The organism is Litoreibacter sp. (genome assembly GCF_039974535.1).
In the GTDB taxonomy this organism is placed as follows: domain Bacteria; phylum Pseudomonadota; class Alphaproteobacteria; order Rhodobacterales; family Rhodobacteraceae; genus Litoreibacter.
This window is the reverse complement of record NZ_JBDWIU010000014.1, coordinates 57,174-106,629: the sequence shown is the minus strand read 5'-3', so window position 1 is coordinate 106,629 and position 49,456 is coordinate 57,174. Positions and strand designations below refer to the sequence as shown.

The window sequence follows — 49,456 nt, the reverse complement described above, 5'->3', positions numbered from 1 at the left end:
CAGCTTACGACCTCGGCGGCGGCGCAGTTGTACACTTCGGTTACGGTGAAGGCGACACATTCAACGCTGCTCGCACAACTATCACTGGCGACAACCAAACTGTATCCTTGGGTCTTGGCCTGAGCTTCTAAGCTCTACCAATTACCAATCGATTTAGAGAGAGCGGGCTTAGGCCCGCTCTTTTCTTTTGTGCGGGTCTATGTTGGATAGAGGGCGACAAACTCTGGAGCCCGCAATGTCCCTATCCGATATCAAAGACCGCATTTCCGCAGAGGAAGCACGAAGCGGGCGGCCGAAGGGCTCCACGCATCTGATCGCGGTCTCAAAGGTTCAACCTGATGAGCGTGTCGAAGCGGTGCTTCAAGAAGGGCACCGTATCTTTGGTGAGAACCGCGTTCAGGAGGCGGCGGGGAAATGGCCAGGCTTCCGGAGCAGATATGATGGTGTTGAGCTTCACCTGCTTGGGCCGTTGCAAACCAATAAGGTACGCCAAGCGATGGAATTGTTTGACGTCTTCCACACACTCGACCGTCTTAAGCTTGCCAAACGGATAGCCGCAATGCGCGATGAGGTGGGGTATTGCCCAAAGCTGTTCATTCAAGTGAATACCGGAAATGAGCCGCAAAAGGCTGGTGTTGCTCCAGACGATGCCGGTGCCTTCGTTGCAGAGTGCCGCAGATTGGATTTGCCTGTCATCGGCCTGATGTGCATCCCACCGGTGTCCGAAGACCCATCGATACATTTTGCAAGATTGCGCCAACTTGCCGAGGATAACGACCTCAAGGAATTGAGCATGGGCATGAGCAGCGACTTCGAGATGGCAATCGCTCAAGGAGCAAGCCATGTGCGGGTCGGGTCAGCCATATTTGGCGAGCGAGTTCCGTCTAAGGGGCAATGACCACCCGAGTACCAATTTCTACGCGACTTGCGATCCAAGTTAAGTTATGGGGCGAAAACGCCACGCACCCCTCGGTCGGGTGGCGAGGCTTTCGCCAACGGTGAATGAAGATTGCGGACCCCGCGCCGGGGATGGATACTGGGTAGTTCCAGTCTGTCAGCATGACCAAATCATAAAGTGGATCCGCCCGGCGCAGCGCTTCGTGGCTGTGATCATATGGTGTTTTGACCATCTGGTTGTAGGCGGCGTCTGACGGGTCGTCAGACCATAGGTCTTGTGGCCCAATTGGTATCGCCCAACTTGCAGGGGGGGCTATTCTATCGGGTCGATATAACATCCCCACAATGCGGTGTTCGCCAATTGGCGTTGCACCATCCCCTTCGCGCTTCTGATCAGAGAGCCCACCTTTCCCAATACTGGATGGGAAAGTCCTGCCCATAAATCTTGTGCCCCACCGTGTGACAACCAGATCGTCTGTACTCACAAAAGATGCCCTGACTTGGCGGCCTTGGTGGCTAGGTAGTTCGTGTTGTGGCAGGTTTCGCCGACCTTCAGAGGGACGCGTTCTGTCACCTCAAGCCCGTTAGCCTCCAGCATAGCAATCTTGGCTGGGTTGTTTGTCATCAAGCGGATTTGGCTGAAACCCATCAACTTAAGGATTCCGGCACCGATGCGAAAGTCACGCTCATCATCCTCAAAGCCTAGGCGGTGGTTTGCCTCGACTGTGTCAAAGCCTTGGTCCTGCAAGGAGTAGGCACGCATTTTGTTTGCCAATCCGATTCCGCGACCTTCTTGGTTGAGATATAGAAGTATGCCGTGGCCTTCTGACCCCATTTGGCTCAATGCGCCTCGAAGTTGTGGGCCGCAATCGCATTTCAACGATCCTAGAATATCTCCGGTTAGACACGCGGAATGGAGACGGGACAGCACTGGCGTCGATCGGGAGGGTTGGCCGATCTCGACAGCATAATGCTCCTCTCCGCCGTCTTCAGGCCGAAAGACGTGTAACCGCCCAGCTTCGCTGACTTCGAGAGGCAAGCGGGCGCTGATCAACGGGGAAAGTGGACTGGAGTTCTCAAAGCTATGTGCCAAGGCATCCGCATCAAGGATTGTCAGGCAATATTTGGCCGCATACTCCTGAGGGGCATCTAATTCCGCAATCACGGCGGCAGGCAGGAGCTGGGCGTCTTTGGCAAGCTGGATTGCAAGGCGCGAATCTGTTGCGGAGCCATCTCTCCGTGTCTGCAACGGCCCCTTCATTGGGACATTTAAATCGCCGGCGGGATCCGCAATGGAGGCAACCCATTCCACAGGAGCATCCATTGGCAGGATGATTCTTGCTAAGTCTGTATCATATGGACGGGCTTTTAATGTACGTGCCCGCCAATCGGTAATCGCAAGTACTAAGGGCGTGCCAGCTATCTGTAACGCCTTAAGGCGCGCACTACTTAAGGTCTCGGCGGCCAATACAAGGGAGGATCCGATAACGACGGGAACGCCCATGCGAAGGTCGGCGCGGGCTCTTGCGGTGAGTTCTATTGTGTCAGGTGCCAGCATTTTGGTCTCAATCTTGTAACAAAGTTAGGACAGTTCTACGCGATACGTGGGGAAGTTGAAACAAAACTCCCTCATTGTGACACGAGGCTGTGAATAACGGCGCCGTGAGTTGTCTACAGTTGCAGCAACGCACATCTTGTAACCAACAAGAGAGGAAACTAAGCCATGTCTACATTGAAAAAAATCCTGTTGGTTGACGATGATGAGGACCTGCGTGAAGCGCTCTCTGAACAGTTGGTGATGACCGAAGATTTCGACGTGTTCGAAGCTGGCAACGGCGCTGACGCCATGCTGAAGGCGAAAGAGGCGATTTACGATCTTGTTGTCTTGGACGTCGGTCTGCCAGACACAGATGGCCGTGAGCTATGTCGCCTAATGCGCAAACAAGGCGTTAAATGCCCCGTTTTGATGCTGACGGGCCACGATAGCGACGCTGACACCATTTTGGGCCTTGATGCTGGTGCGAATGACTATGTCTCTAAACCGTTCAAATTTCCGGTCCTTCTGGCCCGTATCCGCGCCCAATTGCGTCAGCACGAGCAATCCGAAGATGCTGTGTTCCAGCTTGGACCGTATACCTTCAAGCCAGCTATGAAGATGCTGATCACTGAGGATGAAAAGAAAATCCGTCTGACCGAAAAAGAGACGAATATTCTGAAGTTCCTGTACCGCTCAACTGATGGCGTGGTGGCCCGCGACGTTCTCTTGCACGAGGTTTGGGGCTACAATGCTGGCGTCACAACTCACACGCTTGAGACGCATATTTACCGTCTGCGTCAAAAAATAGAACCAGATCCGTCAAATGCGCGCCTTCTTGTGACCGAATCTGGTGGCTATAAGTTGAATTCGTAGGGTTCAATCCTAAGTACAGTTCCCCTGACCGCGACGGGGTTATGTTGCGGTATTCTCCCTGTTGAACTGGCCCGGGCTTTTGCCCGGGCATTTTTTTTGCCTAACCGCCAGATCCAGAGTTGGGAAGTTTCAGGGTGGCTGTGCCGAAAACCGCTAACCCGACGCATACCATTGCTCCGAACAGGTAAGGCACCCGCAAAGCAGCTTCACGCCCCATGCTGCCTTCTAAAGTGGTCACAAGAATTCCGGCAAACAACGCGCCAAGTGGGATCGAGCCCCATCCAAAGAAACGATAAATCGAATTCACCCGCCCCAAAAGCGCATCGGGAATTAGCCTTTGGCGCAAGGAAACGGTGACCACATTCCATGTCATGCCACCCGCCATTTCTAAAAATAACGCGAGCCCAGCGATCCAGGGGTTGGACGTGAGCGCTAGAATGATGAAGGGAAATGGAAACAGGGCTAAGGATCCAATGACGCATGCTTGCGCCCCGCACCTTGCCACGAGTTTGGGGCCAAACATTCCCCCAAGGACACCACCCGCAGCACCGGCGGTTAGCAGCAGCCCGTGGCCTGCCGCATCAAGTCCCATAATCTCTTGCGATAGCAGCACCAACATTGTGGCGCTCATCATTGTGACGAAGTTGAGAACGCCCAGCATTAAGGCCAACCGCAAGATCAGCGGATGGCCGCGCATCCAATCAGCACCCTCTTTCATTTGTTGCCAAAACCCGTGGGTTTGTTGGACGTGAACCTTAGGCAGCATTGCAATTTGCCAAATCAGGAAAGCCGCAATGCCGAATGTCGCGGCATCTACTAGGAATGGGGCAGGGACAGCTAGCGCGATAAGCAGCCCAGCAACAGGTGGGCCGATAAACTGCCCCATGATCTGCTCTATGCTCCACAATTGGCCGTTGGCACGCTCTAGGTCGCGGTCATCAACGACGGAAGGTAGGGCGGTTTGCGCGGCGTTGTCGCGCACGACCTCGGCGCTGCCAAGCAAGAACGCGGCAGAGCATAGTCCAATGATCAAAGGAAGGGCGTGGGCTGCGTTGTCTGCCAACGGCATAGGCGGGGCGTTTAGGATTAGGCCAATGACGCCCACGGTCAAAATCATCCGTAGGACATCAGTGCCGACCATAAGTCGTCGCCTATCCATTCTGTCGGTGATTACCCCAGCGGGAAGGGAAAACAATAACCATGGAAGGCGCGTCGCGGCGGCGACTGCTGCGATTAACAACGGATCGCGGGTGATCAAAGTGGCAAGCCACGGGAAGGCTAGGGCCGATATCCCATCACCTAAATTCGATACGGCTGTTGCGGAAAACAGCAGACGAAAGTTCCGGTTTGCGGCAAATAGCGACATCAGGCGTTTCCTTGTGGTGCTGAGTGGAGCCTCGGACTAATCTGGGCTTAAGTCAAACCGGAGACGCCTCATGCCCTTTACCCTCGCCACTTGGAATATCAACTCAGTCCGTCTGCGTGAGGAGTTGGTTCTAAAGCTTCTTCGCGAGGAGGCCCCTGATGTTTTGTGCCTTCAAGAGTGCAAAAGCCCCGTGGATAAGATTCCGCTCGAGGGGTTTCGTGAGCTTGGCTACACCCACATGGTTGCCAACGGCCAAAAGGGCTACAACGGCGTGGCCATCTTGTCGCGTCTGCCAATGGTTGAGGCAGGCATGAAGGACTACGCCAACCTTGGCCACGCGCGCCACATTGCTGGGCGGCTTGAGAATGGGGTGACGATCCACAACCACTACATTCCTGCGGGCGGCGATGTGCCTGACCGTGAAGTGAACGAGAAGTTTGGCAACAAGCTGGACTACCTGACCGAGCTGCGCGACGAGTTTCATGCTGATACCCCCACCAAATCCATTCTGGTGGGGGATTTGAACATTGCCCCGCGTGAGGATGACGTCTGGTCGCACAAAAAGCTGCTCAAGGTTGTCAGCCACACCCCGATTGAGGTCGAGCACTTCTACGAGGTGATGGATGCAGGTGGCTGGGCAGATGTGACCCGAAACGACATCCCCGATGGCTTGCTCTATTCATGGTGGTCCTACCGCGCAAAAGACTGGGACGCTGCTGATAAAGGCCGTCGCCTAGACCACGTCTGGGCCACGTCTGACATCGCCGCCTCGGGTCATTCCTCGCGTGTTGTTCGTCACGCGCGCGGTTGGGAAAAGCCATCCGATCACGCCCCAGTGTTCGCGACATTTGATCTTTGAGCAAAGAGCGCACATATACGGGTCAACTAAGCCCTAACTCCAAGGACAACATCATGCTCGAAATGAATGTAGGCGGCATTCCCGCAGGTGATAACGATCTGATCAAAGACTCCAGCGAAGCAACCTTCATGGTTGATGTCATCGAGGCCAGCCACGAAGTACCAGTGATCGTAGACTTTTGGGCGCCTTGGTGCGGCCCATGCAAAACGCTGGGGCCTGCTTTGGAGGCGGGCGTTAAGGACGCCAAGGGTGCCGTGAAAATGGTTAAGGTCGACGTAGACCAAAACCAGCAGATCGCGGGCCAATTGCAAATCCAATCCATCCCCACGGTCTATGCCTTCTACAAAGGCAAGCCGATTGATGCGTTCCAAGGTGCGCTGCCCGCCAGCGAGATCAAAGGGTTCATCGATAAGCTGATCGCCGAATCCGGTGGTGAAGTAGACGACGGGTTGGGCGAGGCAATTGCCGCTGCGGAAGCCATGCTTGAAGAGGGCGAGGCGTCCGACGCGGCCCAGACCTTTGCAGCGATTTTGGGTGAAGAGCCGAACAACCCAGCCGCATACGCCGGCCTAATCCGTGCGCATCTGGCGCTGGACGAATTGGACCAAGCTGTTGAATTGCTTGCCAACGCGCCAGAAGAGCTGAACGGCCTGCCAGAGATTGAGGCGGTTCGTGCGCAGTTGGAGTTGTTGCAGCAAGCTGCCGAAACTGGTCCTGCTGCCGAGTTGCAATCGGCGCTTGATGCTGACCCAGACAACCATCAAGCGCGGCTTGATTTGGCCGTGGCTTTGCACGCGGCTGATGACGCGCAGGGCGCGGTTGATCATTTGCTTGAATTGTTCCGCCGTGACCGCGAATGGAACGATGGTGCCGCGAAAACTCAGCTTTTCATGGTATTTGACGCGTTGAAAGCAGAAGATCCGATTGTGCTGAATGGTCGTCGTAAACTGTCTTCGATGATCTTTGTCTAATAGACTTAGCGGGATATAGTATGGGTATGATAAGCCACGGCGACCTTCCCGAAATGATCCCGGTTTTCCCCTTGCCCGGCGCTTTACTGTTGCCTCGGGCAAGGTTGCCACTCCAACTGTTTGAACCGCGCTATCTTCAGATGTTCGAAGACGTTCTCAAGACATCGCAGCGGCTTATTGGCATGATCCAGCCGCATATGGATGCGAATGGGGATGAACAGTTGCACGCCATCGGATGTGTTGGCCGGATCACTCAGTTCTCCGAGACAGATGATGGAAGATACATGGTCACATTGGCTGGCATCTCTCGCTTCCGCATTTTGGAGGAGGTGGAGGGTTTTCAACCCTATCGCCGAGTCAAAGCCAGCTGGGCGGGGTTCGAGCGCGATGTCGGTGCGGCTGAAAGTGACCCGTCCTTTGACCGCCCCGCTTTTATGGTTGAGTTGAAGAAGTTCTTTGACGCCCACGACCTGAAAACCGACTGGGACGGGATGAAAGAAGCGGAGGCCGAGATGTTGATCAACTCGCTCTCCATGCTTTGCCCGTTTGAACCCGAGGAAAAGCAGGCCTTGCTCGAAGCGCCGTCACTGATCACACGGCGCGAAACGCTTATGACACTGATCGAGTTTTCCCTGCGCGGTGGCTCGGCTGAGGAGATTGTCCAATGACCGACCCAAAATGCGAACGCCATATGCTCGAAGGCTTGGTATGCCCAATCTCGCAGGGAACCTTGGCCTATGACGCCGAAAAGCAGGAGTTGGTGTCTAAGGGCGCCAAGCTGGCCTTCCCCATTCGTGGGGGTATCCCGATTATGTTGGTCGATGAGGCGCGCAAGCTCGATTAAAGCGGGCGTCCTTGCAGGAGGCGGGGCAAATCACCGGTAAGGCCAGCGGCCTCGCGGATGAAGTTGCGACGCAGCGCGGGAAAGGCGTTTACCACCCCCATACCAATGTCGCGACCAGCGCGTAGCAACGGGTTATCGTTTGAGAACAAACCGTTGAAGCTGTTCGTAGCCATTGCCAGCGTCGTGGTGTCAAAGCGCCGCCATTGCGCATAACGATCTAGAACGGCGTCGGTCCCGATGTCCTCGCCACGCCTACGTGCATCGACGACCACTTCCGCTAAGGCTCCAACATCGCGCAACCCAAGGTTCAGACCTTGGCCCGCAATTGGGTGAACACCGTGGGCGGCATCGCCAACCAGTGCTAGCCGTTGAGCCGTGAGCGCCTTGGCCAAGGTCAAATTCAGCGGATAAGAGAAGCGCGCACCAGCCAGTTGGATATCACCAAGGAAGTCGCCAAATGCCGGACGCAGTGCTTCAATAAACGCGGCGTCGTCTAGGTCCGACAATTGCTGCGCACGGTCATGTGTTTCGGCCCACACGATCGAGCTTCGGTTGCCAGTCAAAGGCAAAATGGCCAACGGGCCAGCGGGCATGAAGAACTGATGCGCGATGCCGTTGTGGGGGAGGTCGTGGCCAATGGCGGCAACAAGTGCGGTTTGCCCGTAATCCTTGAAGTCGCGGCCAATCTCGGCGCGCTCTGCAACACCGCTTCGGCGACCATCAGACCCAATCATAAGCCTGCTTCGGATGGTCTTACCTGAGGCCAGCGTTAGGCTGGCGCCAGTGGCGTCGGCAGCTTGCGCAATTACGGTATCAGGTGTCAGGTGGGTGATGCGGTCATCCGCTGCTATTTTCGCCAAAAAGGTTTGGCGCAAGTGGCGGTCCTCGACCATGAACCCCATCGGGCCTTCTTCAATTTCGGCGTGGTCGAAATGCATCCAAAATGGCGAGGGGCCTTCGCCCGCTCGGCCGTCGGTGACTTTGATCTCTAGCATGGGTTGCGCATGTGGGGCGACATCGTCCCAAACGCCGATTGCGCGTAGCAGGTTTTTGGATGCTAACGCTAAGGCGTAAGACCGCCCATCAAAGCCATCGTTTTTCATGGCCCCGGGATCAAGGCTGTCGATAAGCGTAACGGTCAACCCGCCGCTAGCTAAAGCGATAGCAAGCGCGCTGCCATTTAGTCCGCCGCCAACTATTGCGATTTCGCTGTCAAATTCCATACACCCAAATAGGGGAGAAAAGATAGCATTGTCCATGCGTTGTGGTGCCGCTACCCTCTCTCTGGATCAAAGCAAGGATGAACGAATGTCGAGTAAATGGCTGCTGATGACTGCATGTGACCTGGGTCGTGCGATTGGTGCGGGGGAGATCGATCCCGTTGAGTTGACACAAGTGTATCTTGAAGCCGCACAGTCACATGAATTTTCCGACCGCGTCTACGCGCGCCTGACAAAGGATCGCGCCTTGGCGGAAGCCACAGCCGCGAAGGCGCGCGCTGATATCGGGCAAAGGCATGGGTTGCTGGATGGGGTTCCCATTTCGTGGAAGGACCTGTTCGATACGGTTGGTGTGGCCACCGAAGGCGGAAGCGCGTTGCTGAAAGGCCGAGTGCCCGACACGGATGCAGAAGTTTTAGTTAACGCAACGCAAGCGGGCACTGTGTGTTTGGGTAAAACCCACATGTCGGAATTGGCGTTTTCCGGCTTGGGATTAAATCCTGTCACCGCAACATCTCCTTGCGTGAATGATGTATCAGCGGTTTCGGGCGGGTCTTCGTCGGGAGCAGCGGCTTCTGTGGCCTTTGGGCTTGCTGCGGCAGGGATCGGGACTGATACGGGCGGTTCGGTCCGTATTCCGGCGGCATGGAATGATCTCGTGGGACTCAAGACCACGATCAAACGTGTGCCCGTAAAGGGCACCGTACCGTTATGCCCAAGTTTCGATACCGTCGGCCCGTTGACGCGTTCGGTGGAAGATGCGGCCTATCTTTTGGCGGCATTGGAGGGCGGGAAATCGGCTGATCTTTCTGGAGTCTCTCTTGAAGGCACACGCCTGATGATCCTCGACACAATTGCATTCGACGATATTCGACCACAGCCAAAAGCAGGCTTCGACAGCGCGGTAGAGCGCTTAAAGGCGGCAGGTGCAATAATTGAGCATGTGGACGCGCCTGAAGTCGTGCAAGCTATGTCATTGACAGGAAAGCTTTTCGCACCAGAGGGGTATGGCGTTTGGAAAGATGAAATCGAGGCGAATCCATCCAAGATGTTCCCAGAAATTCTCGAACGGTTCCGTTCCGGGGCAGATGTGAGTGCGCCTGATTTTATCGCGAGCTGGCGTGAACTGGAGGTGTTAAAAACTATATGGGAGGAACGTATTTCCGGATTTGACGCGGTTATCCTGCCCACATCCCCCATTATGCCTCCAAACATGGAGCGGCTTTTGACTGACAGTGATTACTATGTCACCGAAAACTTGTTGGCCTTGCGCAATACCCGTGTTGGGAACCTCATGGGGTCGGCTGGGATAACACTGCCAACGGGTTTGCCATCGACGGGTATCATGTTCCTTGGGGCGCCAAATTCCGAGGAACGGTTGCTTCGGTTGTGCGCAGCGGCAGAGGGCGCATTGGATTAAAGGGCCAAAAAGTCACAGACCTATCACCACAATGCTGAATTCATGGTCCTTTTTCTGGACGATGTGCCGGTCCTTGGGTTAGCTTAGAGGAAACGGGGCGTTAATGATCCCGATCCTTGAGGCAGTAAAAGTAGGTCCCAATGACCTTTCCAGAGCGGTTTTCGAACCTGCCACCATATGCATTTCCGCGTTTGCGGTCACTTCTCGCTGGTTTAGAGCCGGGCGGAGAGCCTGTGGACATGACAATTGGCTCCCCTCTTCATCCGTTTCCCCAGTGGATCACCGACATCATCGTTGAGAACGCAGCAGGTTTTGGTGGATACCCGCCAAATGACGGCGCGCCGGAATTGCTGTCTGCAATCTCGGACTGGATTTTATTTCGGTATAACGTGAAGGTCGACGCGGCGACCCAAGTATTGTCTTTGAACGGTACACGGGAAGGTCTGTTCAATTCCGCCATGGCTTTGTGCCCAGAGGGTAAGAACGGCAAACCGGTCGTGTTGATGCCAAATCCGTTCTATCAAGTGTATTCCGTGGCTTCTTTGGCCGTAGGTGCTGAACCGATTTATGTGCCTGCGACGCTGGATACAGGCTTCCTTCCCGATTTTGCCTCAATGCCCGAAGATGTGTTGAACCGTACGGCCATAGCTTATCTGTGCTCACCATCGAACCCGCAGGGCGCAGTGGCATCACCTGAATACTGGGCCGATTTATTGGCTTTGGCCGAGAAATACGACTTCAAGATTTTCGCGGATGAGTGCTATTCTGAGATCTACCGCGGTGTGGTCCCGACGGGTGCACTGACCGCAGCCAAAGGCCACGATCCCGAACGCGTTGTGCTGTTTAACTCGTTGTCCAAGCGATCGAACCTTGCAGGTTTGCGTTCCGGATTTGCTGCAAGCGGGCCTGAGAACATCAAACATATGAAAGCACTGCGGGCTTATGCTGGCGCGCCTCTTCCACTGCCATTGCAACGAGCTGCAGAAAAGCTCTGGGGCGATGAAGGTCACGTCGAGGCGAACCGCGTCCTTTACCGCGAGAAGCTGGACTACAGCGATACATTGTTTGGCGAGATTGATGGTTTCAAATCGCCCGAAGCGGGATTTTTCCTGTGGCTCCCCGTCAAGAACGGTGAAGAGGCCACAAAGCGTTTATGGACCCAAGAGGGCGTCAAGGTTTTGCCGGGCGCCTATTTGGGCCGCGACTATCAGGGGACGAACCCTGGTGACCAATATATCCGGGTGGCTTTGGTTGCCCCAATGAACGAATTGCAGCCGGGGTTAATTCGCCTCAAGAGCTGCATCTACGGTTGAAGGTGAGGAAGTAATTATGGCGTATCAGGCAAGGCCACGCGATCCATTTTTGGACAGCGACATGCAAGCAGCGATCGAGAAGCGGGGCAAAGAGCTCTTCGGCTTCGGCTTGCTGGCGTTGGGCGTCTTGGTGGCTATGCTGTTGTTGTCCTATGTGCCGGAAGATCCAAGCTGGATGTCCGCCACCGATGAGCCTGCCAAAAACTGGTTGGGCCGCATTGGGGCGTATCTTGCGAGCCCATTGTTTATTATCGTCGGGTTTGGCGCATGGGCAATTCCAATTGTTTCAATCGTTTGGGGTATTCGCTTTGTAATGCACCGCGGCGAAGAACGTGCGGTTGGCCGTCTTATTTTCGCGCCCTTGGCGATTGCTTTGGCCTCGGTTTACGCATCTACCCATGTTCCTGTTAGCGAGTGGACACACTCCTTTGGCCTCGGTGGTCTGTTTGGAGATACGGTGCTTGGGGCTATCTTGGGTGTCACCCCCATTAGCGCCACTTTCGGCCTAAAAATTCTGGCATTCCTCGTGTTCTTCGGAACAGCCTTTTTGGGCTTGTTCGTGCTGGGTTTCACTCGGGTTGAAATAAACGCAGTCGTACGGTTCATGCTCATTGGCGTTATTCTCACTTACGCCAGCGTCATGAAATTGCTTGGGTCTACCGGCAAAGGTGCGGCCCTTGCGGCGGCGAAAGCCAATGACTTGCGCATTCAACGCAAAGAAGCGCGCCTGACGGCTGCTGCTGAGACTTATGCCTATCAAGATGCCGACGCTCCGATTGCGGGGCCGTCTTTGCGCCGCACTCCGATTGTGCATTCGTCACAACCGGCTATGGAGCCGCAGATTGAGGTCGAGCAACCGGTTGCCAAGCCGAGCCTTTTGGCACGCTTACCGGGCCTAAAGCCGCGTGAGGTGGACGAAGAATATGACGACGAGCCTGCGGTTATTCACGACGATGTGGACCCAGATGACCGTATTAAGTCTAAAATTTCGGATGTGATCAAGAACCGAGGGCGCCGGACAAAGCCGTTGGAATATTCGGATGATACGATTGGTCGACCGGAGCCATCTCTCACCCGTGGCCGTGGTCCAGAGCCGTTGCGTATCGAGCCGGTTTTGCGCGAGCAACAGCCAGAATATGTTCAAGAGGCATACGGCCAAGAAGACGAGTTGATTGAGCCGATTCTCGGGGCACCAGAGATGCCCGTAGCACCTGTGTCGCCTGTTTCAGCCCCTATGATGCAACGTGTAAGCGCGCCATTGACCAAGCCCGTTGTGCAACAACCTGTGCGCAAGCCAGTTGCCCCGTCCAAACGAGCGGCAGCTGAAGCGCAACCAGCATTGCAATTCGAAGACAATGCATCTCAATTTGAGCTTCCACCACTGAACCTGCTGACAAGCGAAGGCACGGTTGAGCGTCATATCCTCAGCGACGAAGCCTTGGAAGAAAACGCACGCATGCTAGAGGCCGTTTTGGACGACTACGGCGTGAAGGGTGAAATCGTATCGGTTCGCCCCGGCCCAGTTGTCACCATGTATGAGTTGGAGCCTGCTCCCGGCTTGAAGGCCTCTCGTGTGATGGGGCTGTCGGACGATATTGCGCGCTCCATGTCGGCCTTGTCCGCACGTGTATCAACAGTTCCGGGCCGGACTGTCATCGGTATCGAGCTTCCCAATGAGAAACGCGAGATGGTTGTTCTTCGTGAAATCCTCGCAGCGCGTGACTTTGGCGATGGCAATCAAAAGCTGCCGTTGGCTCTGGGTAAGGACATCGGCGGTGACCCTATCGTGGCCAACCTTGCCAAGATGCCCCACTTGTTGATTGCCGGTACGACGGGTTCGGGTAAGTCGGTTGCGATTAACACGATGATTCTGTCGCTGCTCTACAAGCTGACGCCGGAAGAGTGTCGCTTGATCATGATCGACCCTAAAATGCTGGAACTCAGCGTTTATGACGGCATTCCGCACCTTCTGTCCCCTGTTGTGACTGACCCTAAAAAGGCGGTTGTGGCCCTGAAGTGGACCGTCGGCGAGATGGAAGAACGCTACCGCAAGATGTCCAAAATGGGCGTTCGTAACATCGACGGCTACAACAGCCGCGTGAAAGACGCGCTTGCTAAGGGCGAGATGTTCTCGCGCACAGTTCAAACCGGTTTTGATGACGACACCGGCGAGCCGATCTTTGAGACAGAAGAGTTCCAGCCTGAAACCATGCCATATATCGTGGTTGTGGTGGACGAGATGGCCGACTTGATGATGGTCGCGGGTAAAGAAATCGAAGCCTGCATTCAACGCCTTGCTCAGATGGCGCGTGCGTCAGGCATCCACTTGATTATGGCTACGCAGCGTCCGTCGGTGGATGTTATCACCGGTACGATTAAGGCGAACTTTCCAACGCGGATTTCGTTCCAAGTGACCTCGAAAATCGATAGCCGCACGATCCTTGGTGAAATGGGCGCGGAGCAACTGCTGGGTATGGGCGATATGCTTTACATGGCGGGTGGCTCCAAGATCACGCGTATCCACGGGCCGTTCGTGTCGGATGAAGAAGTCGAAGAGATTGTGAACCACCTCAAGTCCTTCGGGCCACCGACCTACATGTCGGGCGTTGTGGAAGGTCCGTCAGAGGAAAAATCCAGCGATATCGATCAGGTTCTTGGTCTTGGTGGAAATACGGATGGCGAAGACGCATTGTATGACACTGCAGTTCAGATCGTCTTGAAGGATCGCAAATGCTCCACGTCTTACATCCAACGTAAGTTGGCTATCGGTTACAACAAGGCCGCACGTCTTGTGGAGCAGATGGAAGAAGAAGGCGTTGTCTCGCAGGCCAACCACGTCGGAAAACGCGAGATTTTGGTGCCCGAACAACATTAACTCATGCGCAATATTGCGCTGTGTTTCAGCTTCGTGATGGGTCGAGGGTTTAAACCTCTCGGCCCATCACTTATTTTAAGGCTATGATGATGAAACAAATGATCCTTGCCCCTGTTCTGTCGCTCGCTTTGGCGGTGCCAGCTATGGCTGAGAAAATTTCGCTCGGGGAAATCTCGAACTACCTCAACAGCTTTCAAACGGCGAAAGGGGACTTCACCCAGATCAATGGGGATGGTTCCGTCACCACAGGCGAAATTCTGATTAAGCGACCCGGTCGGGTTCGTTTCGACTACGCAGCACCTGACAATAGCCTTGTGATCGCGGGTGGTCAGCAGGTGGCGGTATTTGATCCGAAGTCCAATTTGCCCCCAGAGCAGTTCCCGCTAAGGCGGACACCGCTGAGCTTGATCTTGGCAAAGAATGTAGACTTCAGCAGATCCAACATGGTTGTCGGTCACCGCGATGACGGCACGGCAACGGTTGTGAAGGTTCAAGATCCTAAGCATCCCGAATACGGCAATATCCAATTGAAATTCACGTCAAACCCAGTTGAGTTGCGTCAGTGGGTCATAACCAACGACGCAGGGAGTGAAACCACCGTGATTTTGGGTGACTTGCAAAAGGGCGTGAAAATCGGTGCACGCCCCTTCAGTATCCCACAGGAAATAAGCGCGAGGGGGCTTGATTAAGCCCCTACGCCTTCCCGCATTGTCTCAGTTGATTGCGGTACATGTCGGCACGGTCAGCTACTGAGGCCGATACACGAATTAGCCAAGGCTTCTTGTTGTATGATCCTCGAGCAAAGCCTGTGCGTCCTTCGTGGTATGCAAGGTACTGATTGCGCGCGTCGAACTTGGAAATGCCCAAGCGGTCTGCGCTAGCATCCATATACCACCCCATGAAGTCCACGGCGTCACTGAAGCGATCGCGTTTGGCGCTAAAGCGTCGTTGGTCTTTCTGGTATTCCTTCCAAGTCGCATCAAGTGCCTGACTAAACCCGAAAGCAGAGCTTTGACGCCCTAAGGGGATTACGCCAATAGCGTAGCGGAAGGGGGTTCGCGCATCGCTGACAAACTTGCTTTCCTGATGGATGGTTGCCATCTGAACATGAACTGGGATGCCCCATTTACGCTCGACGGTCTTCATGCTCTTCAGCCAACCAGATCGCTGGGAAACGATAGAACACGCGTTGTCCAAGTTTCGAGGTGGTTTACCACCCCCGCCGCCACATGCGGCCACGAGTAGAACAAACGCTAACGCGGTGAATATTTTCTTCATGATACCTGCTCGCCTTGCTTTGGGCTTTATGCCTCTTTGGCTTTTCCAATTGTTAGCGCAATTTCAACAATCGCGCAAATCACACAATCGCGGTATTTAGATCAAAAACGCCAATGTGAGCGGTATGTAGCCCACAGATAACAGGGTCGAGACGACCACAAGGCCTGCCACGACTTCGCTATCGGCCTCATACTTCACCGCAAGAAGATATGAGGTCACGGCGACGGGGGTGGAAAGCTGCAATATGAGCACGGCAAACGGGATTGCTGACAGTTCAAACCAGACGCCAGCTAGGGTCGCGGCGGCAATGCAGATACAGGCCTTGAGTATGGAGATGACGATGGCCCTACCTACACCTCTCGGCTTAAGCCTCGCGACGGCAACGCCCAAAGTAATCAACATCATGGGAATGGCCATTTGGCCGATCAAGTCGATGGAGTTGGTTACAAAGTTTGGCGTTTCCCAATCCATGACCATGAATAACGCGCCCAACAAAGTTGCCGCTACAAGCGGTTCTTTGAACACTTTGATCAACGAGCCACCACCAGACACAAGCCACACGCCAATGGTGAAAGAATAGATCGCCATAATGGCGAAGATGACGACCGCGTAGCCAAGCCCTTCATCTCCAAAGGCGAACAGGGCAAGGGGAAGGCCAAGGTTACCTGTGTTGCCGAAAATGAGTGGTGCAAGATAGGCTCGAAGGTCCATGCGCCCAAGTTTGACGAGCAGATAACAGCAAATAGTTACAAGCCCGTAGGCGGAAATCGCAGCCAATGAAACAGCGGTCAACGCATCCGGCGCGATCTGGGTTTTCATCAAGGCGGCAAAGATTAGGCAGGGAACTGACAATGTCATTGCCAGCCGCGTGACAAACTCAATTCGGTAATCAAAGCCTAGTTTCACCCACGTGAAACCAATCGCTGCAAGGATGAACACTGGGGCTACAACTTCTAGGACCGTAAGAAATATGTTCACAGACTGTTTCCTCGAAATCGAATGTCAAAACATGGACAAATCACCTGTCATGGGTCTATCTACGAGGTGTAAAGGTTGCAACGATATGCTGAAAACTCAGGCGAAATTCACCTTGGGCCAAATTGTGCGCCACAAGAAGCACCCCTTCAGAGGGGTGATTTTTGACGTGGATGCGGAGTTTTCAAACACTGAAGAGTGGTATCACAATATCCCCAAAGACAGCCGCCCACATCGCGATCAGCCCTTCTACCACCTGCTGGCAGAGAATGACGAAAGCTATTATGTGGCTTACGTGTCGGAGCAAAACTTGGACGCGGACCCGACCGGCGAGCCGATCGAGCACCCCGACCTTGATGCGATGTTCGGCACCTATGATGGCCGTGGAAAATATCCACTGCAGTTCGACTTCAATTAGTAGCCAAGCGCACAGCCGTCCTTTCTAGGATCTGACGCCCCGTGTAGGACGCCGTTTTTGCGATCGATAAAGATCGCTTGTGCCCCGCCAATTGGACCTGCAGGTACGACAACATTGTGGCCCATGTCGCTTAACTCTTGGCGAATCTGATCGGAGTAGCCGCGCTCGACCCGTAGCTCTCCGGCATCAAAGAAGGACCTTGGCGCGTCAATGGCATCTTGTGGGCTCATGTCGAAATCCACCAAATTGCTTAAAAATCTGGCATGACCATTTGGTTGATATGCGCCACCCATCACGCCAAACGGCATTATCACATTGCCACCTTGGCGCAGCATGCCTGGGATGATCGTATGCATGGGACGTTTCCCGCCAGCGGCTTCATTGGGGTGGCCTTGCTCCAATGTGAAACCGCACCCGCGGTTTTGAAAAAGGATGCCGAATTTGTCGGACGCAATGCCCGATCCGAAACTGTGGAAGATGGAATAGATTAACGAAACTGACATCCGGTCCTTGTCCACAACGGTTATGTAGACGGTGTCTTTATGAACCTGCTCGGACAGCGTGGTTGGGTTCGCCATTGCTTTTGACGGATCAATAAGGGCTGCCAATTTGTCTGCGGTGCTTTGGGCAAGCAAGTAGTCGGTGCGAGTCGCATGATCTGCATCGGCCAAGAATCTATTGCGGGCGTCGTAGGCTAGTTTTGCCACTTCGGCTTCGATATGAACGCGTTTGGCACCAAAGGGCTCCAATGACTGCACATTGAATTGATTGAGCATGTTGTTCATCAAAATGGCAGTCGCGCCTTGACCGTTCGGCGGATGCTCCACCAATTCCGTGCCTTTGTATTCGCCTGAAATTGGTGCTGTGTATTCGCTTGCGGTGTTGGCGAAATCTTCCAGCGTGTGACATCCGCCGGCAGCTTGCAGGGATGCCACCATGTCTTCCGCGACTTCGCCTTCATAAAAGCCTTCACGGCCAAACTCGGAAATGCGCTTAAGGACTTCCGCTTGGGCGGGTGAGCGGAATACCTGCCCCTCATTTGGAGCTTCGCCATTGATCAAATAGTGTTTTCTTGCGGCACCTTGAGGGATGTTTTCCGCAAGCTTCCAATCAAAGCTGGTTCGTGCCGCAACCGGCACCCCTGCTTCAGCGTAGTAGATGGCTGGGGCAAGAATGGCTTTCAACCCAAGCTTGCCGTGATCTTTGCTGAGCTTGCAGAATGCATCAATTGCGCCAGGTATGGTGATTGCTTCGACGGTGTATTCCGGAACAGATTTTAGGCCACGTTCGCGCATGCCTGAGGCTGATAGACCAATGGGGGATCTCCCCGAGCCGTTTAACGCGATTGCATCTGCGTCACCGTCTTTTTGAATCAAGGCAAAGCAGTCGCCTCCAATTCCCGTCATCTGAGGCTCGCAAATGCCTAGCAACACCGCTCCCGCTATAGCGGCATCTACGGCGTTTCCACCTGCCTCTAGGATTTGGACCGCAACCTTCGCCGCCAAAGGGTGGGAGGTGGCGCACATTCCATTGATTGAGATGACTGTTGATCGTCCGGGGTGTTGGAAGTCGCGCATATTTGGCTCCATAGAATCCGAGTGCTTCGCATGAAGATAGATCGCATCGTGAGAATGTCTATGGGAGATGAGGGAAGGTTAGTCCTCGGCGCCGCGCATCTGGGTGGGGGCTGATAAACGCGACGCCGAGTGAAGCTCTGCAGCTACAAGACCGTCATCACCCCTGATTGTGACTTCACCGCGGACGAATTGTGGTTATTTTATGTTAACACAAATTCGTGAATAGTGACTTAGGGTGCAGTGTCAGGAATGTTCTCTGAGGTTGTCGCAATTTGTACGCAGAAAATGTTCTGCGTACCGACCCGCCGATACTCCATATGTGACGATAGGCTTCGGATGAAAAACCAACCGAATCCGCCCTCTGGCAGATCTTCGATGTCCATTGGTATCTCTTCTAGTTCCGTTTTTGGTGGGGTGAGACCAGGCATTGGTATGCCGTAATCCCTTGTTTCAATTGAAATCAGGTCGTCAGTACATAGGGCTGAAATCTTGATGTCTCCAAGATTTGAGTCGTCATAACTATGCTCCGCGATATTGTTTAACACTTCGGCCAAAACGATTTCAGTGCTGATAATCCCTTCTGAATGTGTGGGGAATTCGCTTGTCAATCTGGCCATTATTTCAACGGTGGCATCACGGATTGACAGTGGATCCGCGTTTATAGTGTCTTCAAGTTGTAAACGTGGTGCGCCGAAACTACGTTGCATCAGTGCTGAACTGTTCACGCAGCATCGGCGCCTTTGGGGCCTTCTTCTGATAACGCAGTTAGAACATCTGTATGGATGTCAAAGACGTTGTCCATTCTTGTCATACGGAAGACTTTGTCGACGGCTGCTGTGAGGCTACATAGTTCAAGCTTGCGCCCCTTGAGTAGTTTCAGCGCAGCCACCATCGCGCCCAAACCGCTACTATCCATAAATTTGACTGAAGACAGGTCCATCACTACCCGTCCTTCGTGACCATTGGTATGCTCGCGAAACTCGTCCTTCATATGAACGGCGCAGGCTGCGTCGATCCGGTTCGCGTCTAACGTCAGGACGAGGACGCCGTTTGAGGTTTGGGTAGCTTGCATCATGGTCCGTTCTCCTGCTCTATTCAGGAAATGAACTAGACCCCAAAGGTTACCAATCGGTATTCAGATTAACGTCGCTAACAGCAAAGGTGTTTCAAAATGTCCGTATTTATCACGGGTGCCAGCCGAACCCCAATGGGCGGGTTTCAAGGTGCGTTTGACGACGTTGAGGCTTCCCAATTGGGCGGTTCAGCGATCAAGGCCGCGTTAAAGCAGTCGGGATTAGACACTGTAGATGAGGTCTTGATGGGCTGCGTTCTGCCTGCAGGTCAGGGGCAAGCCCCTGCGCGGCAAGCCGGCTTTGCTGCGGGGCTTGGTGAAGAGGTTCCAGCGACGACGTTGAACAAAATGTGCGGCTCCGGCATGCAGGCTGCGATGATGGCGTTTGACCAACTGTCCTTAGGGCATACTCAAACGATGGTCGCCGGTGGTATGGAAAGCATGACGAACGCCCCTTATTTGCTTCCCAAAATGCGGGGCGGGGCGCGTATTGGGCATCAAGCGGTGCAGGATTCGATGTTTCTGGACGGGTTGGAAGACGCCTACGATAAGGGGCGTCTCATGGGCACGTTCGCTGAAGACTGCGCGGAGGCTTTTCAGTTCACCCGCGAGGCGCAGGATGAATTTGCTTTGCGGTCATTGTCCAATGCATTGGCCGCTCAGGAAAGCGATGCATTTGCCAAGGAGATATCCGCTGTTGAGGTTGGCGGGCGTAGACCGTTCACCGTGACCCAGGACGAGCAGCCTGCGAAAGCGCGGCCTGAAAAAATTCCGCTGCTTAAGCCTGCTTTTCGCGAGGGTGGTACGGTTACTGCTGCGAATTCATCGTCCATTTCTGATGGGGCGGCCGCGCTCGTTATGGCCTCTGAGGCGGGGATTGAGGCACAAGGGTTAAGACCACGTGCCCGTATTGTTGGACATGCAAACCATGCTCAAGCACCGGCGTTGTTCACAACAGCACCTGTCCCAGCAGCGCGTAAGTTATTGGATCGTATCGGTTGGAGCATCTCTGATGTGGATTTATGGGAGGTAAACGAGGCCTTCGCCGTCGTCCCCATGGCCTTCATGCATGAAATGGGGCTGGACCGCGACGTGGTTAATGTAAATGGCGGGGCTTGCGCTTTGGGTCACCCCATAGGGGCCTCTGGGGCGCGGATCATAGTGACGCTATTTAATGCGCTGGAAACCCGTGGACTTAAGCGTGGTGTCGCTGCGATTTGTATTGGCGGCGGTGAAGGTACGGCAATCGCGATTGAGCGGGTCTGATGGTTGATTACCCCTTACTTGCGAAAACCGTCGCGGCTTTGGTCGAGGGCGAGGATGATGCCGTGTCCCTTATGGCCACTGTCGCTTGCGAGGTTCACCATGCGGACGTGCGGTTCAACTGGACGGGATTTTACCGTGTAGTAGAGCCTGAATTGTTGAAAATCGGCCCCTATCAGGGCGGTCATGGATGTCTGGTTATCCCGTTTTCGCGGGGTGTTTGTGGCGCGGCTGCTCGCTTGCAGGAAACTCAATTGGTGCCAGATGTCGAAGCATTTCCGGGGCATATTGCTTGTGCGTCCTCGACACGCTCAGAATTGGTGTTGCCTGTTTGGGGCGAAGGGGGCCAGCTTATTGCCGTGTTCGACATCGATAGTGATCAACCGGATGCTTTCACGCGCGAAGATGCCGACCAGTTGGCAAATATCCTAGAGGCCACCTTTCAGAAATCTTGATCTCTACGTGTGATTTTTCTTGCACGACTCAACCGATTTGTATTTTGGTGAAAAAAAAGATGATAATTTCACGAACTTCAATTGGGCCACATGTTACAAAAGCAACCAAGTCAATCCGTTACCCTAGGCGCTGATCTTCGTGCGTTGCGAAAGGCGCGCGGGATGAAGTTGACGGAGTTGTCAGAAATATTGGGCCGCTCTGTCGGCTGGTTAAGCCAAGTGGAGCGGGACCTTTCAGAGCCGTCGATCACCGATTTGCGCCAAATAGCAAGGGCGCTGAACGTTTCGGTCTCGAGCCTGTTTCGCCAAACAACCGCCGAGGCACATGAGCAAGGTTTCATTGTGCGAGCAAAGTCGCGCCGTCCCATTGGGTCGCGAGAGGCAGGATTGACCGAGGAGCTTTTGTCCCCCGACCTGACGGACGATTTTGAGGTTGTCCATTCGACGTTTGAGCCCAATAGCCAAATAACTGAGCCCGTAAGTCGCCCAACTCAGGAAGTGGGTTACGTTGTGTCTGGAAGGCTCGACCTATCGATCGACGGGACAGTTTTCACTTTGGATGTTGGTGATAGCTTCCGCATCCGTGGTGAGCCGTTTCGATGGATGAACCCATACTCAGACCCCGCCGTGGTGATCTGGGTTATTGCCCCGCCGGTGTATTGATATGTCGCTAGAGGGATGGATCATGTTCGCGCTCTTCTGGGTGGTTTTCGTCTCTACACCAGGGCCAAACGCAGTGAATTGCGTACAAAACGGAATGGCCCACGGCTTCAAGACATCGCTTTGGGGTGTCTTGGCCATCCTAACGCAAGCGACCCTGTTCTTGCTCCTCTCCGCGGCGGGGGTAACCGCGTTGCTGGCCCAAGCGCCAGAGGCTTTCTTCTGGGGCAAACTCATCGGTGCAGGGGTCTTGGTCTTCTTAGGGATCAAGGGGTTGCTCAATGCGCACAAGCCAGTGCCGCACCGAAATGTGTCGGCCCGCACCATCTATGGTCGGTCTTTCTTGATCGCGACAATCAACGTCAAATCAGTGACGGGATACTTCGCGGCCTTCACGCAATTCGTACAGCCGGATGTACCAGTGTGGTCCCAAATGTGGGTCATCATGCCAACGGCATTGATCATTACCACCATCAGCTACACCAGTTTCACCGCAATCGGGGCGGGTTTGGGCCGTGCGGCGATGGGGGCGGTGCTGAATGTATGGGTCCGACGGATAATGGCGTCGTGCTTCATAATTTACGGTCTGCTTCTTGGTGGCACATCCACGCCAGTGATCTCGCAATGAGCAGAAACCTTAGAAATAAATTCCGTCAAGAGGAGCAAGAATATGAGTGATTTCCCAACCACTGCACGCGTCGTCATTATTGGGGGGGGCGTCGTGGGAACATCGACCCTCTACCACCTTGCCAAGGCGGGATGGGAAGATTGCGTTTTGCTGGAAAAGAATGAACTGACAGCTGGCTCTACGTGGCACGCAGCCGGAAACTGCCCCAATTTCGCGCCCAATTGGGCGGTGATGAATATGCAGCGCTACGGGTTGGAGATGTACCGCACACTTGCGGATGATGTGGACTACCCGATGAATTATCACGTCACCGGATCGCTCCGCTTGGCGCATTCTAAAGAACGGATGCAGGAATTTGAGAAGGTGGCGTCGCAGGCGCGGTATCAGGGTCTAACCATGGATATTTTGACCCCTCAGGAGTTGAAGGAGCACAACCCCTTCATGGAGCTGCATGATCTTGAAGGAGGGATGCTAGATCCTTTGGATGGCGACATTGATCCCGCGCAATTGACACAAGCGCTTGCCAAAGGCGCGCGCGATGCGGGTGGTAGGATAGAACGTTTCTGCCCGCTCACAGGGTTGGAGCGCGATGGTGACGAATGGATCGTAAAGACCCCGAAGGGTGAGATCAGAGCGCAGTATGTGGCCAATTGTGCAGGCTACTATGCGCAGCGAGTTGGCGAGATGTTCAAGCCGTTCGGCGGGCGCACGGTGCCTATGGTGGTGATGTCCCACCAGTATTTCCTGACCGAGCCGATCTCGGAGTTGGAGGCATGGACCAAGGAAAAGGGACATAAGTTGCCGTTGGTCCGCGACGTGGACATCAGCTACTATCTTCGTCAAGACAAATACGGTTTGAACCTTGGTCCCTACGAGCGAAACTGCAAGGCGCATTGGGTCACTCCGCAAGACCCGATGCCAGACGACTTTTCGTTCCAATTGTACCCAGATGATCTGGAACGGCTGGAATTCTACATCGAGGATGCAATGGAGCGTGTTCCTTTGCTGGGAACCGCTGGGGTTGGCCGCAATATCAACGGTCCGATCCCTTATGCGCCCGATGGCCTGCCAATGATCGGCCCAATGCCCGGTGTGAAAAACGCGTTTGAAGCGCATTCCTTCACCTTTGGCATCGCGCAGGGTGGTGGGGCTGGCAAGGTGCTGTCCGAGTGGATCATGCATGGTGAAACCGAGATGGACATGTGGTCTTGCGACCCGCGCCGCTACACCGATTATGCTGACCACGACTACTGCCTCAGTAAGGCGATGGAGACCTATGGTCACGAGTACGCCATGCATTTCCCGCACCACGAATGGCCTGCTGGGCGCGATAAAAAACTATCCGCTAATCATGCATCATTGCTGGCCTCTGGTGGGCAGATGGGGGCCTACAATGGGTGGGAGCGTGCCAATTGGTTCGCGCAAGACGGTGATGATACCTCCGAGGAAAGCACGCAGACATGGATGCGTGACGGGCCTTGGAAGCAGCGCATCAAGGAGGAGGTTGAGGCCTGCACCAATGGTGTTGGCGTCCTCGATATACCCGGATTTTCGCGGTACACGCTTAAGGGGGAAGGTGCTGCCGAATGGCTGCGCAATCAAATCGCTGGGGCGTTGCCAAAGGCGGGTCGCATGAACCTTGGATACTTCACCGACAATCGCGGGCGTATCGTGACCGAGGTGACGATCATTCGTTGGGGTGAAGATGATTTCTGGATCATGACTGCCGCTGTTGCGCAGTGGCACGACTTTGAATTCCTGAAGTCCCGTTTGCCTGAAGGTGGTGCGATTGAACTGGTCGATATTACCAAAGATTGGTCGACCCTTATCGTGACAGGCGCTAAATCGCGCGAGCTGCTTCTCGAGATTACAGAGGGCGCGGATTTGGAGGCCGGATGGCTGTCGATCCAAGACGCCACAGTCGCGGGGAAGGCCGCAAAGCTGTTCCGCATTTCGTTTGCGGGGGAGCTTGGATGGGAAGTGCACACATCCTTTGACGACAGCGCCTCGGCTTATGAGGCGGTGAAGGCCGCGGGGGCTAAACCATTTGGGATGTATGCCTTAAATTCCATGCGTATCGAGAAAGGTTACCGTACATGGAAGGGGGATCTGTCCACGGATTACACCTTGCTGGAGGGAGGCTTGTCTCGCTTCCTGAGGTTGAATAAAGAGCAGGACTTCCCAGGCAAAGCAGCATTGGCGCGAGAGCAGCAACAAGGCTCTAAAAAGGGATTTGTGACGCTTGTCGTTGAGGCGGGGGATGCAGATGCACCATATATGTCTCCTATCTGGATGGGTGATGACATCGTTGGGGAGACGACATCTGGCGACTGGGGCTACCGGATCAATAAATCGATCGCTCTAGGTGTGGTGAAGGCGGAAGCCGCCAAGCCCGGAACGGTGCTGGAAGTCGAAATTTATGGCGAGCGCTGTCGCGCTATTGTTCAAGAAGATCAACCGTTATGGGATCCTGAAAACGCGCGGATACGCGCATGAGCATCACCATTTTAGACGGCGGCATGGGGCAAGAGCTGGTCGCGCGGGCAGGTCGCGCGACGTCCCTTTGGTCCACGCAGGCGCTGCTGGACAGCCCTGAAACTGTGAGGGCGGTGCATGATGACTTCTTTGCCGCCGGCGCTGAAATTGCGACGACCAACAGCTATGCGATCCTTCCCGATAGGTTGGAGCCACATGGCATCATTGACCGTTTGGAAGAGTTGATGACGCGTGCATGTACAATCGCGTGCGAGGCCCGCGATGCGCATGGAAGCGGTCTGGTCTTAGGCGCATTGGGGCCGCAAGGGTTTTCCTACCAGCCTGACAAGACACCACCATCAGAGATGGCTGCCGAGGTATATGCCAACATGGTTAAGCTACAGGCACCGTTGGTTGACGCGCATGTCTTTGAGACGATGTCCTCGGTTGACCAACTAAGAGGGGCCTTGATGGGAGCGGCTGTGTCGAACAAACCAGTTTGGGTGGCTCTATCGGTCGATGACACAGATGGTACGAAGTTGCGCTCAGGTGAGCCTTTGGAAGAGGTCTTGCCCCTGCTGGCCGAATACGATCCCGCCGCCGTTCTGTTGAACTGCTCCTTGCCAGAGGTAATCAGTGATGCGGTGCCACTGTTGGCTGGTTGTGGCAAACCCGTCGGTGCCTATGCCAACGGGTTCACAGGAATTCACGATGAGTTCTCCAAGGTCGGGGTGACGGTGGATTTGTTGTCGTCACGTACTGATTTGACGCCAAAGACCTACGCAGACTTCGCAGAAGGATGGGTAAGTTCGGGCGCAACCATCATCGGCGGATGCTGCGAAATATCACCAGCTCACATTCGCGAATTGTCTCTACGACTGAAAGGATAAAATTCATGACGCTTCCAACGCAGGCTCGTGTGGTCATCATCGGCGGTGGCGTGATCGGATGCTCCGTCGCGTATCATTTGACGAAGCTGGGCTGGGAGGATGTGGTTCTTCTGGAACGTAAGCAGCTGACGTCGGGCACGACTTGGCATGCGGCGGGCCTCATTGCGCAGCTTCGTGCGACCAAAAACATGACCAAGCTCGCCAAATACAGTCAAGAACTTTACGGTGACCTTGAGGCCGAAACGGGTGTTGCGACTGGGTTCAAACGGTGCGGGTCAATCACCGTTGCTTTGACCGAGGAGCGGCTGGAGGAGATCAATCGGCAAGCCGCAATGGCCCGCTCCTTTGGCGTCGAGGCAGAGCCTATTTCGCCTCAAGAAGTAAAAACCCGTTACGAGCATCTCAACATCGAAGGTGTCACCGGCGGTGTTTACCTTCCGCTCGACGGACAGGGCGATCCTTCCAATATTGCTCAAGCCTTGGCAAAGGGCGCTCGTCAGAACGGGGCCTTGGTCAAGGAGGGATACCTCGTCACTTCGATCGAGAAAGAGGGGCGTCGCGTTACCGGCGTGTCGTGGGAAGATAGCAACGGCAATATAGGGTCTATTAAGGCAGAACACGTTGTAAATTGCGGTGGAATGTGGGGGCATGAAGTCGGGCGCATGGCAGGTGTCAATGTGCCGCTCCATTCGTGTGAGCACTTTTATATCGTCACCGAGAACGTGCCGAACTTGACCCAAATGCCGGTTCTGCGAGTGCCGGATGAATGCGCCTACTACAAAGAGGACGCGGGCAAGATGTTGTTGGGTGCGTTCGAGCCAGTGGCGAAGCCTTGGAAGCTGGACATCCCCAAGGATTTTGAATTCGACCAGCTGCCCGAAGATTTCGACCACTTCGAGCCAATCTTGGAGGCAGCAGTAAATCGCATGCCCATGTTGGCGGAAGCGGGCATTCATACCTTCTTCAACGGCCCAGAATCCTTTACCCCTGATGATGCCTATCATTTGGGTCTCGCACCTGAATTGGACAATTTTTGGGTGGCGGCTGGGTTTAACTCGATCGGGATCCAATCCGCAGGTGGGGCAGGCTCCGCATTAGCGCAATGGATGGACGCGGGGGAGAAGCCTTTCGATCTTGGCGACGTCGACATCAGCCGGATGCAACCTTTCCAAGGCAATCGAAATTATCTGTTCGAGCGGTCCAAAGAAACTCTGGGTCTGCTTTATGCGGATCATTTCCCGTACCTGCAGAAAAAGACCGCTCGGGGAATTCGACGTACACCTTTCCACCAACACTTATTGGATAATGGTGCCGTGATGGGAGAGCTCTCTGGGTGGGAGCGTGCCAATTGGTTCGCGGATGAGGCACAAGAGCGGGAGTATCGGTATTCTTGGAAACGTCAGAACTTCTTTGGCAATGTCGCTCGCGAACACGAGGCCGTTCGTAGCAATGTCGGAATGTACGATATGTCATCTTTTGGCAAGATTAGGGTCGAAGGAGGCGATGCAGAAGCCTTCTTGAACTACATCGGCGGCGGGGATTATTCCGTGCCGGTCGGTAAGATCGTCTATACGCAGTTCCTAAATTCACGAGCAGGGATTGAGGCGGACGTTACCGTCACTCGCCTGTCTGAGACGGCGTATCTCGTAGTCACCCCTGCCGCTACAAGATTAGCAGACGAGACGTGGATGCGCCGGAATGTCGGGGAATTCAACGTGGTCATCACTGATGTGACCGCGAGTGAGGGCGTGTTGGCCGTGATGGGGCCCAATTCACGCGCACTGCTTGAGAAGGTCTCTTCTGGCGACTTCTCCAACGCCGTTAACCCCTTTGGCACCGCGCAAGAGGTGGAAATTGGGATGGGCTTGGCACGGGTGCACCGCGTGACCTACGTGGGCGAGTTGGGTTGGGAGCTTTACGTCAGCGCCGACCAAGCGGCGCATGTGTTTGAGACATTGCTTGAGGCTGGCCAAGACATGGACCTGAAACTGTGCGGCATGCACATGATGGACAGTTGTCGCATGGAAAAGGGGTTCCGCCACTTTGGCCACGACATCACCTCCGAGGATCACGTCATGGAGGCAGGGTTGGGCTTTGCCGTAAAGAAAAATAAGGCAGGTTTTATCGGACGAGAGGCAGTGTTGGATAAGGCCGAAAAGGGTCTAAATATGCGCCTTTTGCAATTCAAGCTGATTGAACCGGAGCCATTGCTGTATCATGCGGAACCAGTCCTAAGGAACGGCGAGATCGTGGGGTATCTGACTTCTGGATCATACGGTCATCATCTGGGAGCCGCTATGGGCATGGGATACGTTCCCTGTCATGGCGAAAAGCTGGCGGATGTTCTCGTGTCTACATACGAGATAGACGTGGCAGGTACTCGTGTTCGGGCGGAGGTTTCTTCCAAGCCGTTTTATGACCCTAAATCAGAGCGAGTGAAAGTCTAGGACTTGCAACTGGCGAGGCTTGGTGGTGAATGAACCTATGGCTCATTCAGATGATAGTACTGACAAATCAGGTGATAGCCCCGTCGGCTTCGCTTTTGCTATTTCCGCTTACTTCCTGTGGGGGTTCCTTCCGCTATACATGAAGGCCTTGTCGCATGTCCCAGCGGCGGAAATTGTTGCTCATCGTGTTATTTGGTCGATCCCAATCGCTGGGCTGGTGTTGATCTTCTTGAGGCGGACCAACGACATAAAAGTGGCTCTAACAACGCCAAAGATGCTCGCGATGGGCTGTGTTACCGCGGTGCTCATATCGTTGAACTGGGGCATCTATGTTTGGGCGATTAGCGCGGGGCATACCTTGGACGCGGCCCTTGGGTACTATATCAACCCGTTGCTTTCTGTGTTCTTGGGCTTTGCCCTGCTCAAGGAAAAGCTGACCCGTTTGCAATGGGCCGCAATCGCGTTGGCCGTTGCGGCCGTGGTCGTGCTCACCATTGATGCTGGCCGGTTGCCGCTTGTGTCCATCGCGGTGTCTTTGACTTGGGGTTTCTACGCCCTGTTCAAGAAGGCCTTGCCCATCGGCCCTAACCAAGGGTTCCTGCTCGAGGTTCTGATCTTGGCCATCCCAGCGATCGGATACTTGATCTACATCGGGTCAAACGGCATCAGCCATTTCTCGGGTAATGTGTGGTTGTTAGTTGGCTGTGGGGTCGTCACGGCAGTGCCGTTAATGCTATTCGCTAACGGGGCTAAACGCCTGCGCATGACAACAACTGGTATCCTTCAGTATATCGCGCCGACTTTGATCTTCCTTGTGGCCGTTTTCGTGTTTGGGGAGCCATTCGGCACCGCTCACGCCATCGCGTTTCCAATGATCTGGGCGGCTTTGATCCTGTACACGTATTCAATGGTGCGCAGCCGTGGTCAGTAGCGAATACAACCCGCCAACCAACCCATTGGATGTGATCCACGAGGATGCTGAGCTGTTACTGGTAAATAAGCCGGCTGGTTTGCTGTCAGTTCCCGGCAAAGGCGAGCATTTGGCCGATTGCCTGATTGCGCGCATCCAAGCGGCGTTCCCGACGGCTTTACTTGTACACCGGCTTGATCGTGATACCTCCGGCGTCATGGTCTTCGCCCTAACCAAATCCGCACAACGCCATCTTGGCCTGCAGTTTGAGCGGCGCCACACTAAGAAAACCTACATGGCCTTGGTTCATGGCGAGGTGGAGGGCAAAACAGGTGAGATCCACTTGCCTTTGGTCGTGGACTGGCCGAACCGCCCGCTTCAACATGTGAACTTCGAGCGTGGTAAGCAGGCCATCACCCAATGGCGGCGCGGAGCGGTGAAAGATGGGACAACACGTATGCGATTGTCCCCGCACACGGGCCGCTCGCACCAGTTGCGGGTCCATATGCAAGCGCTCGGCCACCCGATATTAGGCGACCCGTTTTATTCAGGTGATGCCGAAAATTTCTCTCGGATGATGCTCCATGCAGAAAGCTTGAAGCTGCGCCATCCTCAGGGTGGTAAGGCCGTGGAGTTCAAAGCCAAGGTGCCATTCTAAGGCGAGTGCCACCCCTTTCTAATGCAGGGGTGGCAACAATATCTGATTAGCTGTTCCAGCCAGAGACGGCTTTCACTTCCAAGAATTCTTCGATCCCGAATACGCCACCTTCGCGACCGTTGCCCGATTGCTTGTAACCCCCAAAAGGGGAGCCTTGCGCAAAGCCGGAACCGTTGGTCTCAACCATGCCGGACCGAAGGCGACGCGCCACACGGCGGCGCTTTTCGGTGTCCTCGGTTTGGATGTAGTTGGTCAAACCGTAGGGTGTGTCATTGGCCATCTCGATCACGTCTTCTTCCGTCTCGAAGGGCATCAGGCACATGACGGGGCCAAAGATTTCCTCTTTGTAGATGGTCATGTCTGGGGTCACATCCGTGAAAACCGTAGGGCGTGCAAAGTAGCCGCGGTTCAACCCGTCGGGGCGGCCAACGCCACCGGCAAGCAATGTCGCGCCTTCGTCGATACCTTTTTGGATCAGGTCCTGCACCTTGTTGAATTGCATCTCAGATACCAACGGGCCAATGTGGCCGCCATCCTCGGAGGCTGGCGCGACCTTGGTGGCCTCGGCTGCGGCTTTCACCTGCTCAACCGCTTCCGCATAGCGGGACGATTCAACGAACATCCGGGTTGGGGCGTTGCACGATTGGCCAGTGTTGCGGAAGCAGCGAGCAGCGCCGTTAGCCGGAGCGTTGTCAACCGCGTCAGCGAAGATGATGTTGGCGCCCTTGCCGCCCAATTCCAGCGAGACGCGTTTCAACGTGTCAGCTGCAGACTTGGAGATCAGTTTGCCCGCGCGGGACGATCCAGTGAAGGATACCATGTCGACGTCAGGATGTGCGGACAGCTGCGAGCCCACGCCCGGGCCATCCCCGTTGACCATGTTGTAGACACCAGCGGGGAAGCCGGCCTCGTCCATGAACTCTGAGAATAGGATGCCAGACAATGGCGAAATCTCGGATGGTTTCAGCACAACGGTGCAGCCCGCTGCGATTGCCGGAATAACCTTCAACACGATCTGGTTCATCGGCCAGTTCCATGGGGTGATCAAAGCGCAAACGCCGATTGGTTCGCGTAGGGTCATTTCTGTCTCGGTGTAGGGCGTGTCGAACTCAAACGCCTCAAACGCATCGATAAAGCCCTTCAAGTGCCATGAACCTGCGCCGACTTGTTGTGCACGCGCCAATTTTTGCGGCGCACCCATCTCTACCGAAATAGCTTGAGCCATGTCTTCGGAGCGAGCGTTGTAGACCTCCAGTAGCTTGTTCAGGAGCGCCAACTTTTCTGCTTTTGACACCGCTGCCCATTCATCAAACGCAGCGCGTGCTGCATCCACCGCTGCATTGGTGTCTGCCTCAGATCCAAGGGAGATCGTGGCGCAAACTTCCTCATTCGAAGGGTTGATCACGTCAAGGTCGTTTGCAGTCGAGGGTGCTACCCATTGGCCGTTGATGTAGAAATTTTTGTGATTGGACATTGGATGCTCCGTTCGGGGGTGTCTAAGGCTGTTGTCGACATTATATCGGTAACAGAAACCACAAATGGAAAGGGACCGCCATGGGTCTGCGCATAAACGACACTATTCCAAATATCACAGTTGCTACTGACAAAGGGGACGTCAGCTTGCACGACTTCGTAGGTGATAGCTGGGCGATCATTTTTTCCCATCCGAAAGATTTCACACCGGTTTGCACGACAGAATTCGGGGCAGTTGCTCAACTGGCTGATGAATGGGCCAAACGGAACACAAAAGTATTGGGTGTTTCAGTCGATGGTGTTGAAGAGCACGTGAAATGGAAGCGTGACATCGAGCAGGTCGCTAACGCTAAAGCCGAGTTCGCAATCGTTGCTGATATTGATCTGACAATGGCCAAAGCATTCGACATGCTGCCAGCAGAAGCATATCTACCAGACGGCCGTACACCTGCGGATAGTGCCACAGTGCGTTCGGTGTTCATCGTGGGGCCGGACAAGCAGTTGAAGTTGTCCATGACTTACCCAATGACCGTAGGCCGGAACTTCGCAGAAATCTTGCGCGCGTTGGATGGCTTGCAAATGTCTGCCAAAGGCGTGGCGACACCAGCCAATTGGCAGCAAGGCCAAGACGTGATTGTCCCACCAGCGGTCAGTACCGAGGACGCAAAAGCTAAGTTTGGTGACGTGACAGAAGTGTTGCCTTACCTGCGCACCGTCAAAGCGCCTGCCTAAGTTAACTTAAGCCTTGAAAACACGAAGGCCGACCCAAACGGGTCGGCCTTTTGCGTTAGATCTGAATGTTCTGCTTAGTGCAAAACGACCTTAGTGCCTTCAGGCACCTGTTGGTACAGATGCGCGATATGGGCATTTGTCAGGCGTACGCAGCCGTTGGATACCGCAGATGCGATCGTCCAAGGCGCGGATGTGCCATGGATGCGCAAGAAGGTATCCCCCTTGCCCGGTGTGAACAGGTACAACGCGCGCGATCCCAGCGGGTTGTCTGGGCCGCCCGGCATGCCGTCTTCAAATTGTTTGTAGGAAGCAGGATCGCGTTTGATCATGTCCTGCGTAGGTGTCCAAGATGGCCAGTGCTTCTTAGCCCCGACGTGGAATGTGCCGGATTCGTACAGGCCCGCTTTGCCAATGCCACAGGTGTAGCGCAGGGCCTTGCCCTCAGCCATCGTCCAGTACAGCGCGAAAGCTTTCGGGTCGACGTGCACTTCTCCCGCAGGCAGGTCGCCTTGCAAAGTCACAATGTGCGGTTTGTATTCTTCGGGCATAACCCAAGATTTACGTTGCGCCAGCGCGGGCGTCCCAACCGCTGCGGCGGCAAACGAAGTGGTCAAAAGTGTGCGTCGGTTTAGCATAATCGGTGTCCTTGTACCCATACTGGCCCCAATTCCCACAGGGCGCAATTTTACACAGTTTAGCGGTTTTCCGCCGTGATGGGCAATAACAGGAGCGTGATCAAGGAAGGTGTAACTTAAAAGCCCCGACATTTCCATCGGGGCTTTCATGAGATGATTGGGGCATCCCATAGCTGCAAGCTGGCTGAGTTTCGAACGAGGGCTAGAAACCGAAACGTAAACCAACGTTGAGATTCACCGAAGAGATATCGTCACTGACGACACCGGTGAGCCCCCCTGCAGAATTAAAGCGCGGTGTATCGACACCAAAATCACGAACATATCGTACGTCGCCTGTTAGGCTAAGCGAGTCAGATAAGGCATATGAGCCACCTAAGATCAGTTGGGCAGAAATGTTCTCGCTTCGGTCATCAAGCCGAACGCCGGTGCCATAGTTGATGTTTGTGTCGGTGGATGCGACGCCCAGACCGAAACCCGCGTAAGGGGTGAATGCGCCACCAGTTGGGAGGTCGGCGATAATGTTACCAAATGCCCGCGTGGTGGAGATGTCACCACTGACATTTGCCTCGGCTGCAGCTCCATTTCCTGAGAAAAACACAGAATCCACGTCACCTGAATTGTAAGACAGTTCGATCTCGCCTCTTACGCGGAAGTTGCCAAAATTTAGAGACGGAAGTGATTTACCAATCGCAACCCCAACTCCGAAGCCGGTGTCGAAATCGGTACCTACGGACTGCTGACCGCCCGGTGGAGTTACAACGCCTTCGAACGTTGGATCTTGGATGAATGAGCCCCCTCCAAAGACGTGACCATATAGGTCTTGAGCCGCTGCCGGTGCCGCAATTAGCGTGGCCGCTGCGATGTAGAAAGGTGTGAAGCGCATGGTTGTTTTCCTTGTGAGTAATGCATGTAGGCGTGTGTTCTGACGTCTAAAGTCATCATGGTTATCGCCTTGGTTATCGCATTGTTCACTAAAACAAATTACACGTTATGATCTTGGTTTTGTGCGTGTTTTTGATCGAATAAAATGGCTCTTTAGGTGTTGCACTACAAAAAGGCCCCGGCGTTTCCGCCGGGGCCCCAAATCGTTCGAAAAGACTAGAGAGGATTAGTCCTCTTTCTTCTCTTCTTTGATTTCTTCGCCAGTTTCCTGATCGACAACTTTCATCGACAAACGGACTTTGCCGCGGTCGTCGAAGCCCAGCAATTTGACCTTCACTTCTTGGCCCTCTTTGAGGACGTCGGAAGGGTGGTTCAAACGGCGGTTCTCGATTTGGGACACGTGGACCAGACCGTCGCGTTTGCCGAAGAAGTTCACGAAGGCACCGAAGTCGACGATCTTCACAACAGTACCGGTGTAGACGGCACCTTCTTCAGGCTCTGCCACGATCGAGTGGATCATGTCGTAGGCTTTCTTGATTGCTTCGCCATTCGGGCTAGCGATCTTGATGACGCCTTCGTCGTTGATGTCCACTTTCGCGCCGGAAACTTCCACGATCTCGCGGATGACTTTGCCGCCGGAACCGATCACTTCGCGGATTTTATCCGTTGGGATCTGCATGGTCTCGATGCGTGGTGCGTGAACCGAGAAGTCGCTAGCCGAAGACAGCGCTTTGTTCATTTCGCCAAGGATGTGGATACGACCTTCTTTAGCCTGAGCCAAAGCAGTCTTCATGATGTCAGGCGTGATGCCTGCAACTTTGATATCCATCTGCAAAGAGGTGATGCCGTTCTCGGTACCAGCCACTTTGAAGTCCATGTCGCCAAGGTGGTCTTCGTCACCCAAGATGTCGGACAGAACCGCGTAGGAGCCGTCTTCTTCCAAGATCAGACCCATAGCAACACCAGCAACCGGTGCTTTCAATGGAACGCCAGCGTCCATCATGGACAAGGAGCCACCACATACGGACGCCATGGAAGACGAGCCGTTGGATTCAGTGATCTCAGAGACCAAGCGAACGGTGTATGGGAAATCAGTTGGCGCTGGCAGAACGGCCTGAAGGGCGCGCCATGCAAGTTTACCGTGACCGATTTCGCGGCGACCTGGAGGGCCAAAGCGACCAACTTCACCAACAGAGTATGGAGGGAAGTTATAATGCAGCAGGAAGTTCGACTTATACATGCCTTGCAGGCTGTCGATCATCTGCTCGTCGTCGCCAGTACCCAAAGTGGTCACAACCAGACCTTGGGTCTCGCCGCGTGTAAACAGGGCAGAGCCGTGTGTACGTGGCAGCAAGCCTACTTCGGATACGATATCGCGGATCTCGTCCAAGTTACGACCATCGATACGCTTCTTGTTCTTCACCACGTCGCCACGAAGGACGGTGGATTCAAGCTTCTTCAGTGCAGCACCGAGGTTCTCATCTGCCAGCTGCTCTTCGGACAGGCCTTCTTGAGCAGTCTCTTTTGCAGCGGCAACAGCGGCGGTGCGCTCTTGCTTGTCGGAGATGGCGTAGGCCGCACGCATGGCTTTTTCGCCTGATTTGGCAACAGCCGCATACAGGTCGGAGTAGTCAGGCGCTGTGAAGTCGAACGGCTCTTTGGCGCATTCGCCTGCGAAGTCCATGATCAAGTCGATGGCTGGCTGGATTTGCTCGTGGGCGAAAGTCACCGCACCCAGCATTTCTTCTTCGGTCAGCTCGTAGGCTTCCGATTCAACCATCATCACGGCGTCTTTGGTGCCTGCAACAACAAGGTCCAAACGCTGCTCTGGGTTGTAGCGCAGGTTGTGCATGTCATCGAGCTCTGGGTTCAGGATGTAATCGCCATCTTCATAACCAACGCGGCAAGCAGCGATTGGGCCCATGAATGGTGCGCCAGAAATGGTCAGAGCAGCAGACGCCGCGATCATTGCAACCATGTCTGGGTCGTTAACCAGATCGTGGCTCAGCACAGTACAGATCACCAGAACTTCGTTTTTGAAGCCAGGAACAAACAGCGGGCGGATCGGACGGTCGATCAGGCGCGATGTCAGTGTTTCTTTCTCGGTGGGGCGGGCCTCACGCTTGAAGAAACCGCCTGGGATTTTACCCGCGGCGTAGTATTTCTCATTGTAGTGAACGGTCAGCGGGAAAAAGTCCTGACCCGGCTTTTGCTTCTTGGCAAAAGTCACAGCGGCCATAACGGAGGTTTCACCGTAAGTGGCAATAACGCAGCCGTCAGCCTGACGGGCAATCTTGCCGGTTTCGAGCGTCAGGGTTTCTTCGCCCCACTCGATTGATTTCTTTGTCTCAGTAAACATGTATCGTTTCCTATAAGGGAGCACTCCCGGCCTTCCGGGTCTCCCGTGTAAATAGCGGCCCCATTGCCGCCGACCCCAATCCTCTTGCATGCACCCGGGGTCTGGGTGTCACGTCTCAGATAGCGCGGCTATATAGGGGTTTGACGCGTTTGGGAAGTGGGGAGGTGGATAGCCTTGCTTGTAGTCTTGTCTCCAAACGTCGGGCGTATTTCTTCGAATGATGTTCTCATGGGTAGCGGCCCCTACGTTAGTAGGAAAAATACCTATCCGAATGGATAGGTATCTACCCCAAAGAGGACGGAGCCGGACCGCCTTTCACAGTGAAATCAATGCGAAATCGACTTAAACTCAAGGAAAGGCGTGCAACGCTTCTAATAAGTTTAGTGACGAAGAAGGCTGGTATGATAGAAAATTTAATAGACGAGGTTCCCCCAGCAACCGTAACCCGTCAAATCTCAGGTCAGTTGAAATGGTTTGATCGGACGAAAGGGTTCGGGTTTTTAACCGCCCCCGAGTATGACGAGGATATATTTCTACATCGAAGTGTTCTGGATGAGGCCGTTTGCCTGATTTTACTGGAAGGTAGCACTCTCGAAGTGATGGTCGAAGAGCTTGAGAAAGGCGTTCGAGTTACGGAAATTCTGTCGGTCAAGCAGGTCGGTGGTGACGATGAGATCTCTGCGCTCGAGTCAATTGAAGCGATTCCGGCGCGGGTCAAATGGTACGATCCCATCAAAGGGTTTGGTTTTGCGAACGCATTTCGCGGAATAGAGGATATCTTCATCCACTCATCCATTCTTGAGCGGTACGGAATTAAGGAACTCATCGCGTGCGAAGCCGTCGGTTTGCGTGTCCAATACACCGAACGCGGTCCGATCGCGGTTGATGTATGCGATTGGGTTCCGATAGCTACAGAGATCGCCTGAAACGCGCTCGACCCAAATGCAGGGTATCTATAAAAGAAAAACGCCCGCCAAATTGGCGGGCGTTTTCTATAGCTAATGGCGCAACGCTTTAGCGGCGGATGCCAAGCTTTTTGATCAGGTCTTGGTAGCGCGCTTCGTCTTTGCCTTTGGTGTAATCCAAAAGCTTACGACGCAAAGCAACCATCTTCAAAAGACCACGACGACCGTGGTTGTCTTTTTTGTGGGTTTTGAAGTGCTCGGTCAAAGTCGTGATGCGTGAGGTCAGGATCGCAACTTGTACTTCAGGCGAACCAGTGTCGCCCTCTTTGGTTGCGAATTCTTTCATCAAGCGTGTTTTTTCTTCAGCTGTAATCGACATCGGGGTCTCCTTTAAAGGTTAGTGTGAATGGCGCAGGCCGGGATGTCGTCCAGCAAGGCCCATGGAGTGATCCACTAAATGTATAGCGGATGGGCGCGTATAGGGCGTTTGCTTGAAAAAGGGAACCCCGATTCTTGGCGGTTCAGGTGCTGGAGGAGGGATGTATCTAACTCATGGGCGTCTGCTGTATGATTTGTCGCCAATCATACAGCTAAGCATAGGATTGGCTCGCTTTTAGAGACAGAAGTGCTCGGCATCATTAAAAATCTGGCAGAATTGTGTTAATAGCACTGGTGGTGTCGCAAAAACTTAACTTAAAATAACGTTAACGTGAATTGTTAACTTATTAAGGGGGTTTCTAAATGTTTGGTGCAGTAGGGTTGTTGGCCATCGTTGGGCTATTGAGTTCGGTTTTTGATTCGGACAATGGGGGTGCCGCTGTCGAAGAAACTGATGCCGCGGATCCGATTGACGGTGTGATTGGTGATAACGATGACAACGTAATCAACGGCACCATTGAAATCGATATTATAGAAGGTCACGGCGGCGACGACACTATTTCCGGTCTCGCAGGCGATGACGTCGTTGCAGCTGGCATTGGTGATGACACTGTCGACGGTGGCGAAGGTGACGATGATCTGCGCGGAAGCTTTGGCGATGATACCATAGTCGGCGGCTTGGGCGATGACATGATTAACGGCGGCGAAGGTGATGATACACTCTCGGGCGAGGACGGCGATGACACTATCGTCGGGGCCGCGGGTGCTGACATAATCTCGGGTGGTGCGGGCGTGGACACAATCCGCGGTGGTGCTGACGATGACATCATAGGCGGCGGCGAAGGTGATGACGCGATCGGTGGTGGTGACGGCGACGACGGTATACTTGGCGGTGCTGGAAACGACGTCCTTGAAGGCGAAGCAGATAACGACTCCCTCTTCGGTGAAGAAGGGGATGACACGCTGGCCGGTGGTGCAGGTAATGACTTTGTTGGCGGCGGCGTTGGCGATGACTTCGTGGCCGGTGGTCTCGGCGATGACTTCGTGGTCGGTAATTTGGGTGAAGACACTGTGAGCGGCGGCCAAGGCGATGATTTCATCTTCGGAACGACCTTTGAAGACGCCGCCTTAACAACTGAGGTTGATGGCGCCGATGATCTCTTTGGCAACGAAGGCGACGACTTCATCTACATTGGGAACGGCGATACCGCCTTTGGTGGCGAGGGAGCCGATACCTTTGCAACTGGCACTTTCATTAACGATGGAACTGCGGGCACGGTAACAGACTTCGACTCTGCTGAGGATGTAATCGAGCTTCGTTACGACGGCATGGACGGTGACACTCCAGTTGTTGAGTTGGTGGCAAATGATGATGGATCCGCAAGTGTGACAATGGACGGCGTGACTGTGCTGAACATTGAAACCCCTGGTGATCTGACGGTAGACGATATCGAGCTCGTTGATGGGCTGGCTATTGATGTTACAATCGATGCCGGTGTCGGTGTCGGCGCCGAGATTGAAGAAGCCTTGGCGGATGATGAGGCAGCTGAAGAGGTCGTTGAGGTCGAAGAGGTCGTGCCAGTTGTTGTCGTAACGGAGGCTGATGAAGCCAACGGGGAAGCTGTCGCGGCTTAAATCGCCTCACATTTTCTAGGTTAAGAATTGACCCCGAAACGGTGACATCGTTTCGGGGTTTTCTTTTGTCTTAATCCCAAAGTTCGGGTTGCTTGACGTAGGCAATGTAGAGGGGGTGTTTGGGATGACCCGCCTTGCTTAGTCCAAGATGGTACAACGGCTTTCCGGTGCTTCGCATCAAGGCTTCTACCTCGGGCCCGCGCTTCATGTGCTCTCCATGAGTGCCCCATGCTGCGATGACCGTATCCGCCCAAACGCAGGCCTCGGAAATGGCCGCGTCATTCGCGTCACCAATCGGGTCGGTGGCTTTTTTCATCTTGAAGGGGTCGGTGTCGCGCCATGCGAAGATGTTGCAAACGCGGAATGCGCCAAACCCCAAAGCACGAGCGCGCCGCTCGCATCGCTCTACCGTGGGGTCGTTTTGTACTTCCGTCGCGGTGGAGGGGTTCAACATAACAAAGGAGACCTTGCGGCCCCCTTCATCCCAAACGCGGGTCAACGTGTAGCGGTAATTTTCGCAGTCCGAATATACAGCTGTCGATGCGGCGTCGTCTTTCATATGTGTGCGGGTAATCATGGGCCAGTTTGTGCCAGCCCATGATTAAGGGTTCAAGCCTCAGCTTTGCCCGCGAAGGGTCCGCGCTCGATCACGTAGGCTGCAACCAAGGCGTAGACGATGTGCCCCCATAGGGCGACCCAAGTGATGCCCGTGAAACCAAGGAATGGTGCGTTCCCAGCAATCAGGTAGGCCATAAAGAACAGGGCGAAGACCCACAGACCGATGCCATATGCAGTGGCCGTCAAGGCCCAGTGCAGGCTTGGTAGGACCTTAAGCTGAATTGGGCGAGCCACCAGCATGTAGCCAAGTGGGTAGGCAATCATGCCCGTTAACGTGTGGACGATGTGCCCAGTGCCGTTGGGGATAGAGCCAAACACAGATTTTAGCGTGGAGGTTGCTAGGCCGACGGGTGCGAGTTTGGAGAAGCCAAAGAATGGGGATAGGCCTTGGCCGAATAGGTCGAATGCGACTGTGGCAAGGGCACCGGCAAGAAGGATGGTCCAGATTTGTCGTTGCATGATGTGTTCCTGATTAGATGTGTTGAGCCATTTATGCAGTTCGTGTGTGCAATTGAATATACGGTTCACGAAAACGCGTGATCAGCGTGTTTAAGGCGCGAGTATTGTAACAATTCAGGTGGGTTTAGTGAAACAATACCCCACATCTGCGCGAGGAGCCCCTGTTTTGAAGGGCGATTGTTACAGAACTGCGATGTTGAACACCCGCGATGGATGTAACTCACCTGCCTTGAAGCGACCTACGGCAACGGCCTGACCATTCAGCGATGCCCATGCCTCGTCACCGTATTCAACGTCAGAGGCGATCACCATGCCGGGGTTCCCGTTGCGAAGTTTTACCGCGCCGCTTTCGGTGGTGGGCAATTCGGGTAAATCAGCCAGTCCTATCTCCAAGGGGCCAAGGAACTCCATAATTTCGTCAGTCTTGGCAACGGCGTCCAACTCTTCCAGTGTTACGCCGTCTTCCACATCAAACGGTCCGGACCATGTGCGGCGCAATTCGCGCACGTGTCCGTGGCACCCCAATGCCTCGCCCAAATCCCGCGCGATAGAGCGCACGTAGCCGCCCTTGCCGCACACCATCTCCAACGTGACATGGTCGGCGTCGGGGCGTCCGATAAAGGTCAGTTCTTCTACAAACAAAGGACGCGCGGCAATTTCCACGTCTTCGCCGTCGCGTGCCAGCTTGTAGGCGCGTTGCCCGTCGATTTTGACGGCCGAGAACTTTGGTGGGACCTGCATGATATCGCCGGTTAGCGCAGGCAGGGCCGCCGCGATCTCGTCATCTGTGGGGCGGGCGTCGTTTTGTGCTAGAACTTCGCCCTCGGCGTCGTCGGTGTTCGTCGATTGCCCCAACCGCACGGTAAAGCGGTAGGCCTTCATCGCATCTGTCACAAAAGGCACGGTCTTCGTGGCTTCGCCAAGTGCTACGGCCAAAACGCCAGTGGCATCAGGGTCAAGGGTTCCAGCATGGCCCGCTTTCTTAGCATCAAAGGCCCAACGCACTTTGTTCACCACGGAAGTGGATGTGATGCCGGCGGGTTTGTCGATGACGACCCAGCCAGAAATATCGCGGCCTTTTTTGCGGCGTCCCATGGTGTGCTCCTGATATTCGAAGATCGCGTGCTATTGCGAGGCGGCTTGGGCGTCAATCCCTAGCCTCACTGCGAGGGAAGAACTTGTCCAATAATCGGCCCCATTCGTGCGCCGGGGTCGGATCGCCCATCCGCGTTGGAATGCAGTCGCGATACGGTACCATCCAAGAACAACGCGTTGGGGCTGTCCAATACATCGCGGTACAGCGTGGCAAAGTCGTGGAAGCGGACAAACCCGTTGGAAACCGCAAAATGCGTATGCCCGTTTGTGTCCACACCAACCCCATTGCGCCGTTTCTTAGAGGTGCTGTCGGGGGTGAACTTCGGGTGAAGATTACCATCGATCACCAGCATCGGTCCCGATTGAGTGGCAATGCGGCAGTTGGGTGGGTTGGCCGCGAATTTGCGGCTCTCGGTCACTTGCGCTTTCTGGTCGGCCACGCAAAACACGCCGTTGGGTAAAAGAGCAAAGTTTCCCGGCCCCTCGCGGGTCACGATCGGGGCCTCTTGTTGAAAGCCCGAGACATATAAGCCAACCGCGCGGCGGTCCGCGTGGTACATGCCGCCGTTCATCGCGAATGTCAGGGTTTGGCCTTGCTCGGCCACATGCGTCTCTAGGTCGAAGAATTCGCCAATCACGAAGCCGTCGCTGTCTTTCAGCCAAAGGTCCAAGGTGGCGGCGTTCTCTACGGTGCAAACGGTGTAGCTGTCGCCCAAATGCTCCACATCGCGGCAACCGTCTGCCGCCGCAGGGCCTGCGATCAAGCAGGCCAGTAGCGCGTATTTAACCCTCGTCAGCATCGTCATCGGTTGCCAGATCGCGACGCACCGCGTCCAATGCGAACAGCTTGTTGGTCTCATCCATGCGGTCAAACGTGTCGTCCAGCAAGAAGCGGATGTCGGGCGAATGCTTCACGGACATCTGCTTGGTGATGACATGCCGGATCTCACCTTTGTTACGGGCAAGGGCGGCAATCGCCTCTTCTTTGTTCTTGCCACCCAAGGGCAAAACAAAGGCCGTCGCGATGCGCAGGTCGGGTGTGACGCGCACCTCGCTGACCGTAATCGACAAGCGATTCAGGTCAGGGTCATGGATTTCCCCACGGTTCAATATCTCCGACAAGGTGCGCCGAATAAGCTCGCCCACACGAAGTTGCCGTTGCGATGGGCCTGCGCCCGCGAATTTTGAGTTCTTAGCCATAGTCCCGCACTTAAGCCCCTTGCCAGTCCCTTGCAACAGGTCCTACACCCATAAAGCTATAGTATATGAGGGCATCGCAATGACAGGTATCGTGATCACAGGCGCATCTGGCCGTATGGGGCAAATGCTAATCGAGACCGTGGAGGCCTCGGATCACGCGCATTTGGTCGGCGTGACAGAGCGTGAAGGCCACCCTTGGGTGGGCCAAGACTTAGGCGTCGCCATGGGCCAGTCTGAGATGGGCGTGCCCGTAGTGTCCGATGCAATGACCGTGTTGAAAGACGCCGACGCGGTGATTGATTTCACCACGCCCACAGCCACAATCGCGATGGCGCAGATGGCGGGGCAGTCGGGTACGGTACATGTTATCGGCACAACCGGCCTTAGCGATGATGAACTGACCCAGATCAAAGCGGCGTCTGCTAATGCCACAATCGTGCGGGCTGGCAACATGAGCCTTGGGGTCAACTTGCTGGTGCAACTGACCAAGCAAGTCGCCGCCGCCTTGGACGAGGATTTCGATATCGAGATCGTCGAGGCGCACCACCGCTACAAGGTCGACGCGCCGTCCGGCACGGCTTTGATGCTGGGCGAGGCCGCTGCCGAAGGGCGCGGCGTGGAGCTGGCCGACGTCAAAGACAGTGGCCGCGACGGGATCACAGGAGCGCGGAACGCTGGCGACATCGGCTTCACGGCCATTCGTGGTGGTGATGTGGTGGGCGAGCATGATGTGATCTTTGCTGCAGATGGCGAACGCATCGTGTTGCGGCACCTCGCCACCGACCGCGCGATCTTCGCGCGCGGGGCGTTGAAGGCCGCACTGTGGGGGCAGGGCAAGGCGTCGGGTGAGTACAATATGCTGGATGTGTTGGGGCTTTAGCAGCGATTGCTCTGCGGACAATCCGGTCGTTGGGTTTCGCGACAACAGCGACGGGTAAACCACCGATGGGCGTAGTTGCCGCTCACCACAATTTTTCGATCGGCGGCTGTCGAGTTACAGCAGAACAAGCCTAAGACAATTCCCCTACTCTTCGGGTGAATTGTCAACCGCAACGCGCCATCTACCGCTGCGTGCAACCAGCACAATTTTCTGTTCCACAAGCTGCTTGCGATTCTGCCTCAGCTTTTGATCAATCGCAGACACCACGGAACGCGCATTGGAATCTAGAAAAGTCGTATTGAGATGGTGGTCTGTGTCTTCGTTTGAAAAACGAAGTCGTCGGTAACCATAGAACACGCCGCCATCATCAACGCCGTGAATTTCGCTCCAGGAGAGGGTCACAGGGGTTGCCTTTGGCTCCTTTAACAAATTCCAGTCGCTTTCATCTGGAAGTATCCATAAGCCTTGATCTCCAACGCGCAAACGGACACGAGGCGAATGGCCAAAGCGAAACGCTGAATGGGCCACTTTCATGAAAAGGAGTCCGAAGCCCAGTGACAACGCGGCCCAAAGATAGGCGTTAGCGGTGAGAGCAAAAAAAGCAAAAAACAAGACGGGCAACGCCACCAGAAAGAATACCCCGCCAAGGATCCTGCGGAGTACAAAACTCTCGTTAACTTCTAAATTACCCTCCATGGAACCTCTATGAGTACATGAAAATATTCTGCGTCACCTCCCATGATAGAGGAGAAGCAAATTGGACTGAAGTTATCATTGTTGTGTCACGTCCCATGTCCATTCTGGGCTTAAAACAGACATCCGTCAAAAATCGACCGCAATTCCCTTACGTTCCCAATCGCCATACCGAACCGGCTCCGGCCCATCGCGACCGCCCAGCTCTGAGGGCAGCTCCAAATCTTTTGCAGCCTTCTTGCGTTCAGCAGCTTCTTCCAATGCGCGAAGTGCCGCTGGGGGCAGGTCTTCTTTGTCTGTCATGTTCCGCGTCCTTGTTCCGGTCCTGCACTTGATATACGGCCCTTGGGCAAGGAGACAAGTATGACGCAAGACCACACCTCACTCACTTCGGGCCTACACGCCCGCCGAGCCGCCGTTCAATTGCTGCGCGGTGTCACCGAAGAGCGCGAACAACTCTCCGCTTTGCTAAACAGTGGCGTGTTGGACCGGTTGGAGCCTTCTGACCGCGCCCGTGCGCAGCGTTTGGCGACGACCACCCTGCGTGAGCTGGGTCGGGCTGACGTGGTGATCTCGCAATTCGTGGAAAAGATGCCCCCTGATGTGGCGCTGAATATCCTGCGCCTCGCGGTGGTGGAGCTATGTGTCGAAGGTGAGGCCCCGCACGGTGTCGTCGATAGTGCGGTGAACCTGATGAAGCGCTCGGGCCGCTCACCTCGCATGGCGGGACTGGCGAATGCGGTGTTGCGCAAGGTTGCAACCGAAGGCCCGCAAATGTGGGGCGACATCCCTGCCTCCCCCATGCCCAAATGGCTGCGCCCCCGCGTGGTGCATCTGTTTGACGAGGCCACGGCGCAAGGCATCGAGGCCGCGCATCTCGCGGGCGCCCCCTTGGACATCACCCTGCGCGACGAGGACAAGGCGGAACATTGGGCCGAGCAATTGGGCGCAGAGGTGTTGCCAACAGGTTCCCTGCGGGTGACCCGCTCTGTGCAGGTGACTGATTTACCTGGGTTTGACGAAGGCGCGTGGTGGATACAAGACGCGGCTGCCGCCATTGCGGCCCGCATGTTGAACGCGCAAAAAGGCGAGGCCGTGCTAGATATGTGCGCAGCCCCCGGTGGCAAAACGATGCAACTGGCAGCCACGGGCGCTGATGTGACGGCGTTGGACATTTCGGCGGACCGCATGGGCTGGGTCGAGGAGAACCTGCAACGCACGGGACTTACCGCCAAGCTGATGGTCGAGGACGCGCTGAACACCCCCGATGATGTGCTCTACGATGCGATTTTGCTGGATGCGCCATGCTCGGCCACAGGTACGATCCGCCGCCACCCCGATTTGCCCTATGCCAAGGACGGAACGCTCTTGGACGAGCTATTCGCGCTGCAAGGTGACATGATCGACACAGCCGTGAGCCTGCTCAAGCCGGGCGGGAGATTGGTATTTTGCACCTGCTCCTTGCTGTTCGATGAGGGCGAGCGTCAGGCCAAAACTGCCATGGCACGCCATGGTTTAACGGAAATAGAGCCTGATCTGCCGGGGCTGGAGCCTGAGTGGCGAAGCCGCGTTGGGGGCCTGCGCCTGTCGCCAAGCTACTGGGCAGACCGTGGCGGAATGGACGGCTTTTTCATGATTGCGATGCGCAAACCTGAATAATCGGTGACAGCTCTGCAATGCCCGCGTAGAATCACGGGCAATAAGAAGCAGACGAAAAGTCGGTGATATGGGCATTGAGGCAAAAGTCGCACCACTCGCAGGAGTGGAGCGCAACATTACGTTTATGGACAAGGTTCATGCGCGACTAAGCGGCATGGGCACGCAAGCGACTGGTTTCGTGTCGCAGCCAGAGCCACGCACAATCGGGTCCTTCGCTAAGGGCAAGCAGCTAGCGGCGGGCAACTTCCAATTCGGCGGGCACTTGGTACAGGCTGAGGGAAATTCCGTTTGGGAGATCACCCCGCCAGATGCGATGTTTGAGGCTGAGCTCAATGGTTTCACGTGGCTCGATGATTTGGCCGCCGTCGGGGACCGGAAGTCGCGTCTCATGGCGCAGGCTTGGACGAATGAATGGATCGCACAATTTGGTAGTGGTCGTGGCCTCGGCTGGTCGCCTGATTTGACGGGTCGCAGGCTGATCCGCTGGATCAACCATGCGCTGTTTTTGATGAGTGGGCAGACGCCTGAGACGAATGACGTTTATTATAAGTCGCTGGCGCATCAGACGGCCTATCTGGGCCGCAGGTGGTCAGTGGCTTCGCGTGGCTTGCCGCGCTTTGAGGCTTTGACGGGCCTGCTTTATGCCTCTCTTAGTCTAGGAGGGATGGAACGCTTTGCGGTGCCGTCAACCAATGCATTGGCGCGGGAATGTGCCGATCAGATCGACGCCGAAGGGGGCATCCCAACACGCAACCCAGAAGAGCTGTTGGAAGTGTTCACCTTACTTACATGGGCTGCAGCGGCATTGACCGAGGCAGGTCGTACACCTTTGCCCGCGCATTTGGATGCAATTGAGCGCATCGCCCCAACCCTGCGTGCGTTGCGCCATGCGGATGGTGGCTTGGCGCGTTTTCATGGTGGCGGTCGCGGCTTGGAGGGTCGTTTGGATCATGCTTTGGCGCAATCGGGCGTGAAGGCCGCGCACTCAAGCAGTTTGTCTATGGGATATGCGCGCCTGCAAGGTGGGCGCACGACAGTTGTTGTTGATGCCAGCGCGCCACCTGCGCGCAAGGCATCACGTGCCGCACACGCCAGCACCTTGGCCTTTGAGCTTACATCGGGGCGGCGAGCGCTGATTGTGAATTGTGGTTCTGGGGCACCTTTCGGGGCGGATTGGCGCCGCGCGGGGCGTGCAACGCCGTCGCATTCCACCTTGTCGATTGACGGTGTGTCCTCGGCCAAGTTGAAGGCCGAATTGCATGGCGAATTCTTAAGCCAAGGCCCGTCGCGGGTGACCGAGCAGCGCGAAACCAATGATGACGCCAGCCAGATCATTGCCAGCCACGATAGCTATGCCAAAGAATACGGCCTGACCCATGTGCGTAAAATGGAGGTCAGCAGCGATGGCCGCCGCGTCACCGGCGAGGATAGTTTGGCGGCATTGTCAGACCCTAACCGTATCCGGTTCGAGGCGCATATGGACAAGGTCGCGCTCCAAGGTGTGAACTATTCGATCCGATTCCATTTGCACCCAGAGGTCGATGCCTCGCTTGATATGGCGGGCACGGCGGTGTCTTTGGCGCTAAAAAGCGGAGAGATCTGGGTGTTTAGGCCGTCATTTGGCGTGAAAATGGCGATTGAACCCAGTGTTTACCTAGAAAAAGGGCGATTAAAGCCCCGTGCGTCCAAACAGATCGTTTTATCTGCCCGCATGATGGAGTATGCGAGCCAAGTCAGTTGGTCTTTGGCTAAAGCGCAGGACACTCCGTCTTACTTGCGTGACGTGGATAAGGACCCGAAGCTGGCGTTGACTTAATCTTTGCTGCTTGAAGCTTGAAGGACCACCATGACCGACCTCGTACCCGTGCGCCGCGCGCTGCTTTCTGTATCCGATAAATCCGGCCTGATTGAATTCGCCCGCGCCTTGGCAGGCCACGGCGTTGAGCTGCTGTCCACAGGAGGTACTGCCGCCGCAATCCGCGACGCGGGTCTTGATGTGAAAGACGTGTCCGAGGTCACAAGCTTCCCCGAGATGATGGATGGTCGCGTAAAGACATTGCACCCAATCGTGCATGGCGGCCTTTTGGCGCTGCGTGACAACGAGGGGCATGTTGGGTCCATGAAGGAGCACGGCATTGGCGCGATCGATTTGCTGGTTGTGAACCTGTACCCGTTTGAAGAAACCGTGGCCAAAGGCGCGGACTATGCGACCTGCATTGAGAACATCGACATTGGCGGCCCTGCGATGTTGCGGTCTGCGGCAAAGAACCACCAGTTCGTGAACGTGGTCACCGACGTTGAAGATTACGATGCGGTATTGGCCGAGATGGCATCACAAGATGGTGCGACCTCCTATGCCTTCCGTCAGCGTTTGGCTCTGACTGCATATTCGCGCACCGCCGCCTACGACACTGCGGTTTCCGACTGGATGGCTGGCGCATTGGGCGAGACGCCGCGCCGCAAGTCTTTTGCGGGTACAATCGCCCAAACCTTGCGTTACGGTGAAAACCCGCATCAGGAAGCCGCGTTCTACACCGATGGCTCCGCGCGTCCGGGTGTGGCAACGGCCGAGCAGCATCAAGGCAAAGAGCTGTCCTACAACAACATCAATGACACCGACGCCGCGTTTGAGCTGGTGGCTGAGTTTGATCCAAAAGACGGCCCAGCTGTTGCGATCATCAAACACGCGAACCCATGTGGCGTGGCCCGTGGAGCGACTGTTGCGGAGGCCTATAACAAGGCGTTCGAATGTGATCAGACATCGGCGTTTGGCGGGATCATCGCGGTGAACCAACCCTTGGACGGCGAAACTGCCGAGGCGATCAGCGGCATCTTTACAGAAGTTGTTATTGCACCGGGTGCAGATGACGCGGCCCGCGAGATTTTCACCAAGAAAAAGAACCTGCGTTTGCTGACAACCGCTGGCCTGCCTGATCCGGTGGCCGCAGCATTGACTGTGCGCCAAGTGTCGGGCGGCTTGCTGGTGCAAGACAAAGACAATGGCCGCATTATGCCGGATGACCTGAAAGTGGTGACCAAGCGTGCGCCGACTGAGCAGGAACTTGCCGACATGTTGTTTGCGTGGCGCGTGGCGAAACACGTCAAATCCAACGCGATTGTTTACGTCAAAGATGGTGCCACCGTGGGCATTGGTGCGGGGCAAATGAGCCGCGTCGACAGCTCGCGCATTGCAGCACGCAAAGCCCAAGACGTGGCCGAGCTGCTGAAGCTGACAGAGCCACGCACAATCGGCTCTGCCGTGGCGTCGGACGCTTTCTTCCCATTCGCGGACGGCTTGCAAACTGCGGCTGAGGCCGGTGCAACAGCGCTGATCCAACCGGGCGGTTCTATGCGTGACGACGAAGTGATCGCGGCGGCGGATGAGCTGGGGCTGGCGATGGTCTTCACCGGCATGCGCCACTTTAGGCACTAATCATGCGGATTATGCTCCTTACTGCATTGGCCGCCTTCGGGATCGACCAGCTGTCCAAATGGGCGGTGGTTCATAAAATGAACCTGCTGCAGGTCGGAGCAATCGACGTGTTCCCCCCCTTGCTGAATTTCCGCATGGGGTGGAACCCGGGCATTAACTTTGGGCTTTTGTCCGACAATCCAGAAATTATGCGCGTCGTTTTGATAGCACTAGCGGTGGTGATTTCCGGCTTCCTGCTGTGGTGGGGCAATCGCAATTTGGAACGCCCGATTGCTCATATGGGTGCAGGGTTGGTTATCGGTGGCGCGCTGGCGAACGCTTTGGACCGCGTGATCTACGGCGCGGTGGCGGATTTTCTGAACATGTCGTGTTGCGGGATCAACAACCCGTTTGTGTTCAATGTGGCCGATATATTCATCTTTGCAGGGGCCTTCGCGCTGGTTATTTTCGACAAACCCAAGGACGAACAAGGATCTGTGTAAATAAGCCTCGTGACGCCCGCGACGGATTGCGCTAAAACACCCTCAAAAGAAGAGCAG

The 49,456-nt window shown here is 55.0% G+C and carries 49 protein-coding genes; 28 read left to right on the top strand and 21 right to left on the bottom strand.

The annotated features are described in order from the left end of the window. Positions 1-235 precede the first annotated feature (235 nt). Positions 236-898, top strand: a complete 663-nt coding sequence (locus ABJN86_RS16495) for a YggS family pyridoxal phosphate-dependent enzyme (protein ID WP_348367839.1) — start codon at positions 236-238, stop codon at positions 896-898. Here the strand turns inward: ABJN86_RS16495 and ABJN86_RS16490 are convergent. Next, positions 885-1,382, bottom strand: coding sequence for a L,D-transpeptidase family protein (locus tag ABJN86_RS16490; protein WP_348367838.1), 498 nt, complete (start codon positions 1,380-1,382; stop codon positions 885-887). The genes ABJN86_RS16495 and ABJN86_RS16490 overlap by 14 nt on opposite strands. After that, the gene (gene ribA / locus ABJN86_RS16485; RefSeq protein WP_348367837.1) at positions 1,379-2,455 is read right to left on the bottom strand and encodes a GTP cyclohydrolase II; all 1,077 of its coding nucleotides are present in this window, start codon (positions 2,453-2,455) and stop codon (positions 1,379-1,381) included. The genes ABJN86_RS16490 and ribA overlap by 4 nt, the downstream gene beginning before the upstream one ends. A 165-nt stretch (positions 2,456-2,620) precedes the next feature. Here ribA and ABJN86_RS16480 point away from each other — a divergent pair, with 165 nt between their 5' ends. After that, on the top strand, positions 2,621-3,307 hold the full coding sequence (locus tag ABJN86_RS16480; protein ID WP_348367836.1) for a response regulator transcription factor: 687 nt from the start codon (positions 2,621-2,623) through the stop codon (positions 3,305-3,307). 100 nt (positions 3,308-3,407) lie between these two features. On the opposite strand, the gene ABJN86_RS16475 is transcribed toward ABJN86_RS16480, so the two are convergent. After that, positions 3,408-4,673, bottom strand: a complete 1,266-nt coding sequence (locus tag ABJN86_RS16475; RefSeq protein ID WP_348367835.1) for an MFS transporter — start codon at positions 4,671-4,673, stop codon at positions 3,408-3,410. 70 nt (positions 4,674-4,743) lie between these two features. Between ABJN86_RS16475 and ABJN86_RS16470 the strand changes: the two genes are divergently transcribed. From ABJN86_RS16470 to ABJN86_RS16455, 4 genes are read left to right on the top strand one after another with little or no spacing between them, the layout of a single operon-like run. After that, positions 4,744-5,532, top strand: coding sequence for an exodeoxyribonuclease III (locus ABJN86_RS16470; RefSeq protein ID WP_348367834.1), 789 nt, complete (start codon positions 4,744-4,746; stop codon positions 5,530-5,532). Positions 5,533-5,585: 53 nt separating this feature from the next. After that, entirely contained in the window at positions 5,586-6,503 is a 918-nt protein-coding gene (gene trxA, locus ABJN86_RS16465) for a thioredoxin (protein ID WP_348367833.1), read from the top strand. Positions 6,504-6,529: 26 nt separating this feature from the next. Next, positions 6,530-7,171: an LON peptidase substrate-binding domain-containing protein gene (locus ABJN86_RS16460; RefSeq protein ID WP_348367842.1), complete on the top strand. Its 642-nt coding sequence runs from the start codon at positions 6,530-6,532 to the stop codon at positions 7,169-7,171. Continuing rightward, positions 7,168-7,347 (top strand): Trm112 family protein, encoded by a 180-nt coding sequence (locus ABJN86_RS16455; RefSeq protein ID WP_348367832.1) that lies wholly within the window; start codon positions 7,168-7,170, stop codon positions 7,345-7,347. Before ABJN86_RS16460 ends, ABJN86_RS16455 begins: the two co-directional genes overlap by 4 nt. Here ABJN86_RS16455 and ABJN86_RS16450 read toward each other — a convergent pair. Further along, complete coding sequence (locus ABJN86_RS16450; protein WP_348367831.1) at positions 7,344-8,570, bottom strand: UbiH/UbiF/VisC/COQ6 family ubiquinone biosynthesis hydroxylase; 1,227 nt, start codon at positions 8,568-8,570, stop codon at positions 7,344-7,346. The two genes, ABJN86_RS16455 and ABJN86_RS16450, sit on opposite strands and share 4 nt — an antisense overlap. Before the next feature lie 85 nt (positions 8,571-8,655). On the opposite strand from ABJN86_RS16450, the gene ABJN86_RS16445 reads away from it, so the two are divergent. The 4 genes from ABJN86_RS16445 (at position 8,656) to ABJN86_RS16430 (ending at position 14,864) form a co-directional block, all read left to right on the top strand. Continuing rightward, a complete protein-coding gene (locus ABJN86_RS16445; protein WP_348367830.1) occupies positions 8,656-9,987 on the top strand; it encodes an amidase family protein in 1,332 nt (443 codons plus the stop codon). Between the two features lie 140 nt (positions 9,988-10,127). Next, complete coding sequence (locus tag ABJN86_RS16440) at positions 10,128-11,300, top strand: aminotransferase class I/II-fold pyridoxal phosphate-dependent enzyme (protein ID WP_348367829.1); 1,173 nt, start codon at positions 10,128-10,130, stop codon at positions 11,298-11,300. Positions 11,301-11,316: 16 nt separating this feature from the next. Further along, positions 11,317-14,175 (top strand): DNA translocase FtsK 4TM domain-containing protein, encoded by a 2,859-nt coding sequence (locus ABJN86_RS16435; RefSeq protein WP_348367828.1) that lies wholly within the window; start codon positions 11,317-11,319, stop codon positions 14,173-14,175. Between the two features lie 83 nt (positions 14,176-14,258). Next, entirely contained in the window at positions 14,259-14,864 is a 606-nt protein-coding gene (locus ABJN86_RS16430) for an outer membrane lipoprotein carrier protein LolA (RefSeq protein ID WP_348367827.1), read from the top strand. 4 nt (positions 14,865-14,868) lie between these two features. Here the strand turns inward: ABJN86_RS16430 and ABJN86_RS16425 are convergent, their stop codons facing one another. After that, positions 14,869-15,453, bottom strand: a complete 585-nt coding sequence (locus ABJN86_RS16425) for a lytic transglycosylase (protein ID WP_348367826.1) — start codon at positions 15,451-15,453, stop codon at positions 14,869-14,871. A gap of 96 nt (positions 15,454-15,549) precedes the next feature. Beyond that, positions 15,550-16,431, bottom strand: coding sequence for an AEC family transporter (locus ABJN86_RS16420; RefSeq protein WP_348367825.1), 882 nt, complete (start codon positions 16,429-16,431; stop codon positions 15,550-15,552). A gap of 85 nt (positions 16,432-16,516) precedes the next feature. Here ABJN86_RS16420 and hspQ point away from each other — a divergent pair, with 85 nt between their 5' ends. After that, complete coding sequence (gene hspQ, locus ABJN86_RS16415) at positions 16,517-16,846, top strand: heat shock protein HspQ (RefSeq protein WP_348367824.1); 330 nt, start codon at positions 16,517-16,519, stop codon at positions 16,844-16,846. Here hspQ and ABJN86_RS16410 read toward each other — a convergent pair. From ABJN86_RS16410 to ABJN86_RS16400, 3 genes are all read right to left on the bottom strand, one after another. Next, positions 16,843-18,423, bottom strand: a complete 1,581-nt coding sequence (locus ABJN86_RS16410) for a gamma-glutamyltransferase family protein (protein ID WP_348367823.1) — start codon at positions 18,421-18,423, stop codon at positions 16,843-16,845. The two genes, hspQ and ABJN86_RS16410, sit on opposite strands and share 4 nt — an antisense overlap. Positions 18,424-18,653: 230 nt before the next feature. Then, the gene (locus ABJN86_RS16405) at positions 18,654-19,148 is read right to left on the bottom strand and encodes an ATP-binding protein (RefSeq protein WP_348367822.1); all 495 of its coding nucleotides are present in this window, start codon (positions 19,146-19,148) and stop codon (positions 18,654-18,656) included. Then, positions 19,145-19,498, bottom strand: coding sequence for an STAS domain-containing protein (locus ABJN86_RS16400; RefSeq protein WP_348367821.1), 354 nt, complete (start codon positions 19,496-19,498; stop codon positions 19,145-19,147). The genes ABJN86_RS16405 and ABJN86_RS16400 overlap by 4 nt, the downstream gene beginning before the upstream one ends. 96 nt (positions 19,499-19,594) lie before the next feature. On the opposite strand from ABJN86_RS16400, the gene ABJN86_RS16395 reads away from it, so the two are divergent. The 9 genes from ABJN86_RS16395 (at position 19,595) to ABJN86_RS16355 (ending at position 29,881) form a co-directional block, all read left to right on the top strand. Further along, positions 19,595-20,761: an acetyl-CoA C-acyltransferase gene (locus tag ABJN86_RS16395; RefSeq protein ID WP_348367820.1), complete on the top strand. Its 1,167-nt coding sequence runs from the start codon at positions 19,595-19,597 to the stop codon at positions 20,759-20,761. Beyond that, positions 20,758-21,213, top strand: a complete 456-nt coding sequence (locus tag ABJN86_RS16390) for a GAF domain-containing protein (RefSeq protein WP_348367841.1) — start codon at positions 20,758-20,760, stop codon at positions 21,211-21,213. The genes ABJN86_RS16395 and ABJN86_RS16390 overlap by 4 nt, the downstream gene beginning before the upstream one ends. A gap of 90 nt (positions 21,214-21,303) precedes the next feature. After that, positions 21,304-21,876 carry an XRE family transcriptional regulator gene (locus ABJN86_RS16385; RefSeq protein WP_348367819.1) on the top strand — a complete coding sequence of 191 codons (573 nt, stop codon included), beginning with the start codon at positions 21,304-21,306 and terminating at the stop codon, positions 21,874-21,876. A 1-nt stretch (position 21,877) separates the two neighbouring features. Continuing rightward, positions 21,878-22,501, top strand: a complete 624-nt coding sequence (locus ABJN86_RS16380) for a LysE family translocator (RefSeq protein WP_348367818.1) — start codon at positions 21,878-21,880, stop codon at positions 22,499-22,501. A gap of 42 nt (positions 22,502-22,543) precedes the next feature. Beyond that, positions 22,544-24,997 (top strand): FAD-dependent oxidoreductase, encoded by a 2,454-nt coding sequence (locus ABJN86_RS16375; protein WP_348367817.1) that lies wholly within the window; start codon positions 22,544-22,546, stop codon positions 24,995-24,997. After that, on the top strand, positions 24,994-25,866 hold the full coding sequence (locus ABJN86_RS16370; RefSeq protein ID WP_348367816.1) for a homocysteine S-methyltransferase family protein: 873 nt from the start codon (positions 24,994-24,996) through the stop codon (positions 25,864-25,866). Before ABJN86_RS16375 ends, ABJN86_RS16370 begins: the two co-directional genes overlap by 4 nt. Positions 25,867-25,871: 5 nt before the next feature. After that, positions 25,872-28,313, top strand: a complete 2,442-nt coding sequence (locus ABJN86_RS16365) for an FAD-dependent oxidoreductase (protein ID WP_348367815.1) — start codon at positions 25,872-25,874, stop codon at positions 28,311-28,313. A gap of 37 nt (positions 28,314-28,350) precedes the next feature. Then, positions 28,351-29,244: an EamA family transporter RarD gene (rarD, locus tag ABJN86_RS16360; RefSeq protein WP_348367814.1), complete on the top strand. Its 894-nt coding sequence runs from the start codon at positions 28,351-28,353 to the stop codon at positions 29,242-29,244. Further along, positions 29,234-29,881, top strand: a complete 648-nt coding sequence (locus ABJN86_RS16355) for an RluA family pseudouridine synthase (RefSeq protein WP_348367813.1) — start codon at positions 29,234-29,236, stop codon at positions 29,879-29,881. The genes rarD and ABJN86_RS16355 overlap by 11 nt, the downstream gene beginning before the upstream one ends. Positions 29,882-29,927: 46 nt before the next feature. Here ABJN86_RS16355 and ABJN86_RS16350 read toward each other — a convergent pair whose 3' ends face one another. After that, positions 29,928-31,355: an aldehyde dehydrogenase family protein gene (locus tag ABJN86_RS16350; protein ID WP_348367812.1), complete on the bottom strand. Its 1,428-nt coding sequence runs from the start codon at positions 31,353-31,355 to the stop codon at positions 29,928-29,930. Positions 31,356-31,435: 80 nt separating this feature from the next. Between ABJN86_RS16350 and ABJN86_RS16345 the strand changes: the two genes are divergently transcribed. Next, positions 31,436-32,086, top strand: a complete 651-nt coding sequence (locus ABJN86_RS16345) for a peroxiredoxin (protein WP_348367811.1) — start codon at positions 31,436-31,438, stop codon at positions 32,084-32,086. Between the two features lie 74 nt (positions 32,087-32,160). On the opposite strand, the gene ABJN86_RS16340 is transcribed toward ABJN86_RS16345, so the two are convergent. The 3 genes from ABJN86_RS16340 to pnp all read right to left on the bottom strand — a co-directional run bounded on the left by ABJN86_RS16340 (position 32,161) and on the right by pnp (position 35,962). Then, on the bottom strand, positions 32,161-32,721 hold the full coding sequence (locus ABJN86_RS16340) for a L,D-transpeptidase (RefSeq protein ID WP_348367810.1): 561 nt from the start codon (positions 32,719-32,721) through the stop codon (positions 32,161-32,163). A 202-nt stretch (positions 32,722-32,923) separates the two neighbouring features. Next, positions 32,924-33,604, bottom strand: a complete 681-nt coding sequence (locus ABJN86_RS16335; protein ID WP_348367809.1) for an outer membrane beta-barrel protein — start codon at positions 33,602-33,604, stop codon at positions 32,924-32,926. Positions 33,605-33,829: 225 nt separating this feature from the next. Continuing rightward, a complete protein-coding gene (pnp, locus tag ABJN86_RS16330) occupies positions 33,830-35,962 on the bottom strand; it encodes a polyribonucleotide nucleotidyltransferase (RefSeq protein ID WP_348367808.1) in 2,133 nt (710 codons plus the stop codon). Between the two features lie 401 nt (positions 35,963-36,363). On the opposite strand from pnp, the gene ABJN86_RS16325 reads away from it, so the two are divergent. After that, the gene (locus ABJN86_RS16325) at positions 36,364-36,888 is read left to right on the top strand and encodes a cold shock domain-containing protein (protein WP_348367807.1); all 525 of its coding nucleotides are present in this window, start codon (positions 36,364-36,366) and stop codon (positions 36,886-36,888) included. A gap of 88 nt (positions 36,889-36,976) precedes the next feature. On the opposite strand, the gene rpsO is transcribed toward ABJN86_RS16325, so the two are convergent. Further along, complete coding sequence (rpsO, locus tag ABJN86_RS16320) at positions 36,977-37,246, bottom strand: 30S ribosomal protein S15 (protein WP_298259823.1); 270 nt, start codon at positions 37,244-37,246, stop codon at positions 36,977-36,979. Positions 37,247-37,608: 362 nt separating this feature from the next. Here rpsO and ABJN86_RS16315 point away from each other — a divergent pair, with 362 nt between their 5' ends. Beyond that, entirely contained in the window at positions 37,609-38,880 is a 1,272-nt protein-coding gene (locus ABJN86_RS16315; RefSeq protein ID WP_348367806.1) for a calcium-binding protein, read from the top strand. A 70-nt stretch (positions 38,881-38,950) separates the two neighbouring features. On the opposite strand, the gene ABJN86_RS16310 is transcribed toward ABJN86_RS16315, so the two are convergent. From ABJN86_RS16310 to rbfA, 5 genes are all read right to left on the bottom strand, one after another. Then, positions 38,951-39,457, bottom strand: coding sequence for a DUF1643 domain-containing protein (locus ABJN86_RS16310; protein WP_348367804.1), 507 nt, complete (start codon positions 39,455-39,457; stop codon positions 38,951-38,953). A gap of 32 nt (positions 39,458-39,489) precedes the next feature. Continuing rightward, on the bottom strand, positions 39,490-39,957 hold the full coding sequence (locus ABJN86_RS16305) for a hypothetical protein (protein WP_348367803.1): 468 nt from the start codon (positions 39,955-39,957) through the stop codon (positions 39,490-39,492). Positions 39,958-40,137: 180 nt separating this feature from the next. Beyond that, a complete protein-coding gene (truB, locus tag ABJN86_RS16300) occupies positions 40,138-41,052 on the bottom strand; it encodes a tRNA pseudouridine(55) synthase TruB (protein ID WP_348367802.1) in 915 nt (304 codons plus the stop codon). Between the two features lie 65 nt (positions 41,053-41,117). Further along, positions 41,118-41,858, bottom strand: coding sequence for a phosphodiester glycosidase family protein (locus ABJN86_RS16295; RefSeq protein WP_348367801.1), 741 nt, complete (start codon positions 41,856-41,858; stop codon positions 41,118-41,120). Continuing rightward, a complete protein-coding gene (gene rbfA, locus ABJN86_RS16290) occupies positions 41,836-42,252 on the bottom strand; it encodes a 30S ribosome-binding factor RbfA (RefSeq protein ID WP_348367800.1) in 417 nt (138 codons plus the stop codon). Before rbfA ends, ABJN86_RS16295 begins: the two co-directional genes overlap by 23 nt. A gap of 79 nt (positions 42,253-42,331) precedes the next feature. Here rbfA and dapB point away from each other — a divergent pair, with 79 nt between their 5' ends. Next, entirely contained in the window at positions 42,332-43,132 is an 801-nt protein-coding gene (gene dapB / locus ABJN86_RS16285; RefSeq protein WP_348367798.1) for a 4-hydroxy-tetrahydrodipicolinate reductase, read from the top strand. A 144-nt stretch (positions 43,133-43,276) separates the two neighbouring features. Here dapB and ABJN86_RS16280 read toward each other — a convergent pair whose 3' ends face one another. Beyond that, a complete protein-coding gene (locus ABJN86_RS16280) occupies positions 43,277-43,828 on the bottom strand; it encodes a hypothetical protein (protein ID WP_348367797.1) in 552 nt (183 codons plus the stop codon). 126 nt (positions 43,829-43,954) lie between these two features. Then, the gene (locus ABJN86_RS16275) at positions 43,955-44,128 is read right to left on the bottom strand and encodes a DUF1674 domain-containing protein (RefSeq protein ID WP_348367796.1); all 174 of its coding nucleotides are present in this window, start codon (positions 44,126-44,128) and stop codon (positions 43,955-43,957) included. A 60-nt stretch (positions 44,129-44,188) separates the two neighbouring features. On the opposite strand from ABJN86_RS16275, the gene ABJN86_RS16270 reads away from it, so the two are divergent. The 4 genes from ABJN86_RS16270 to lspA all read left to right on the top strand — a co-directional run bounded on the left by ABJN86_RS16270 (position 44,189) and on the right by lspA (position 49,399). Further along, positions 44,189-45,484 carry a transcription antitermination factor NusB gene (locus tag ABJN86_RS16270; RefSeq protein WP_348367795.1) on the top strand — a complete coding sequence of 432 codons (1,296 nt, stop codon included), beginning with the start codon at positions 44,189-44,191 and terminating at the stop codon, positions 45,482-45,484. A gap of 67 nt (positions 45,485-45,551) precedes the next feature. Then, positions 45,552-47,300, top strand: coding sequence for a heparinase II/III family protein (locus tag ABJN86_RS16265; protein WP_348367794.1), 1,749 nt, complete (start codon positions 45,552-45,554; stop codon positions 47,298-47,300). Between the two features lie 30 nt (positions 47,301-47,330). Continuing rightward, the gene (gene purH, locus ABJN86_RS16260; RefSeq protein ID WP_348367793.1) at positions 47,331-48,917 is read left to right on the top strand and encodes a bifunctional phosphoribosylaminoimidazolecarboxamide formyltransferase/IMP cyclohydrolase; all 1,587 of its coding nucleotides are present in this window, start codon (positions 47,331-47,333) and stop codon (positions 48,915-48,917) included. A gap of 2 nt (positions 48,918-48,919) precedes the next feature. Then, the gene (lspA, locus tag ABJN86_RS16255; RefSeq protein ID WP_348367792.1) at positions 48,920-49,399 is read left to right on the top strand and encodes a signal peptidase II; all 480 of its coding nucleotides are present in this window, start codon (positions 48,920-48,922) and stop codon (positions 49,397-49,399) included. The last annotated feature ends 57 nt before the right edge of the window (positions 49,400-49,456 follow it).

Excerpts from the sequence above, each read along its gene's own strand:
- ABJN86_RS16495 (WP_348367839.1), top strand. The coding sequence starts at position 236 with ATGTCCCTATCCGATATCAAAGACCGCATTTCCGCAGAGGAAGCACGA.
- ribA (WP_348367837.1), bottom strand. The coding sequence starts at position 2,455 with ATGCTGGCACCTGACACAATAGAACTCACCGCAAGAGCCCGCGCCGAC.
- ABJN86_RS16480 (WP_348367836.1), top strand. The coding sequence starts at position 2,621 with ATGTCTACATTGAAAAAAATCCTGTTGGTTGACGATGATGAGGACCTG.
- ABJN86_RS16475 (WP_348367835.1), bottom strand. The coding sequence starts at position 4,673 with ATGTCGCTATTTGCCGCAAACCGGAACTTTCGTCTGCTGTTTTCCGCA.
- ABJN86_RS16470 (WP_348367834.1), top strand. The coding sequence starts at position 4,744 with ATGCCCTTTACCCTCGCCACTTGGAATATCAACTCAGTCCGTCTGCGT.
- trxA (WP_348367833.1), top strand. The coding sequence starts at position 5,586 with ATGCTCGAAATGAATGTAGGCGGCATTCCCGCAGGTGATAACGATCTG.
- ABJN86_RS16460 (WP_348367842.1), top strand. The coding sequence starts at position 6,530 with ATGATAAGCCACGGCGACCTTCCCGAAATGATCCCGGTTTTCCCCTTG.
- ABJN86_RS16455 (WP_348367832.1), top strand. The coding sequence starts at position 7,168 with ATGACCGACCCAAAATGCGAACGCCATATGCTCGAAGGCTTGGTATGC.
- ABJN86_RS16450 (WP_348367831.1), bottom strand. The coding sequence starts at position 8,570 with ATGGAATTTGACAGCGAAATCGCAATAGTTGGCGGCGGACTAAATGGC.
- ABJN86_RS16445 (WP_348367830.1), top strand. The coding sequence starts at position 8,656 with ATGTCGAGTAAATGGCTGCTGATGACTGCATGTGACCTGGGTCGTGCG.
- ABJN86_RS16440 (WP_348367829.1), top strand. The coding sequence starts at position 10,128 with ATGACCTTTCCAGAGCGGTTTTCGAACCTGCCACCATATGCATTTCCG.
- ABJN86_RS16435 (WP_348367828.1), top strand. The coding sequence starts at position 11,317 with ATGGCGTATCAGGCAAGGCCACGCGATCCATTTTTGGACAGCGACATG.
- ABJN86_RS16430 (WP_348367827.1), top strand. The coding sequence starts at position 14,259 with ATGATGATGAAACAAATGATCCTTGCCCCTGTTCTGTCGCTCGCTTTG.
- ABJN86_RS16425 (WP_348367826.1), bottom strand. The coding sequence starts at position 15,453 with ATGAAGAAAATATTCACCGCGTTAGCGTTTGTTCTACTCGTGGCCGCA.
- hspQ (WP_348367824.1), top strand. The coding sequence starts at position 16,517 with ATGCTGAAAACTCAGGCGAAATTCACCTTGGGCCAAATTGTGCGCCAC.
- ABJN86_RS16410 (WP_348367823.1), bottom strand. The coding sequence starts at position 18,423 with ATGCGCGACTTCCAACACCCCGGACGATCAACAGTCATCTCAATCAAT.
- ABJN86_RS16400 (WP_348367821.1), bottom strand. The coding sequence starts at position 19,498 with ATGATGCAAGCTACCCAAACCTCAAACGGCGTCCTCGTCCTGACGTTA.
- ABJN86_RS16395 (WP_348367820.1), top strand. The coding sequence starts at position 19,595 with ATGTCCGTATTTATCACGGGTGCCAGCCGAACCCCAATGGGCGGGTTT.
- ABJN86_RS16385 (WP_348367819.1), top strand. The coding sequence starts at position 21,304 with ATGTTACAAAAGCAACCAAGTCAATCCGTTACCCTAGGCGCTGATCTT.
- ABJN86_RS16380 (WP_348367818.1), top strand. The coding sequence starts at position 21,878 with ATGTCGCTAGAGGGATGGATCATGTTCGCGCTCTTCTGGGTGGTTTTC.
- ABJN86_RS16375 (WP_348367817.1), top strand. The coding sequence starts at position 22,544 with ATGAGTGATTTCCCAACCACTGCACGCGTCGTCATTATTGGGGGGGGC.
- ABJN86_RS16370 (WP_348367816.1), top strand. The coding sequence starts at position 24,994 with ATGAGCATCACCATTTTAGACGGCGGCATGGGGCAAGAGCTGGTCGCG.
- ABJN86_RS16365 (WP_348367815.1), top strand. The coding sequence starts at position 25,872 with ATGACGCTTCCAACGCAGGCTCGTGTGGTCATCATCGGCGGTGGCGTG.
- rarD (WP_348367814.1), top strand. The coding sequence starts at position 28,351 with ATGGCTCATTCAGATGATAGTACTGACAAATCAGGTGATAGCCCCGTC.
- ABJN86_RS16350 (WP_348367812.1), bottom strand. The coding sequence starts at position 31,355 with ATGTCCAATCACAAAAATTTCTACATCAACGGCCAATGGGTAGCACCC.
- ABJN86_RS16345 (WP_348367811.1), top strand. The coding sequence starts at position 31,436 with ATGGGTCTGCGCATAAACGACACTATTCCAAATATCACAGTTGCTACT.
- ABJN86_RS16340 (WP_348367810.1), bottom strand. The coding sequence starts at position 32,721 with ATGCTAAACCGACGCACACTTTTGACCACTTCGTTTGCCGCCGCAGCG.
- ABJN86_RS16335 (WP_348367809.1), bottom strand. The coding sequence starts at position 33,604 with ATGCGCTTCACACCTTTCTACATCGCAGCGGCCACGCTAATTGCGGCA.
- pnp (WP_348367808.1), bottom strand. The coding sequence starts at position 35,962 with ATGTTTACTGAGACAAAGAAATCAATCGAGTGGGGCGAAGAAACCCTG.
- ABJN86_RS16325 (WP_348367807.1), top strand. The coding sequence starts at position 36,364 with ATGATAGAAAATTTAATAGACGAGGTTCCCCCAGCAACCGTAACCCGT.
- rpsO (WP_298259823.1), bottom strand. The coding sequence starts at position 37,246 with ATGTCGATTACAGCTGAAGAAAAAACACGCTTGATGAAAGAATTCGCA.
- ABJN86_RS16315 (WP_348367806.1), top strand. The coding sequence starts at position 37,609 with ATGTTTGGTGCAGTAGGGTTGTTGGCCATCGTTGGGCTATTGAGTTCG.
- ABJN86_RS16310 (WP_348367804.1), bottom strand. The coding sequence starts at position 39,457 with ATGATTACCCGCACACATATGAAAGACGACGCCGCATCGACAGCTGTA.
- ABJN86_RS16305 (WP_348367803.1), bottom strand. The coding sequence starts at position 39,957 with ATGCAACGACAAATCTGGACCATCCTTCTTGCCGGTGCCCTTGCCACA.
- truB (WP_348367802.1), bottom strand. The coding sequence starts at position 41,052 with ATGGGACGCCGCAAAAAAGGCCGCGATATTTCTGGCTGGGTCGTCATC.
- ABJN86_RS16295 (WP_348367801.1), bottom strand. The coding sequence starts at position 41,858 with ATGACGATGCTGACGAGGGTTAAATACGCGCTACTGGCCTGCTTGATC.
- rbfA (WP_348367800.1), bottom strand. The coding sequence starts at position 42,252 with ATGGCTAAGAACTCAAAATTCGCGGGCGCAGGCCCATCGCAACGGCAA.
- dapB (WP_348367798.1), top strand. The coding sequence starts at position 42,332 with ATGACAGGTATCGTGATCACAGGCGCATCTGGCCGTATGGGGCAAATG.
- ABJN86_RS16280 (WP_348367797.1), bottom strand. The coding sequence starts at position 43,828 with ATGGAGGGTAATTTAGAAGTTAACGAGAGTTTTGTACTCCGCAGGATC.
- ABJN86_RS16275 (WP_348367796.1), bottom strand. The coding sequence starts at position 44,128 with ATGACAGACAAAGAAGACCTGCCCCCAGCGGCACTTCGCGCATTGGAA.
- ABJN86_RS16270 (WP_348367795.1), top strand. The coding sequence starts at position 44,189 with ATGACGCAAGACCACACCTCACTCACTTCGGGCCTACACGCCCGCCGA.
- ABJN86_RS16265 (WP_348367794.1), top strand. The coding sequence starts at position 45,552 with ATGGGCATTGAGGCAAAAGTCGCACCACTCGCAGGAGTGGAGCGCAAC.
- purH (WP_348367793.1), top strand. The coding sequence starts at position 47,331 with ATGACCGACCTCGTACCCGTGCGCCGCGCGCTGCTTTCTGTATCCGAT.
- lspA (WP_348367792.1), top strand. The coding sequence starts at position 48,920 with ATGCGGATTATGCTCCTTACTGCATTGGCCGCCTTCGGGATCGACCAG.